Source organism: Rhodococcus ruber NBRC 15591, assembly GCF_001894945.1.
Taxonomy (GTDB): Bacteria; Actinomycetota; Actinomycetes; order Mycobacteriales; family Mycobacteriaceae; genus Rhodococcus; species Rhodococcus ruber.
Genome location: NZ_BCXE01000036.1, coordinates 113,350 through 166,999 on the forward strand (window position 1 = coordinate 113,350; position 53,650 = coordinate 166,999).

At 70.5% G+C, this 53,650-nt stretch carries 52 protein-coding genes and 1 pseudogene (1 of these 53 cut by a window edge); 14 read left to right on the plus strand and 39 right to left on the minus strand.

The window, feature by feature from the left end:
• The 8 genes from RR3_RS21995 to RR3_RS22030 all read right to left on the minus strand — a co-directional run.
• Positions 1-345 carry the 5' portion of an MCE family protein gene (locus RR3_RS21995; RefSeq protein WP_010594945.1) on the minus strand. Its footprint begins 693 nt before the window's first position, so only the first 345 of its 1,038 coding nucleotides appear in the window; it begins with the start codon at positions 343-345; the stop codon falls past the left edge of the window.
• Entirely contained in the window at positions 342-1,364 is a 1,023-nt protein-coding gene (locus RR3_RS22000; RefSeq protein ID WP_064065589.1) for an MCE family protein, read from the minus strand. The genes RR3_RS21995 and RR3_RS22000 overlap by 4 nt, the downstream gene beginning before the upstream one ends.
• On the minus strand, positions 1,361-2,665 hold the full coding sequence (locus tag RR3_RS22005) for an MCE family protein (RefSeq protein ID WP_234420156.1): 1,305 nt from the start codon (positions 2,663-2,665) through the stop codon (positions 1,361-1,363). Before RR3_RS22005 ends, RR3_RS22000 begins: the two co-directional genes overlap by 4 nt.
• Positions 2,662-3,522 (minus strand): MlaE family ABC transporter permease, encoded by an 861-nt coding sequence (locus tag RR3_RS22010; protein ID WP_010594942.1) that lies wholly within the window; start codon positions 3,520-3,522, stop codon positions 2,662-2,664. Before RR3_RS22010 ends, RR3_RS22005 begins: the two co-directional genes overlap by 4 nt.
• Positions 3,522-4,331 carry an MlaE family ABC transporter permease gene (locus RR3_RS22015; protein WP_026137959.1) on the minus strand — a complete coding sequence of 270 codons (810 nt, stop codon included), beginning with the start codon at positions 4,329-4,331 and terminating at the stop codon, positions 3,522-3,524. Before RR3_RS22015 ends, RR3_RS22010 begins: the two co-directional genes overlap by 1 nt.
• Positions 4,332-4,389: 58 nt before the next feature.
• Positions 4,390-5,973: a fatty-acid--CoA ligase FadD5 gene (gene fadD5 / locus RR3_RS22020; protein WP_048773639.1), complete on the minus strand. Its 1,584-nt coding sequence runs from the start codon at positions 5,971-5,973 to the stop codon at positions 4,390-4,392.
• 274 nt (positions 5,974-6,247) lie between these two features.
• Entirely contained in the window at positions 6,248-7,027 is a 780-nt protein-coding gene (locus RR3_RS22025) for an enoyl-CoA hydratase (protein ID WP_010594939.1), read from the minus strand.
• The gene (locus RR3_RS22030; protein ID WP_072786555.1) at positions 7,024-8,007 is read right to left on the minus strand and encodes an NAD(P)H-dependent flavin oxidoreductase; all 984 of its coding nucleotides are present in this window, start codon (positions 8,005-8,007) and stop codon (positions 7,024-7,026) included. Before RR3_RS22030 ends, RR3_RS22025 begins: the two co-directional genes overlap by 4 nt.
• A 249-nt stretch (positions 8,008-8,256) precedes the next feature.
• Between RR3_RS22030 and RR3_RS22035 the strand changes: the two genes are divergently transcribed.
• Entirely contained in the window at positions 8,257-9,534 is a 1,278-nt protein-coding gene (locus tag RR3_RS22035; RefSeq protein ID WP_064065587.1) for a TetR/AcrR family transcriptional regulator, read from the plus strand.
• A 95-nt stretch (positions 9,535-9,629) separates the two neighbouring features.
• Positions 9,630-10,106 carry a DUF4334 domain-containing protein gene (locus RR3_RS22040; protein ID WP_064065586.1) on the plus strand — a complete coding sequence of 159 codons (477 nt, stop codon included), beginning with the start codon at positions 9,630-9,632 and terminating at the stop codon, positions 10,104-10,106.
• 95 nt (positions 10,107-10,201) lie between these two features.
• Here the strand turns inward: RR3_RS22040 and RR3_RS22045 are convergent, their stop codons facing one another.
• The gene (locus tag RR3_RS22045) at positions 10,202-10,870 is read right to left on the minus strand and encodes a GntR family transcriptional regulator (protein ID WP_017681520.1); all 669 of its coding nucleotides are present in this window, start codon (positions 10,868-10,870) and stop codon (positions 10,202-10,204) included.
• Positions 10,871-10,873: 3 nt separating this feature from the next.
• Positions 10,874-12,025, minus strand: coding sequence for an acyl-CoA dehydrogenase family protein (locus RR3_RS22050; protein ID WP_010594933.1), 1,152 nt, complete (start codon positions 12,023-12,025; stop codon positions 10,874-10,876).
• A 129-nt stretch (positions 12,026-12,154) separates the two neighbouring features.
• On the opposite strand from RR3_RS22050, the gene RR3_RS22055 reads away from it, so the two are divergent.
• The gene (locus tag RR3_RS22055) at positions 12,155-13,669 is read left to right on the plus strand and encodes an aldehyde dehydrogenase family protein (RefSeq protein WP_010594932.1); all 1,515 of its coding nucleotides are present in this window, start codon (positions 12,155-12,157) and stop codon (positions 13,667-13,669) included.
• 5 nt (positions 13,670-13,674) lie between these two features.
• A complete protein-coding gene (locus RR3_RS22060; protein WP_040273673.1) occupies positions 13,675-14,649 on the plus strand; it encodes an oxygenase MpaB family protein in 975 nt (324 codons plus the stop codon).
• 58 nt (positions 14,650-14,707) lie between these two features.
• On the opposite strand, the gene RR3_RS22065 is transcribed toward RR3_RS22060, so the two are convergent.
• The 4 genes from RR3_RS22065 to RR3_RS22080 form a co-directional block, all read right to left on the minus strand.
• Positions 14,708-16,207 carry an MFS transporter gene (locus RR3_RS22065; RefSeq protein ID WP_017681517.1) on the minus strand — a complete coding sequence of 500 codons (1,500 nt, stop codon included), beginning with the start codon at positions 16,205-16,207 and terminating at the stop codon, positions 14,708-14,710.
• Positions 16,208-16,307: 100 nt separating this feature from the next.
• On the minus strand, positions 16,308-16,865 hold the full coding sequence (locus RR3_RS22070; protein ID WP_010594929.1) for a TetR/AcrR family transcriptional regulator: 558 nt from the start codon (positions 16,863-16,865) through the stop codon (positions 16,308-16,310).
• Complete coding sequence (recR, locus tag RR3_RS22075; protein ID WP_010594928.1) at positions 16,862-17,470, minus strand: recombination mediator RecR; 609 nt, start codon at positions 17,468-17,470, stop codon at positions 16,862-16,864. Before recR ends, RR3_RS22070 begins: the two co-directional genes overlap by 4 nt.
• A 9-nt stretch (positions 17,471-17,479) precedes the next feature.
• Complete coding sequence (locus RR3_RS22080; protein ID WP_010594927.1) at positions 17,480-17,803, minus strand: YbaB/EbfC family nucleoid-associated protein; 324 nt, start codon at positions 17,801-17,803, stop codon at positions 17,480-17,482.
• Between the two features lie 76 nt (positions 17,804-17,879).
• Here RR3_RS22080 and RR3_RS22085 point away from each other — a divergent pair, with 76 nt between their 5' ends.
• On the plus strand, positions 17,880-18,638 hold the full coding sequence (locus RR3_RS22085; RefSeq protein ID WP_072786557.1) for an Rv3717 family N-acetylmuramoyl-L-alanine amidase: 759 nt from the start codon (positions 17,880-17,882) through the stop codon (positions 18,636-18,638).
• Here RR3_RS22085 and RR3_RS22090 read toward each other — a convergent pair.
• Positions 18,635-19,069 (minus strand): SRPBCC family protein, encoded by a 435-nt coding sequence (locus RR3_RS22090; RefSeq protein WP_040273601.1) that lies wholly within the window; start codon positions 19,067-19,069, stop codon positions 18,635-18,637. The two genes, RR3_RS22085 and RR3_RS22090, sit on opposite strands and share 4 nt — an antisense overlap.
• A 136-nt stretch (positions 19,070-19,205) precedes the next feature.
• On the opposite strand from RR3_RS22090, the gene RR3_RS22095 reads away from it, so the two are divergent.
• Positions 19,206-20,639 (plus strand): FAD-binding oxidoreductase, encoded by a 1,434-nt coding sequence (locus RR3_RS22095; RefSeq protein WP_026137956.1) that lies wholly within the window; start codon positions 19,206-19,208, stop codon positions 20,637-20,639.
• Entirely contained in the window at positions 20,636-21,937 is a 1,302-nt protein-coding gene (locus tag RR3_RS22100; RefSeq protein WP_010594923.1) for a class I SAM-dependent methyltransferase, read from the plus strand. The genes RR3_RS22095 and RR3_RS22100 overlap by 4 nt, the downstream gene beginning before the upstream one ends.
• 38 nt (positions 21,938-21,975) lie before the next feature.
• Here the strand turns inward: RR3_RS22100 and RR3_RS22105 are convergent, their stop codons facing one another.
• From RR3_RS22105 to RR3_RS22175, 16 genes and pseudogenes are all read right to left on the minus strand, one after another.
• The gene (locus tag RR3_RS22105) at positions 21,976-23,010 is read right to left on the minus strand and encodes a type IV toxin-antitoxin system AbiEi family antitoxin domain-containing protein (RefSeq protein ID WP_064065585.1); all 1,035 of its coding nucleotides are present in this window, start codon (positions 23,008-23,010) and stop codon (positions 21,976-21,978) included.
• A 121-nt stretch (positions 23,011-23,131) separates the two neighbouring features.
• Positions 23,132-25,282: a 3-hydroxyacyl-CoA dehydrogenase NAD-binding domain-containing protein gene (locus RR3_RS22110; protein ID WP_064065584.1), complete on the minus strand. Its 2,151-nt coding sequence runs from the start codon at positions 25,280-25,282 to the stop codon at positions 23,132-23,134.
• 28 nt (positions 25,283-25,310) lie between these two features.
• Entirely contained in the window at positions 25,311-26,525 is a 1,215-nt protein-coding gene (locus RR3_RS22115) for an acetyl-CoA C-acetyltransferase (RefSeq protein WP_064065583.1), read from the minus strand.
• Between the two features lie 149 nt (positions 26,526-26,674).
• A complete protein-coding gene (locus RR3_RS22120) occupies positions 26,675-27,337 on the minus strand; it encodes a response regulator transcription factor (protein WP_082900260.1) in 663 nt (220 codons plus the stop codon).
• A complete protein-coding gene (locus RR3_RS22125) occupies positions 27,322-29,256 on the minus strand; it encodes a sensor histidine kinase (protein ID WP_064065582.1) in 1,935 nt (644 codons plus the stop codon). The genes RR3_RS22120 and RR3_RS22125 overlap by 16 nt, the downstream gene beginning before the upstream one ends.
• A gap of 44 nt (positions 29,257-29,300) precedes the next feature.
• Positions 29,301-29,987 carry a hypothetical protein gene (locus RR3_RS22130; protein ID WP_048773627.1) on the minus strand — a complete coding sequence of 229 codons (687 nt, stop codon included), beginning with the start codon at positions 29,985-29,987 and terminating at the stop codon, positions 29,301-29,303.
• 258 nt (positions 29,988-30,245) lie between these two features.
• Positions 30,246-30,383 carry a hypothetical protein gene (locus RR3_RS24985; RefSeq protein WP_017681507.1) on the minus strand — a complete coding sequence of 46 codons (138 nt, stop codon included), beginning with the start codon at positions 30,381-30,383 and terminating at the stop codon, positions 30,246-30,248.
• A 110-nt stretch (positions 30,384-30,493) separates the two neighbouring features.
• The gene (locus RR3_RS22135) at positions 30,494-30,721 is read right to left on the minus strand and encodes a helix-turn-helix domain-containing protein (RefSeq protein WP_029540072.1); all 228 of its coding nucleotides are present in this window, start codon (positions 30,719-30,721) and stop codon (positions 30,494-30,496) included.
• Complete coding sequence (locus RR3_RS22140) at positions 30,721-31,353, minus strand: hypothetical protein (protein ID WP_225223152.1); 633 nt, start codon at positions 31,351-31,353, stop codon at positions 30,721-30,723. The genes RR3_RS22135 and RR3_RS22140 overlap by 1 nt, the downstream gene beginning before the upstream one ends.
• Before the next feature lie 70 nt (positions 31,354-31,423).
• Complete coding sequence (locus RR3_RS22145; RefSeq protein ID WP_082900259.1) at positions 31,424-32,638, minus strand: M50 family metallopeptidase; 1,215 nt, start codon at positions 32,636-32,638, stop codon at positions 31,424-31,426.
• The gene (locus RR3_RS22150; RefSeq protein WP_010594913.1) at positions 32,638-33,324 is read right to left on the minus strand and encodes a cutinase family protein; all 687 of its coding nucleotides are present in this window, start codon (positions 33,322-33,324) and stop codon (positions 32,638-32,640) included. The genes RR3_RS22145 and RR3_RS22150 overlap by 1 nt, the downstream gene beginning before the upstream one ends.
• Before the next feature lie 118 nt (positions 33,325-33,442).
• Positions 33,443-33,856, minus strand: a pseudogene (locus tag RR3_RS22155) (polysaccharide deacetylase family protein); the annotation flags it as partial.
• A 13-nt stretch (positions 33,857-33,869) separates the two neighbouring features.
• Positions 33,870-34,322 (minus strand): hypothetical protein, encoded by a 453-nt coding sequence (locus RR3_RS22160; protein WP_010594911.1) that lies wholly within the window; start codon positions 34,320-34,322, stop codon positions 33,870-33,872.
• A gap of 5 nt (positions 34,323-34,327) precedes the next feature.
• On the minus strand, positions 34,328-36,274 hold the full coding sequence (locus tag RR3_RS22165; RefSeq protein WP_064065581.1) for a primary-amine oxidase: 1,947 nt from the start codon (positions 36,272-36,274) through the stop codon (positions 34,328-34,330).
• The gene (locus RR3_RS22170) at positions 36,271-37,752 is read right to left on the minus strand and encodes an APC family permease (RefSeq protein WP_017681499.1); all 1,482 of its coding nucleotides are present in this window, start codon (positions 37,750-37,752) and stop codon (positions 36,271-36,273) included. The genes RR3_RS22165 and RR3_RS22170 overlap by 4 nt, the downstream gene beginning before the upstream one ends.
• Before the next feature lie 204 nt (positions 37,753-37,956).
• Positions 37,957-39,462 carry an aldehyde dehydrogenase family protein gene (locus RR3_RS22175; RefSeq protein WP_010594907.1) on the minus strand — a complete coding sequence of 502 codons (1,506 nt, stop codon included), beginning with the start codon at positions 39,460-39,462 and terminating at the stop codon, positions 37,957-37,959.
• 446 nt (positions 39,463-39,908) lie between these two features.
• Between RR3_RS22175 and RR3_RS22180 the strand changes: the two genes are divergently transcribed.
• Together RR3_RS22180 and RR3_RS22185 are read left to right on the plus strand one after the other, a co-directional pair.
• A complete protein-coding gene (locus RR3_RS22180; protein ID WP_017681496.1) occupies positions 39,909-41,330 on the plus strand; it encodes an APC family permease in 1,422 nt (473 codons plus the stop codon).
• Positions 41,327-42,082: an IclR family transcriptional regulator gene (locus tag RR3_RS22185; RefSeq protein ID WP_064065600.1), complete on the plus strand. Its 756-nt coding sequence runs from the start codon at positions 41,327-41,329 to the stop codon at positions 42,080-42,082. Before RR3_RS22180 ends, RR3_RS22185 begins: the two co-directional genes overlap by 4 nt.
• A gap of 38 nt (positions 42,083-42,120) precedes the next feature.
• On the opposite strand, the gene RR3_RS22190 is transcribed toward RR3_RS22185, so the two are convergent.
• The 3 genes from RR3_RS22190 to RR3_RS22200 all read right to left on the minus strand — a co-directional run bounded on the left by RR3_RS22190 (position 42,121) and on the right by RR3_RS22200 (position 46,721).
• A complete protein-coding gene (locus RR3_RS22190) occupies positions 42,121-42,834 on the minus strand; it encodes a response regulator transcription factor (RefSeq protein ID WP_010594903.1) in 714 nt (237 codons plus the stop codon).
• A gap of 92 nt (positions 42,835-42,926) precedes the next feature.
• Positions 42,927-44,342: an amidase gene (locus tag RR3_RS22195; RefSeq protein WP_040273584.1), complete on the minus strand. Its 1,416-nt coding sequence runs from the start codon at positions 44,340-44,342 to the stop codon at positions 42,927-42,929.
• Between the two features lie 156 nt (positions 44,343-44,498).
• Positions 44,499-46,721, minus strand: coding sequence for a DNA polymerase III subunit gamma and tau (locus tag RR3_RS22200; RefSeq protein ID WP_040273582.1), 2,223 nt, complete (start codon positions 46,719-46,721; stop codon positions 44,499-44,501).
• 74 nt (positions 46,722-46,795) lie between these two features.
• On the opposite strand from RR3_RS22200, the gene RR3_RS22205 reads away from it, so the two are divergent.
• Positions 46,796-47,590 carry an SDR family NAD(P)-dependent oxidoreductase gene (locus tag RR3_RS22205; protein WP_010594899.1) on the plus strand — a complete coding sequence of 265 codons (795 nt, stop codon included), beginning with the start codon at positions 46,796-46,798 and terminating at the stop codon, positions 47,588-47,590.
• A gap of 96 nt (positions 47,591-47,686) precedes the next feature.
• Here RR3_RS22205 and RR3_RS22210 read toward each other — a convergent pair whose 3' ends face one another.
• Positions 47,687-48,028, minus strand: coding sequence for a YciI family protein (locus RR3_RS22210; RefSeq protein ID WP_017682358.1), 342 nt, complete (start codon positions 48,026-48,028; stop codon positions 47,687-47,689).
• Positions 48,029-48,177: 149 nt separating this feature from the next.
• Positions 48,178-48,507, minus strand: a complete 330-nt coding sequence (locus tag RR3_RS22215) for a hypothetical protein (RefSeq protein ID WP_017682359.1) — start codon at positions 48,505-48,507, stop codon at positions 48,178-48,180.
• Positions 48,508-48,789: 282 nt separating this feature from the next.
• On the opposite strand from RR3_RS22215, the gene RR3_RS22220 reads away from it, so the two are divergent.
• The 4 genes from RR3_RS22220 to RR3_RS22235 all read left to right on the plus strand — a co-directional run bounded on the left by RR3_RS22220 (position 48,790) and on the right by RR3_RS22235 (position 51,223).
• A complete protein-coding gene (locus tag RR3_RS22220) occupies positions 48,790-49,935 on the plus strand; it encodes a beta-mannosidase (RefSeq protein ID WP_043823526.1) in 1,146 nt (381 codons plus the stop codon).
• 185 nt (positions 49,936-50,120) lie between these two features.
• Positions 50,121-50,396: a DUF4193 family protein gene (locus RR3_RS22225; RefSeq protein ID WP_010594896.1), complete on the plus strand. Its 276-nt coding sequence runs from the start codon at positions 50,121-50,123 to the stop codon at positions 50,394-50,396.
• A 142-nt stretch (positions 50,397-50,538) separates the two neighbouring features.
• The gene (locus tag RR3_RS22230; RefSeq protein ID WP_017682362.1) at positions 50,539-50,826 is read left to right on the plus strand and encodes a GlsB/YeaQ/YmgE family stress response membrane protein; all 288 of its coding nucleotides are present in this window, start codon (positions 50,539-50,541) and stop codon (positions 50,824-50,826) included.
• Positions 50,827-51,043: 217 nt separating this feature from the next.
• Positions 51,044-51,223: a hypothetical protein gene (locus RR3_RS22235; protein WP_017682363.1), complete on the plus strand. Its 180-nt coding sequence runs from the start codon at positions 51,044-51,046 to the stop codon at positions 51,221-51,223.
• A gap of 40 nt (positions 51,224-51,263) precedes the next feature.
• Here RR3_RS22235 and RR3_RS22240 read toward each other — a convergent pair whose 3' ends face one another.
• The 3 genes from RR3_RS22240 to RR3_RS22250 form a co-directional block, all read right to left on the minus strand.
• Positions 51,264-51,839 (minus strand): HhH-GPD-type base excision DNA repair protein, encoded by a 576-nt coding sequence (locus tag RR3_RS22240; RefSeq protein WP_017682364.1) that lies wholly within the window; start codon positions 51,837-51,839, stop codon positions 51,264-51,266.
• Between the two features lie 50 nt (positions 51,840-51,889).
• Complete coding sequence (locus RR3_RS22245; protein WP_017682365.1) at positions 51,890-52,585, minus strand: ZIP family metal transporter; 696 nt, start codon at positions 52,583-52,585, stop codon at positions 51,890-51,892.
• Between the two features lie 188 nt (positions 52,586-52,773).
• Positions 52,774-53,226 carry a DUF6098 family protein gene (locus tag RR3_RS22250; RefSeq protein ID WP_017682366.1) on the minus strand — a complete coding sequence of 151 codons (453 nt, stop codon included), beginning with the start codon at positions 53,224-53,226 and terminating at the stop codon, positions 52,774-52,776.
• Between the last annotated feature and the right edge of the window lie 424 nt (positions 53,227-53,650).

The window sequence follows — 53,650 nt, forward strand, 5'->3', positions numbered from 1 at the left end:
CTTCACCTCGGCCGCAGTGCGATCGCCGAGCGGTTGGCCGCCGTCCACCCGGAACGTCACGACGACCCGGTCCGTTCCCAGCCGCAGGTCCTCGACCCGCCCGGTGGGCACCCCGGCCACGTAGACCGGGTCGTCGGGTTGCAGCCCCGCCGCGTTCGCCAGTTCCGCCGTGTACTCGTCGGTGCGGAGGAGGTAGGTGACCCGCGGTGCGGCGAGGGCGACGGCCATCACCGCCGCGACGAGGACGATCCCGACGGTCCCCACCACGAGCGGGTCGGCGGTCCGATCGTGCCGGCCCGCGAGCATCGCGAGTGCGGCGTCGCGGATCCGTCGCACGGCGCTCATCGGCACACCTCCGAGTAGGCCGGGCCGAAGAGGTTGACCTCGGCGTCGTGGCTCTTCACCGTGAAGTTGCACATGTAGAGGTTCAGCCAGCCGCCGTAGTCGCCGATGCGGTTCATGTTGCCGGCCAGCTCCGGAAGGCCGCTCATCACCTGATCGAACTGTCCGGTCCGGGGGATCCACGCGTCGGTCATCGCCCGCAGGTCGGTCACCGTGCTCGCGAGCGGGGCCGTCGCGCCGGCGACGAGTGCGGCGGCGGCACGGACGGAGGTGGAGCCGCGCTCGACGAGCACAGCGAGCTGATCGCCGTCCCCGGCCAGGGCGTCGCTGACGACGGCCAGTCCCGAGATCAGGCGACCGACGTCCGTACTGCGCCGGTCCGCGACGGCGACGAGCGTCTCGAGGTTGACGGCGAGGCTGTCGAAGATCTGCTCGTGCTCGACGAGGTCGCTGCTCACCGACGCGATGTGCAGCAGCAGCGAATCCAGTGTGCTGCCCTGCCCCTGGAACGCCTCGACGACGGCGGTGGCGAGTGTGTTCACCTGGGCGGGGTCGATCGCCTCGAACAGCGGCTCGAACCCGTTGACGAGCGCGGTCAGGTCGACCGGCGGCGACGTCTGCCCGACCGGGATCGTGCCACCGTCGGGCAGTACGGTGCCGGTTCCGTCCTCGGGCAGCGTCAGCGCGACGTACCGGACGCCGATCATGTCGCCGTAGTGCACGTCGGCAGTGACGTCCGTGGTGAGCTCGAACTCCGATTCCACCTCGAAATCGACTACTGCTCTTGATGTTCCGTCGTCCTGCGGCGCGAGTGTCACGTCGGACACGCGCCCCACCCGCACACCGGCGAGCGTGACGTCGCTGCCGGGGCCGAGCCCCTCGACGTCCGTGAACTCCGCGGAGTATGCGCGGGTGGACCCGGCGATCGTCCTGTCGAGGGTGTTGCCGACGACGACCGCCGCCAGTACTCCCACGGCGCAGAACGCCGTGAGGCGCACTCCCGGTCCGAGCAGCGAGTTCACGAGACTTCCACCTCCGTGCCACGGACGAGCGGCGCGAGCAGGATCGACGCGGCGGTGGACGGATTCGTCCCCGTGGCCGCGGGATCGGACGGGTCGGCACCACCTGCGATCTGCTCCAGGTATCCCAGCGGCTCCCGCTCCGCGGCGGCCGAGAGGACGGGCTGCCGGTCGATCGGGCTCGTCCGGACGGGATCGTCGCAGTTCGCGCCGTCCATGCCGGGATACCGGGGGCAGTCGGCGGCGGTGTACGGCATCGGATCCGAGAAGTCCGCGACGGCGGTGATGTCGAACCGCCCGGTCGCGAAGACCCGTGCGCCGGCGTCGCCGAAGGTCGTGAGATGCCGCAGGGTGTCGTCGAGCCCGACGGTGTCGGCCGCGAACGTCTCGAGCACCGGCGCACCGTCGCGGACGACGGCGATCATCCGCTCGGTGTTCTGCGCGATCAGGGTGGAACCGTCGGCGGCCAGGGCGGCTCCGCCGCGCAGCAGGCGTGCCACACCGTCGCGGCGTTCGAGGGCGATCTCCGAGAGCTCCGCCGCGTTCTGCAGGGTCGCGACCATGTCGTCGGTGGCCGCGGCCGTCGACTCGGTCACCGCGGCGAGTTGCGGTGCGGAGGCCAGTCCCTCGTCGATCAGCGGGCCGAGCTGCTCGGTGAGCGCGACGCTGCGGTCGAGGGTGCGGCCGAGGGATTCGCCCCGTCCCGCCAGGGCCTGGCTCATCGCGTCGAGGGTGACGGCGAGCAGGTCCGGCCGCAGTTCCCGCAGGAGATCGGTGGTGGTGTAGTACAGGTTCGCCAGCTGCACCGCCTCGGCGGAGGTGTCCACCGGGATCTGTGTGCCGGCCCGCAGGCGGGGCCCGGTTGCAGGGTCCGCGGCCGGGACGAGTTCGAGGAAGACGTCGCCGAACAGGGTGCGCGGCACGATGCGGAGCTGCACCGAGGCGGGAATGTTTCGGAGCGCGCGGGCGTCGAGTCGCATCGTGATCCGTGAACTCGCGAGGCCCGCCTCGAGGTGCACGAGCCGGCCGACGTGCACGCCCCGGTACTGCACCCCGGCGGCGCCGTGGATCACTCCCGCGCCCGCCGGGACCACCGCGGTGACTTCCGGCTCGCGCGAGAGTCCGCCCGACCCCGAGGCGACGAGCAGGGCCCCCGCGACGGCGACGACCACGACGGCGACGACCCCGACGAGAGCCGCTCCCGCCCTGCCGGTTCCGTCTCGGCGCCGGCGACGGCTCTCGCGCCGCGGTGGGGGCGGCGCCGTGACGGCAGGACCCGGCGCCGTCGCCTGCTGGGTCGTCACGACAGCCCCATCCCCGGCACGGTCGGCACGAGCCCCCACAACGCGAACGTCAGGACCACGTCGGTGACACCGATGGCCAGGATGCTGGTGCGCAACGCGCGCCCGGCCGCGCGACCGACCCCCTCCGGTCCGCCGGTGGCGTGGTATCCGTAGGAGCAGTGCACGAGTGCCACGATCATCGCGAACACCACGGCCTTGGTCAGCGAGTACCACAGGTCGGACGGGCCGAGCGCGAGGTGGAAGTAGTAGTCGTAGGTGCCCGCGGAGTTGCCCTGGAAGGTGACGACGACGAGCCGGGTGGCGACGTACGCCGACAGCAGGCCGACCATGTAGATCGGGACCACGCAGACGGCGGACGCGATCAGCCGTGTGCTGGCGAGGAAGGGCACCGACCGCACGGCCATCGCGTCCAGCGCGTCGATCTCGTCGGAGATCCGCATGGCGCCGAGCTGGGCGGTGAAGCCGGTGCCGACCTTCGCCGCCAGCGCGACGGACGCGACGACCGGGGCGAGTTCACGGGTGTTGGCGATCGCGGACAGCATTCCCGACAGCGACGTCATGCCGATCAGCTCGAGGCCGCGCTGGGTCTCGACGCCGACCATCATCGCGGCGACCGCGGACATCGCGAAGACGATGCCGATGGTGCCGCCCCCGGCGAGCAGCGAGGCATAGCCGAAGCCGACCTCCCCCACGTGGTACGTCACGTGCTTGTGGTACCGGCGCAGCGCTGTGGGAATGCCTGCGACCGTGTGTATCCCGAACAGCACGTGGCGGCCGACGGTGGCGAACCCGTCGACGACGCCGGTCACCGACCGGTGGACGCCGCGCACCCGGGTGACGGTGGAATGGGACAGCATCAGTAGGTCCCCACGGCCGGCACCATCACGGTGTACATCTGGGACAGCACGGTATTGACGACGAACACCATCACGAAGGCGAGCACGACGGCCTCGTTGACGGCGTCGGCCACGCCGCTCGGGCCGCCCTTGGCGTGCAGGCCCTTGAACGCGGCGATGAGGGCGGAGGTGATCCCGAAGAACGCCGACTTCACCATCGCCATCACGAAATCCGACAGCCGGCCGTACTCGGTCAGCGTGCGCAGGAAGCCACCGCCCGAGGCGTCGTCGACGTAGATCTCGTACAGATAGCAGCCGCCGACACCCACGAGCGTGACGAGCGCGCAGAGCATCACCGACACGAGGATCGAGGCGAGCAGCCGCGGCACGACGAGCCGCTCGACCACGTTCAGCCCCATCACCTCCATCGCCTCGATCTCCTCGCGGATGGTGCGGGAACCCAGGTCGGCGCAGATCGCGGAGCCGCCGACCCCGGCGAGCATGAGTGCGCACACCAACGCCGCGGCCTGACCCACCACGACGAACGCGACGATCGCGCCGGAGTACCCGCCGGCGCCGAGCCGGCCGGCGAGGGAGCCGACGGAGACCGCGATGAGCACGCCGACGGGCAGCATCAACAGCAGTGCCGGGCCGCTGCACACCTTCGCGACGAACAGCGCCTGTGTGATCGTCTCGCGGAGCGAGAGTCGACGGCCGGCGACGACGCGCACGGTGGTGGCGAGGGTCTCCACGGAGAACCCGACCAGCGCACCGACCTGGATCGCCAGGTCGTGCACCGGCCCCCTCGCCTCGGGCAGCTCGAACGTCACTCCCATACCCCCGTACGCGTCATCGCGGCCTCCCGTCCCCCGACGGCTCCTCGGCGTCTCAGCCCTGGACGACCGCCGACAGGCCGCCGCGCAGCTGGTGCTTGACGACCTTGCCGCTGGCGTTGCGCGGCAGGGCCTCGACGATCACGACGTCCTTCGGATGCTTGTAGCGGGCGAGCCGCTCGTCGAAGAACGGCTGCAGCTCGTCCAGGGGAAGATCGTCGTGGCCGGGCCGTAACGCGATCACCGCGACCGGCACCTCGCCCCACTTCGGATCCGGACGTCCGATCACGGCGGCCTCGAGGATCTTCGGATGCGAGAACAGCACGTTCTCGACCTCGGCGCAGTAGATGTTCTCGCCGCCGGAGATGATCATGTCCTTCTTGCGGTCGACGACGTAGACGAAGCCCTCGTCGTCGACGCGCACGAGGTCGCCGGAGTGGAACCAGCCGCCGTGGAACGCATCTGCCGTCGCGGCCGGGTTGTTCCAGTACTCGCTCATCATGGTGGGTCCGCGGTAGACGATCTCGCCGACCTCACCGGGGGCCACGTCGTTCATCTCGTCGTCGACGACCCGCGCCTGGATGGTGGGAATGACCCGGCCGACGGAGCCGAGCTTGCGCAGCGCGTCCTCGCCGTCGAGCACGCAGGTGATGGGTGACATCTCGGTCTGGCCGAACACCGCGACGTTCGACGCGTCGGGGAACGTCTCGGCCATCGCGCGCAGGATCGTGTCGGACGACGGCGCAGCGCCCCAGGAGATGTTGCGCAGGGCCAGCTTCCGCGGGTTCGCCTGCTGTGCCGCGCACACCGCCTGCCACTGCACCGGCACCAGGAACAGGTTGGTGACCTGCTCGGCCTCGAGGACGTCGAGCAGCTCGTTCGGGTCGAACGCCCCCACCGGATGGATCACGGTGGCGACGCCCAGCATCAGGTTGGGTGCCATCGCACCGAGAGCCGCGATGTGGAACATCGGCGAGGCGCAGAACCCGACGCCGGACTCGTCGAACAGGTGGAACGCACGGATGCACGTGAGGGCCTGCGCGGACATGTTGCTGTGGGAGAGCACCGCGCCCTTGGGCCGTCCCGTGGTCCCGGAGGTGTACATGATCAGGGCCGGGGTGTCGTCCGGAACGTCGACCGCCGGGTGCGGCTCGCCGGTCTCGGCGACCAGGTCCTCGTAGGCGAGGCTGTCGCCGTCCGGGGCCCCGCCGACGGTGATGGACAGGCCGAGCCCGTCGCTCTCCGCGCGGACCGCGGCGGCCAGCGGAGCGAGGGGTGCCTCGACCACGATCGCCGAGGCCCCGCTGTCGTTCGACAGGTACGCCACCTCGGGCGCGGTGAGACGGAAGTTGACCGGCACGGCGATCGCACCGAGAGCGTTCGCGGCCAGCACGGTTTCGAGGTATTCGGGGCGGTTGAGCATGAGCACGACGACCCGGTCACCGAAGCCGACGCCGCGCCGCGCGAGGGCACCGGCGAGCCGCTCGACCCGGTCGTGCAGCTCCGCCCACGTGATCGACCGGCCCTGGAACCGCAGCGCGGTGCGGTTCGGGATCATCAGGGCGTGCCGCTCGAGGTGGTTGTTCCAGTTGTTGCGACGCAGGCGCTGGGTCTCGGCGAGGGTGGAGGCGGTGACCATGAGGATTCCTCTCGGGGCGTGGCGGAGGTGCCGACGGGACGCGATCCGGGTTCTCGATGTGAGGCACATTACAGGCAGCGGCCCTGTTCGGCCAGCATTTTGTTAATGGTGATTCTCGAGGAGACAACCGGTTGAGGAGGGCGCGGGCGCGCGCAGCACGGAGCGTGTCTCGCATCGAATGATTTTGTCGCCCAACGTCTGAACAGGGCAGTCCGACCGGGACGCAGCCGGGCGGCGACCGGGGTTCCCGCGCCGGTAAGTGCACGGCCTGTCGTCAGGGGAAACGCGGGGCTCGCTTCTCGAGCATGGCCATGGCCGCCTCGGCGAAGTCCGCCGAGGCGAGCAGCTCGGTCTGGCCGCTCTTCTCCCGGGCCAGCGCGTCGTCGAGCAGGCCGAGCGTGGTGGCATGAAGTGCCCGCTTGGTCAATTCGAAAGCGCGCCGCGGTTTCGTCGCCGTCCGAGCCGCCACGTCCGCGACATGCGCGGCGAACTGCGCGTCGGGCAGGGTGCGCGCGACGAGGCCGAACCGGTCGGCATCCGCGGCCGACACCCGCTCGCCGAGCAGCGCCATCTCCGCGGCCCGCGCACGCCCGACCGCCGCCGGGACGAGCAGGCTCGCTCCCCCGTCGGGCATCAGCCCCATGTTCACGAACGACAGCAGGAAATAGGCGCTCTCGGCGGCGTAGGTGAGGTCCGCCGCAACAGCCATCGACACGCCCACGCCCGCGGCGGGGCCGTTGACGGCGGCGATCACCGGCACCGGAACCGTCGCGATGGATCGGATCACCGCGTTCGCGACGTCCATGACCTCGGTCGGATCGGCCGGGTTCGTCGCTGCCGCAGCGAGATCGGCGCCGGTGCAGAACGCCGTTCCCGCACCGGTGAGGACGACGGTGCGGACCCGGGGATCGGGGCCGGCCTCGTCCAGCGCGGCGCCGAGCGCCCGCATGGTCGGCAGGTCCACGGCGTTCATCCGCTTCGGCCGGTCGATGGTCAGCCGCAGGATGCCGTCGGCGAGTTCCGAGCGCAGCCCCTCCCCGGTCGGTGTGCTCACGCCCCGACCCCCTGTGCCACGAATCCGCGGAGCCGGTCCTCGATGATCGACTCCGCCTCGGACACCATGCGCTCGACGAGTTCGGCCACGGTCGGGATGTCGTCGATCAGGCCCTGGCTCTGTCCGGCCGTCCAGATGCCCGCCTCGAGATCGCCGTCCTCGAACACCTTCCTGCCCCGGGCGCCGGCGACGAGGTGCGCGATGTCGCCGAACTCCGCTCCGCGCGATTCGATCTCGACGACCTCCGCGCTGACCGAATTCGCCGCCACGCGGGCGGTGTTGTGCAGGGTGCGGAAGATGAGCCGGGTGTCGCGTTCGGTGTTGGCGACGATCTGTTCCTTGACCGCATGCGCGACGGGCGACTCGACGGTGCACATGAACCGGGTCCCCATGTTGACCCCGTCCGCCCCGAGGGCTAGCGCGGCGACGAGGCCGCGGGCGTCCGCGATGCCACCCGAGGCGATCACCGGGATCTGCAGCTGCCGGGTGGCGGCGGGGATCAGGACGAGTCCGGGCACGTCGTCCTCGCCGGGATGACCGGCGCACTCGAATCCGTCGATGCTGACGGCGTCCACTCCGACGCGTTCGGCCTTGAGCGCGTGCCGCACGCTCGTGCACTTGTGGACGACCTTGACGCCGGCGTCCTTCAGGTGGGGCAGGTGGTCGACGGGGTTGGACCCGGCGGTCTCGACGATCTTGATACCCGACTCGACGATGGCCTGCCGGTACTCGGCGTACGGCGGCGGGTTGATCGACGGCAGGATCGTGAGATTGACACCGAAGGGCTTGTCGGTGAGCTCGCGGGTCCGGGCGATCTCCTTCACGAGGTCCTCGGGCGTCGGCTGGGTGAGCGCGGTCAGGAAGCCCAGAGCGCCGGATTCGGCCACGGCGGCGACGAGTTCGGCGCGGCCGACCCACATCATCCCACCCTGGACGATGGGGTGCTCGACCCCGAATGCCTCGGTGAATCGGGTTCTCACTGGACCTCCTCGGATCCTGGACCTGCGCCGCGACGCGCATCGGACGGACACGTCCGGCGCAGCGGCCGGACACCGTGGTGACATCGGGAATGCTCGTTAACTTTCGCGGTGCGCAACCGCGTTTGTCAAGGGTTCTCCGCTGGCCTTTCCGTGGGGCGTGGCCCTCCGATTCGCCGACGCAGATATGGTGTTGGCCGCTAACGTGTGCGATAGGCTGCCGGCATCACGCCCGGCATGAATGGAGGTACGGTGGCGGAGCAGACCCGGGCCGGTTCGCGGGCGACGCGGACACGGTCGACCGCCCGCACGGCGACCGAGGGAACACCGGCTCCGCGACGACGGCCGAAGAACCGCAAGGCACAGATCGCGGCGGTCGCCGCCGAGGCGTTCAGCGAACGCGGGTACCACGGTGTCGGGATCGACGAGATCGCTGCCGCGGTCGGCATTTCCGGCCCCGCCCTCTATCGGCACTTTCCCAACAAGTACGCGTTGTTCCGCGACGCCGCCCTGAGCCTGGGCACGACGCTCGGGACGGCGGTCGCCGAAGCGGACGCCGCGAGCCCCTCGAGCGCCGACCCCGGCGAACGCCTCGACGGCCTGCTGCTCGCCGCGATCCGCACCACCGTCGAATGCCGCCGCACCGCCGGGCTCTACCGATGGGAGAGCCGCTATCTCACCGCGGAGGACCGCGACGCGGTCCGGCGAGAGATCTGGGGGGTCAACCGCCGGATCGGGGCCGCGCTGGCGGCCCTGCGACCCGGGCTCCCGGAACCGGACAACGTCATCCTCAGCGCGGCCATGCTCAGCGTCGTCGGCAGCATCACCGCACACCGCGCCCCGCTGGCCAACCGCCGGATCGAGCGGCTGCTGCTCGAGGCCTGCCGTTCGGTCGCGCGTGTCCGTCCGGCGACGACCGACCGGTCACACGACGAGCCGGCCCGTGTCCCGGGCCTCGCCGTCGCCAACAAGCGCGAGGTGCTGCTGCACGAAGCGATCCTGCTCTTCTATGCCCGCGGGTACCACGACGTGAGCATCGAGGAGATCGGCGCGGCGGCCGGCATCAACGCCTCCGGCGTCTACCGGCACTTCGCGAGCAAGGCCGACCTGCTCGCCGCGGCCTTCCACCGGGCCGCGGACCGGCTCGCCGTCGCCGTGAACGGCACGCTGGCCGACTCCACAACCCCGGCCGAGGCACTGTGCTCCCTGACCCGCGTGTACGTCCAGTTGTCGTTCGCCCGCAGCGAGCTGATGGTCGTGTACTTCACCGAGATCGGAAACCTGCCCGATGCACACCGCACCGACCTGCGCAACATCCAGCGGCTCAACGTCGAGGAGTGGGCCCGCCTGCTCGGCGAGGTACGTCCGGCCCTGTCCGCCGTCGAGTGCCGATTCCTGGTGCACGCCGCGCTCAACCTCGTGCTCGACGTCGGACGTCTGTTGCACTTCGACGCCACCCCCGCCAACGAGACCCGCGTGCAACAGCTCATGCTGGCGACCCTTCTCGGCGACCCGGCGGCGGACGCGTGACGCGCACGGCACTCGCCGCGGTGGTGCGGGAGTACGGCGCGGACCCGCAGCGATGCCGTCGAGGCAGTACTCACCTTCGACCGTCAGGAGTGACCATGACCGTGGCCGACGAGCTGGCCGCACTGCGCCGCCGCACCGACACGATCTCGCCGCGCGAACTCGACGACCTGTGGGCGCGCCTCGAGCCCGCCCGCATCGACGATCTCGTCGGATACCGCTGGCGCGGATTCAGTTTCGACACCGGCCACCGCACCCACACGGTGCTGGGCAAGGCCCGGTGGTACGGCAAGCAGTTCGCCGCCGCCCACGACGTGCAGCCGCTGATGTGCCGGGACGCGAGCGGTGAGCTCTACTCCGACGTCGAAACCGGGCGCGGCGAGGCGTCACTGTGGGAGGTCCGGTTCCGCGGCGAGGTCACCGCCACCATGGTCTACGACGGTATGCCGGTGTTCGACCACTTCAAGAAGGCCGACGACGACACGCTCGTCGGCGTCATGAACGGCAAGGGCGGGCTCGTGTTCGACGCGGGCGAGCACTACTGGTTCGGTCTCGAACGCGACATCGCGCTGTAATCCCCTGCACCGCAAGCCTTCCGCCGGACACCCCCACGCTCCACAGGACCGAATGTGACATCCGGTCGATGTGATCGACCGGATGTCACATTCGGTCACTCGGGGCGCCGGTCCAGGTGCTCGAGCAGCCGGCGGACCGCATCGTCGAACTGCCCCGCGGTCTGCGCGATCACCTCGTCGCGGTCCCCCCTGCGGAACGCGTCGATCAAGCGGGCGTGCGAGTCGACGGCCGACCGGCCCCACTCCGGGTCCGCGGTGTAGAGCCGGTACGGGGTGTAGCGGGCCGCGCTGTAGAGGAACCAGGCGAGCTTCGGGCTGTCCGCGATCCGGTTGACCTCGCGATGGAATTCGAACTCCGCAGCGGCGATCCGGTCGGCGTCCGACGACGAGACCGCGCACCGCAGCGCATCGTTCAGCGCGGTGAGCCGATCGAGGTCCGCAGCGTCCGCGACCCGCAGCACGCGCACCGCCAGTTCCACCGCGATCTGTTTCTGCAGCCAGAAGATGTCGGCGACGTCGCCCCGCCCGAGCGGCGAGACGACGTAACCGCGGTTGGGCACCGACTCCACGAGACCTTCCCCCCGCAGGGTCAGCAGCGCCTCCCGGACCGGGGTGACGCTGACCCCGAGTTCGGCTGCGGTCTCGTCGAGCCGCACGAAGTCGCCGGAGCGCAGCGCGCCGGAGATGATGAGGCCCCGCAGGTGGATCGCGACCTCCTCCGAGAGCTGAGGCCGTCGCCGCAGGGAACGGGCCGGTGCCGCCATCGTCTACAACCCGTAGCTCTTGCCGATGATGTCGCGCTGGATCTCGTTGGTGCCGCCGAAGATCGTCGACACGATCGTCCGGCGGACATGGTGCTCCATGTCGAACTCGGTGGCGTACCCGTATCCGCCCATCATCTGCATGCCTTCGAGGGCCGTCTTCTTCGCGACCTCGGTGGCCTTGAGCTTGACCATGGACGCCTCGCGCGGAAACAACGTGCCCGGGTTGTCGTCGACGAGCCGCGCGACGCGGTACACGAGCAGGCGCGTGGCCTCGATCTCGGTGGCCAGGTCGGCGACGCGATGACGGATGGCCTGGAACGTGCCGACCGGCCGGCCGAACTGCTTGCGTTCGGTGACGAACTGCAGGGCGTCGTCGAAGGCGCGCTGCGCGGTGCCGAGCATCATCGCGGCCAGGATGAGCCGCTCGGTGTTCAGCCCGGCCATCAGCTGGGTCCAGCCGTTGCCGACCTCGCCGACGACGGCGTCCGCCGGCAGATGCACGTCGGTGAGGTAGAGGTCGTTGACCTCCTTGCCGCCCATGGTCTCGATGCCGCTGATCTTCAGCCCCGCGGTGCCGGCCGGCAGGTGGAACATCGTCAGGCCCTGATGCTTGGCGCCGCTGCGGTCGGTGCGGGCGACGAGCAGAATGTTGTCGGCGAAGTGCGCGTTGGAGCACCAGGTCTTCTGGCCGTTGATCAGCCAGCCGTCGTCGACCTTCTCGGCGCGGCAGGTCAGGGCGCCGACGTCGGATCCCGCCTCGGGTTCGGACATGGAGATGGACTGGGATCGGCCCTCGACGATGCCGCCGAGCACGGTCTCCTTCTGCGCCCGGGTGCCGAACTTCTCGTAGGCGGCGCCCGTGATGAGGGTGGGGCCGATGCCCCCGATGGGTGCCATGCCCCGTGTGCTCTGCTCGAGCAGGATGCACAGGTCGACCGTGCTGCCGGCGGAGCCGCCGAACTCCTCGGGCACCGTCACGCCGAGCCAGCCGAGCTCGGCCATCTTCCGGTAGAGCTCCTGGTTGTGGCTGTGCTTGCCGTGGTCGGTGAGGGCGTCTCGCTGTTCGCGGGTGCCGACCTCCCGTCGGCAGAAATCGGCGACGGCTGCGGCGAAGTCCTGCTGCTCGGGAGTGAATTCCGTCAGGTTCGTGTGCATGGGATCGGCCTCCTGGCCTGGACAATTAGTGGGGGGTTGTCGACACCGGGCGCGCCGCCTAGTGTGATATCCACGACAGTGAATCACATCAAATATATTTGATGTGACCCAGCGAAGGAAGCGTCGCCCATGACCCAGGAACTCACGCCCGCCGATACCCAGTCCCCGGCCCCTCCGGGGGATACCTTCGCGAGTCTCGACCCGCGCAACGGATCCGTCCTCGCCGAGTATCCGATCGCCGGTGCCGCCGACGTCGCCGCCGCCGTCGACCGCGCGCGTTCGGCGGCCCGATGGTGGGCCGACCAGGGCTTCCGGGGCCGCCGCGACTGGCTGCTCGAGTTCAAGCAGGCCGTCGCCGCCGACGCCGAGCCCCTCGCGGCCCTCGTCTCCGCCGAGACCGGCAAGCCCCGCGGTGACGCCTTCCTCGAGGTGATGCTCGCGATCGAGCACCTCGACTGGGCCGCCCGCAACGCCAGGAAGGTGCTGCGCCCGCGCACGGTGCCGTCCGGTCTCGCCAGCGCCAACCAGCGGGCCACCCTCGAGTACCAGCCGCTCGGCGTGATCGGCGTCATCGGACCGTGGAACTACCCGGTCTACACCCCGATGGGCTCGATCTCCTACGCCCTCGCCGCCGGCAACGCCGTCGTGTTCAAACCGTCCGAGCTGACCCCCGGCGTGGGCAAGTGGCTCGAGGAGAAGTGGAACGGGCTCGCCCCGACGCAGCCGGTGTTCCAGGTGATCACCGGCCTCGGCGAGACCGGGGCGGCACTCGCCCGCTCCGGCGTCGACAAGGTCGCCTTCACCGGCTCCGGCGCCACCGCCCGCAAGGTCATGGCCGTGTGCGCCGAGACCCTCACCCCGCTCGTCGCCGAGTGCGGGGGCAAGGACGCGATGATCGTCGCGGAGGACGCCGACCTCGACAAGGCCGTGGAGATGGCCGCGTTCGGAGCGTTCGGGAACGCGGGCCAGACCTGCGCCGGCGTCGAACGCATCTACGTCGTCGAGCCGGTCTACCGGCAGTTCCTCGACAAGCTCACCGCGACCATGGAGCGGGTGCGCCCCGGCGGCAGCGACGACGCGAGCTACGGTCCGATGACCCTGCCCCGGCAGATCGACATCGTGCGCGGCCAGATCGACGACGCGCTCGAGCACGGCGCCCGCGCCGTCGTCGGCGGCCGCGAGTCCGTGCACGACCGTTACGTCGACCCGGTGATCCTCACCGACGTCCCGGAGCGGTCCTCGGCGGTGTGCGAGGAGACGTTCGGCCCGACGGTGGTGGTCAACAAGGTGCGCGATCTCGACGAGGCCGTCGAGCGCGCCAACGCCACCGACTACGGTCTCGGCGCGTCGGTGTTCACCAAGGACCGCGCGCGTGGACGGAAGATCGCCGACCGGCTGCGCACCGGCATGGTGTCGGTGAACTCGGTGCTCGGTTTCGCGGGCATCCCGTCGCTGCCGTTCGGCGGCATCGGCGAATCCGGATTCGGCCGCATCCACGGCGCCGACGGCCTGCGCGAATTCAGCCGCCCCAAGTCGGTGACCGTCGAGAGGTTCCGGGCCCCGCTGAACCTGCTCACCCTCGAACGCACCGCGCGGGACATGAAGATCGCCGCGTGGATGCTCCGCACTCGGCACGGGCGGTGACGCGGATGACGTCGACCTCCCCCGACCGCACCCGGGAACGCACGCGCGGGGCGTCCGTCGTCGCCCGCCCCGACGCCCGGACCGAGAAGGCCGCCACCTTCCCCGCGCCGAACCAGGACCCGCACGCCGGATTCGGGCGATTCGGCTGGCTGAAGGTGATCGAGGGCCTGGACCCGGTCACCCACCATCAGGACATCCTGCGGATCACCGCCGGGTACGAGTTCCCTTGGGACTACCAGCGGTCGCTCGAGTTCGCGCTGTTCCGTACCTACTGTGTGCCGAGCATCTCCGCGCTGCTGGCCCGCACCGGCGAGTTCGAGCACCGCCCGCAGAAGCGCTACGACGACACCGCGATCCTGATGTCCGAACTCGTCGAGCACGGGTACGACTCCGACCGGGGTCGCGAGTCGCTGCGCAACGTCAACCGGATGCACGGCAGGTATTCGATCGACAACGACGACATGCTCTACGTCCTCTCGACGTTCGTCTACGACCCGATCGACTGGATCGACCGCTACGGCTGGCGGCGGCTGCACCCGCACGAGCGTCTCGCCTCGTTCCACTTCTACCGGCAGGTCGGAATCCGGATGGGGATCAAGAACATTCCGGAGTCGTACCAGGACTTCCAGCGGTTCAAGCTGGACTACGAGGACGAGCACTTCACCTACAGCGACGACAACCACCGCATCGGCACCTACACCCTGCGGCTGTTCCAGTCGTGGTACCCGAAGGTGCTCGCACCCGCCGTCGCCACGGCCGTGTACTCGCTCATCGACGAGCGGATGGCGGCGGCATTCGGGTTCCCGCAGGGGTCCCCGCGGGTCCGGGCCGTCGCGGAGGCCGCGCTGCGGGCCCGTTCGGCGGTGGTACGCCGGCTGCCGAAACGACGGACCTCGATGGCCGCGAGCAATCCGAGCAACCGCACCTATCCGGGGTACCCGGAGGGCTACCGCCTGCGGGACCTCGGCGTGGAGTACTAGACCCGGGGAGGGAGGAGGCCGGTTCGCCGCCGGCACGCGGGCGGCGGACCGGCGTTACTCATACGGAAGGCACCTCGGAGGTGACGTGCTCGACGGGCCGCCGGTTCGCCGCCGGCAGCGCGAGCGCGGCCACGAACACCACCACCGCGCAGGCAGCGCACGCCAGGTAGGCGATCGAGAAGCCCGCCGCGGCGATGCCGCCGTTCACCAGATGCGCCGCAAGGACGGTCGCGACCACGGCGCTGCACACCGTGCTGCCCGTGGTGCGCAGCAGCACGTTGACGCCGTTCGCCGCGGCGGTCTGCTCGAGCGGGACCGCACCCATGATCAGCACCGGCAGTGTGCAGTACACGAGTGTGGTGCCGATGGCGGCGACACCGAGCGCCACCACCACCGACCACAGCGGCTTGTCGGGCACCGCATGCAGCGAGTAGCCGCCCAGCAGGAACAACGCGCCGGCCAGCATGGGGACCTTCGTGCCCCACCGGTCGGACAACCGCGCCGCGACGAGGGCGAACGACATCATCGCGAAGCTCGCCGGCAGCTGGCACAGGGCCGCGAGCAGGATCGGCAGCCCGTACCCGGCGCCGTGGTCGGGGTCGGCCTGCAGCAACTGCGTGGTGATGAGGGTGTTGCCGTAGAACGCGAACCCCACCAGCAGGGCGGCCAGGTGCGGCATCAGGACCGTGCGCCGCGCCGAGGCCCGCAGATCGACGAGCGGATTGCGGTTGCGCAGCTGCTGGAATCCCCACAGTCCGAACAGCACGACGGCGGCGGCGAACATCGACAGCACGGCGGGGCTGGTCCAGCCCCAGGTGCTGCCCTGGGTGAGGGGGACGAGCAGGCTCACCAGCGCGGCGCTCAGGCCGACCGCGCCGACGCCGTCGAACCGGCCGCCGGTGCGGGTGCGGGACTCGCGGATGAACACCGCGGCCGCGGTCGCCACCGCCGCGCCGATCGCGGTGGTGACCCAGAACAGCACGTGCCAATCCGCGAACTGGACGATGGCGGCGGCGAACGGGATGCCCAGCGCGGTGCCCAGGCCGAGGGTGGAGCTGAGCAGGGCGACGGCGCGTCCGACGCGGTCCCTGGGCAGTTCCTCCCGCAGGATCGACATGCCGATCGGAATGACCGCCGCGCCCGCGCCCTGCAGACCGCGGGCGGTGATGAGGACCGCGATGTTCGAGCTGATCGCGCACAGCAGCGATCCGACGGTCATCAGGACGAGCGCGACGAGCAGCATGCGCTTCTTGCCGACCATGTCGGCGAGCCGGCCGAAGATCGGGGTCATCACGGCCCCGACCAGCAGGGTGGCGGTCACCAGCCACGACACGGCCGTGGTGCCGGCGCCGGTCAGCGCCGGCATGCTCGGCAGCAGCGGCACCATGACCGTCTGCATGATCGCCTGGAAGATCGCCCCGACCGCGAGGATCGGGAAGACGAAACGCGACGGCCGGGGCGCGACCGCCGTCGCCGCCCCGCGGGCGGGCGGCCCGGCGAGCGACCGGTCCGGCCGGGATCCGCGCAGCCGGAGGGGGTGGGTGGACACGTACGCCATCGGCCCTCCTCCGCGCGGGGTGAATAATTGTTTACCAGGCTAAGTGAATAGCCGTTTACCCCGCAACAGAGGTGACCCGCATCTCACTCCGGGCCGTCGGTCACTCCGCCCCGTCGAGCAGCTCCTGCACCAGCGGCGCGTACCGCGCCACCACGTCCGGCACCGAACCGGTGGCGCGCTCCGCGAGCATGCGCCGCCGCATGATCGCCAGACCCATCACCATCGACATCGCCAGCTCCGCCCGCAACCGTGCATCCGGGCCGGGCAGGCGTGCCGCGAGCGCGTCGATCATCTGCTTCGAATAGTTCTCCCGGAGCTTGCTGTTGCTCTCCTCGCTCGCCCCGCTCATGAACAGGATGTTCATCGAGAGCGGCTTGTACGGTTCGAGCGGCCGCGCCAGCATCGACACCATCCGCTCCCCCAGCTGTTCGAGGGGACCGTCGAACAACACGTCCGCCGCGCTCTGGAAGTCGACCAGCGCGTCGAACAACTGCTCCTTGGAACCGAAGTACTTGATGATCAGCGCCGGGCTGACGCCGGCGTCCTCGGCGATGTCCTTGAGGGTGATCTCGCGGTACGGACGCGTCGCGAACGCCATGCCGGCCGCGTCGAGGATCCGGCGGCGCGTCTGCTCCCCGGTGCGTCTCGGGGCGGTCACAGTGTGCGTCGGCCCGAGAGCGCCCGCCCGAGGGTCAGCTCGTCGGCGAACTCGAGGTCGCCCCCCATGGGCAGACCGGACGCCAGCCGCGTCACGGTCAGGCCGGGGAAGTCCCGCAGCATCCGCACGAGGTACGTCGCCGTGGCCTCGCCCTCCGTGTTGGGGTCCGTCGCGATGATCACCTCGGTGACGTCGACGCCGTCCTCCTGATTGCCGATGCGGGTGAGCAGCTCACGGATCCGCAACTGGTCCGGACCGATGCCGCTGAGCGGATCGAGGGCGCCGCCGAGCACGTGGTAGCGCCCACGGAACTCGCGGGTGCGCTCGATGGCCTGCACGTCCTTCGGCTCCTCGACCACACAGATCTGGGTCCGGTCCCGGCGCGGATCGGAACAGATCCGGCACCGCTCCTGATCCGCCACCGTGCCGCACACCTCGCAGAACCGGACGCCGTCGCGCACCTGCTGCAGGGCCGCCTGCAGCCGGTCGAGCTCCGGCGGCTCGACCGACAACAGGTGGAACGCGATGCGCTGGGCGCTCTTCGGACCGATGCCCGGCAGCTTGCCGAGCTCGTCGATCAGGTCCTGGACCGGTCCCTCGTACACGTGACTCCTCTAGAAGCCGGGCAGACCGGGAATGCCGCCGCCGAGCCCACCGGCCAGGGGGCCGAGCTTCTCGGAGGCGATCTCCTGCGCCTTCGCCGACGCGTCGGCGATCGCGCCGATCACCAGGTCCTGCAGCGTCTCCACGTCCTCGGGGTCGACGACCTCGGGGTCGATCCGAAGGCCGACGACCTCACCGGTCCCCTTCACCGTCGCCGTCACCAGGCCGCCACCGGCCTGGCCGGTCACCTCCGCCTGCGCCATCTCCGCCTGGGCGGCCATCAGCTGCTGCTGCATCTGCTGCGCCTGCGCCAGGAGCTGCTGCATGTCGGGCATTCCACCGGGTTCCACAGGCATGTCCTTTCGCGGGATTTCGCAACTCAGGGTAGTCCGTCCCCGGTACCGTGACGGAATGCGCGTGCGTGGACTGTCCCGCCGGATCACCGTCGCCGCCACCTGCGTGCTGGCCCTGTCCCTGCCGGGAGTCCCCGCGACCGCGACCCCGGACCTGCCGCTGACCGGCCGCACCGTCTTCCTCGACCCCGGCCACAACGGCACCAACGACGCGAGCATCACCGCCCAGGTGCCCACCGGCCGCGGCGGCACCAAGAACTGCCAGACCACCGGCACCAGCACCGACTCGGGCTACGCGGAACACACCTTCAACTGGGACGTCGCGATGCTCGTGCGCGCCGAACTCGAGGAGCTCGGCGCGCACGTGCTGCTCAGCCGCCCCGACGACGCGTCCGTCGCGGCCTGCGTGGACCGGCGCGCGGAAGAGGCCAACGCCTCCGGCGCGGACGTCGTGGTCAGCCTGCACGCCGACGGCGGCCCCGCCGACGGGCGCGGCTTCCACGTCAACTACTCGGCGCCCCCGCTCGACGAGGTGCAGGCCGGCCCGTCCGTCGCCCTCGCCGTCGCCGTGCGCGACGCCCTCGTCGACGCCGGACTGACCCCGTCCACCTACCTCGGCACCGACGGCCTGCTCGGTCGCGACGACCTGGCCGGACTCAATCTGGCCCGACGGCCGTCGGTGCTGGTCGAGCTCGGCAACATGCGCAACGCGACGGACGCCGCGACGATGACCGATCCCGACGGGCGGCAGCGTTACGCCACCGCCGTCGTCGCCGGGATCGTCGCGTTCGCCGGCGACCCCGCCGACGCCCTCTAGTCCAGTTCGCGCTTCAGGTTCGCCAGCACCTGCGCCTGGATCTTGCGCAGCCCGAGCGGCGCGAAGGTCTTCTCGAAGAAGCCGCCGATGCCGCCCGCACCCTTCCACTCGGTCAACGTCACCACGGTCGAACCGGTGCCGTTGGGCACCACGCTCCACGTGGTCACCAGGGACGAGTTCGCGTCCCGCTCGGTGATCGTGCTGCCCGAGACCGCCACTCGCGCCTCGACGTCGCGAGCCCGCTTCTTCGTCGCCTGCAGGATCCAGTGCACGACCGTGCCGTCGCCGCGACCACCCGAGAGCACCCGGTAGTCGCGGTACTGCTCCGGGAGGATGCGCGGACGCACCGACTCGTAGTCCGCGAGGGCCTCGAGCACCCGCTCCGGCGCCGCGGCGAGCTGAATCGAACTGCTGGCGCTTACCTGTCCCACTGTTCCTCCTGTTGCCCGTGGGCCGCTCGGAGCGCGGCCGTCACCGGTTCCCATCCTGCCTGCTGCATCGTCGCGCCCGGGCGGGCCCGCGGGGCTATTGTGAAGGTCGCCACCGTGCGTCGCCCCAGGGAGTCGTATGCAGAAGCCGAAGTCAGTCGTAGTCCCGAGCGGAGAATCCGCACATCGGGCGGGTGTCGAGCGCCTGTTGCGTTCCTACCGCGCCATCCCTGCCGACGCCCCCGTGCGCCTGGCGAAGAAGACCTCCAACCTCTTCCGGGCCCGGGCCCGGGTGAACGCGCCCGGCCTCGACGTGTCCGGCCTCGGCGGCGTCGTCTCCGTCGACCCCGTCGCGCGCACCGCCGACGTCGCCGGCATGTGCACCTACGAGGACCTGGTCGACGCGACCCTGCCCCACGGCCTCGCACCCCTGGTGGTGCCGCAGCTGAAGACGATCACGCTCGGCGGCGCGGTCACCGGGCTCGGCATCGAGTCGACCTCCTTCCGCAACGGCCTGCCGCACGAGTCGGTCCTCGAGATGGACATCCTCACCGGCGCGGGCGAGATCGTCACCGCCACCCCCGACGGTGAGCACGCCGACCTGTTCCACGGCTTCCCCAACTCCTACGGCACCCTCGGCTACGCCACGCGCCTGCGCATCGAACTCGAACCGGTGAAACCGTACGTGGCGCTGCGGCATCTGCGGTTCGACTCGCTCGACGAGATGCAGTCGGCCCTCGACCGCATCGCCACCGAGCGGGTGCACGCCGGGGTGCCGGTCGACTACCTCGACGGGGTGATGTTCTCCGCCGCGGAGTCCTACCTGACCCTCGGGACGCAGACCGACGCCCCCGGCCCGGTCAGCGACTACACCGGCGAGGACATCTACTACCGCTCGATCCAGCACGCATCCGTCAACCATCCGCGGACCGACCGCCTCACCGTCCGGGACTACCTGTGGCGGTGGGACACCGACTGGTTCTGGTGCTCGCGCGCCTTCGGCGCCCAGGACCCCCGGATCCGGCGGCTGTGGCCGAAGCGCCTGCTCCGCAGCAGCTTCTACTGGAAGCTGATCGCCCTCGACCACCGCTACGGCGTCGCCGACCGTATCGAGCGGCGCAAGGGCAACCTGCCGCGCGAACGCGTCGTGCAGGACATCGAGGTGCCGATCGAACGGACCGCCGAGTTCCTGCGCTGGTTCCTCGACGAGATTCCGATCGAGCCGGTCTGGCTGTGCCCCTTGCGGTTACGGGAGGGCGGCCCGGTGGCGCGCGACGCCCAGCGGCCGTGGCCCCTGTACCCGCTCGAACCGAAACGCACCTATGTCAACGTCGGCTTCTGGTCGTCGGTCCCGGCCGTTGCCGGCGAGATCGAGGGCGCCGCGAACCGTCGCATCGAACACAAGGTCGCCGAGCTCGACGGCCACAAATCGCTGTACTCCGACTCGTACTACACGCGCGCGGAGTTCGAAGAGCTCTACTACGGCGGCGGGGACTATCCCGCCCTGAAGAAGCGTTACGACCCCGAATCCCGTTTGCTTGACCTCTTCTCGAAGGCGGTGCACAACAGATGACCACGTTGCGAGAACCAGGCATTCCCGACGGCCGGCTCACGCTCGCCCAGATTCTCGAGACCGTGACCGGCGGCGAGCTGCCGGTGCGGTTCACCGCGTACGACGGCTCCAGCGCCGGCCCGGCGGACGCCCCGTACGGCCTGCGGTTGACCTCCACGCGCGGCACGACCTATCTGGCGACGGCACCCGGCGACCTCGGCATGGCCCGCGCCTACGTCTCGGGTGACCTCGAAGCCGAAGGCGTCCATCCCGGCAACCCGTACGAGCTCCTGAAGGCCCTGGGCGACTTGCACTTCCAGCGTCCACCGGCACTGACGCTCGCGCAGATCGCCCGCTCGCTGGGGTTGGAGACGCTCAAGCCCATCGCGCCGCCCCCGCAGGAGCACCTGCCGCGCTGGCGCCGGTTCGCGGAGGGGCTCCGGCATTCGCGCAGCCGTGACGCCGAGGTGATCCACCATCACTACGACGTCTCCAACGCGTTCTACGAGCACGTCCTGGGCCCGTCCATGACGTACACGTGCGCGCTGTTCGACTCCGAGGCGCAGAGTCTCGAGGACGCACAGGAGAACAAGTACCGCCTCGTCTTCGAGAAGCTGCGGCTGCAGCCCGGGGACCGTCTCCTCGACATCGGCTGCGGCTGGGGCGGGATGGTGCGGTACGCGGCACGGCGCGGCGTCAAGGCACTCGGCGTCACCCTGTCGCGGGAGCAGGCGGAGTGGGCGCAGAAGGCCATCGCCGACGAGGGACTCACCGACCTCGCCGAGGTCCGCTTCTCCGACTACCGCGACGTGCCGGAGACGGGCTTCGACGCGATCTCCTCGATCGGGCTGACCGAGCACATCGGCGTGCAGAACTACCCCACGTACTTCCGGCGGTTGCACGACAAGCTGCGCGAGGGCGGCTTGCTGCTCAATCACTGCATCACCCGTCCGGTCAACCGCGGCCCCGTCAAGGCCGGGGGCTTCATCGACCGGTACGTCTTCCCCGACGGGGAACTCACCGGCTCGGGGCGCATCATCACCGAGATCCAGGACATCGGCCTCGAGGTGCTGCACGAGGAGAACCTGCGCCAGCACTACGCGCTGACCCTGAAGGGCTGGTGCGAGAACCTCGTCGCCAACTGGGACGCGTGCGTCGCCGAGGTCGGCGAGGGCACCGCCCGCGTGTGGGGCCTGTACATGGCCGGTTCCCGCCTCGGCTTCGAACGCAACGTCGTGCAACTGCACCACGTCCTGGCCGTCAAGCTCGGCCCGGATCAGGAGCCGAACGTCCCGCTGCGCCCGTGGTGGGTCGCATAGGCCGCTCCGCGGCCCGTGCGCGGTTCTGGTAGTACCCACTACCAGAACCGCGCACGGCACGAGCAGGGGTTCGGCTCGTCCCGGACCCAGCCCAACCGGGTCAGCACCGTCTCCACCTCGCGCGCGACGTCGCACGGCGACGACGCCACCTCCCGGTATCCGAAGACCAGCCGCGATCGGCCGGCCAGCTCAGCGGCGTTGTCCCGACGCCGGTCGCGGAAGGCGACTTCGCGCATCGAATGCACCCACCTGCCGTCCAACCGCACCGTGAGCGGGCATCCGGCGCTGTCGTACGTGCAGTCCTCGTACAGGGTCCTGCCGTCCACGACGACCGGGCTCTGCCGGTCCGCCACGGGCAGTGCATGCGCACGCTCGACATCGATCGCGTAGTGGTACTCCAGGACGGACTGCACCCCCTCCGCCAGCAGTGTCACGGCCTCGTCGAGCGCGGTCCGATACCGGTACGGCGGCCGCTCCTCGAGTCGCCGTCGCACGGTGTGCAGCCGGATCCCGGCGTTCGTGACCGTGGAGATCAGCGACAGGTACGCCTCCCGCGGCGACGGCTGCGCGGTGGCCAGATCCAGTGCGGTGTCGACCTTGGTCGTGCGCGGCAGGTACCGATCGACGCCGATGTGGGCGTGCGCCCGGGACCGGTGCACGATCACCCCCGGATGAAGAACGGCGTCCGGCTTCGACACCGGGAGCGTCGCTTTCCGTCCGGGTGCCCGCATCGTCGCTCGCTGGGGTAGGGCCGACCTGCCCACGGGAACGGTGATGTGCACCGGTGCGGTGTCGTCGACCGGGAGCATGCCCCACAGCTCCGCCGCAGTGCGATGGCTCAGCATCGCCGCTCCACCCCCGTAGAGCAGCGCCGCCTCGAGCACCATGGTCCGTGTCAGCGGCCCGCTGCTGACGGCGTAGACGCCCTGCAGGACGCGCTGCCACCGCCCGGTGTCGAGCAGATGCCGCACCGTTCCCCGCCCCACCCCCAGGTCGGTCAGCTCGGTCTGGGTCACCAGGCCGGCTCGATCGTCGAACAGCTTCTGCACGTCGCTCTTCCCGAAGTCCCCCATGCGGTCGATGATGGCGGACCCCGCGACGAACGAGGGCCCCCGACCGTGGCCGGGAGCCCTCACCTGTGGAGAACTCGTGCGCGGTTTTGGTAGCGATGGCTACCAAAACCGCGCACGGGGGTCAGCGCAGGGACGCCGGGGGGGTGAAGCGCTCGCCGTACTTGGCGGCGAGTTCCTCGGCGCGCTTGACGAAGCCCTCCTTACCGCCGGGGTAGCCGGCGATGTACTGGGCGACGCCACCGGTCCAGGCCGGGAAGCCGATGCCGAGGATCGAGCCGATGTTGGCGTCGGCGGTGGTGCGCAGCACGCCCTCGTCGAAGCACTTCTGCGTCTCGATGGCCTCGATGAACAGCATCCGCTCGATCAGGTCCTGGATCGGGATGTCCGTGGGGGCACTGTCGAACTTCTCCCGCAGGCCCGGCCAGATGCGGCTGCGCTTGCCGTCGACGTACTCGTAGAAGCCGCCGCCGCCCGCACGGCCCGGACGGCCCTCGTCGACGAGGAAGTCGACGACGGTGGACGAATCGTCCTGCGGCACCTTCAGTCCCGACGCCTCGGTCGCCGCCTCGGTCTCCTTGCGGATCTTCTGCATCAGCGTCAGGTTCAGCTCGTCCGACAGCTGCAGCGGCGGCGCCGGGTAGCCGGCCTGCGAACCGGCCTGCTCGATCGTCGCCGGCTCGATGCCCTCGCCGACCATGCGGATCGCCTCGTTGACGAACGTGCCGATGACGCGCGAGGTGAAGAAGCCCCGCGAGTCGTTGACGACGATGGGGGTCTTGCGGATCTGCTGGGCGAGATCGAACGCCTTGGCCAGCGTCGCGTCGGAGGTCTTCTCCCCGGCGATGATCTCGAGCAGCGGCATCTTGTCGACCGGCGAGAAGAAGTGCAGGCCGATGAAGTCCTCCTGCCGCGTCACGCCCTCCGCGAGACCGGTGATCGGCAGCGTCGAGGTGTTCGAACCGAGCACCGCGTCCGGCGCGACGACGTCCTGGATCTCCTGGAACACCTTGTGCTTGAGCTCGGTGTTCTCGAACACCGCCTCGATGACGAGGTCCGCACCCGCCAGATCGGCGACGTCCGCGCTGGGAGTGATGCGGGCAAGCAGCGCCGCGGACTTCTCCTCCGTCGTCTTGCCGCGCGAGAGCGCCTTGGCCTCGAGGCCCTCCGAGTACGCCTTACCCTTCTGCGCCGACTCGATCGAGACGTCCTTGAGGATCACGTCCATGCCGGCCTTGGCGCACACGTAGGCGATGCCCGCGCCCATCATGCCGGCGCCCAGCACGGCGACCTTCCGGAAGGTGGTCTTCGGGAACGGCGTGCCGTCGGCCTGGTTCGGCCGTGACGCACCGGAATTGATGGCCTGCATGTCGAAGAAGAACGCCTGGATCATGTTCTTGGCGACCTGGCCGGTGACGAGCTCGGTGAAGTACCGGCCCTCGATCTTCGACGCATTGTCGATGTCGACCTGCGAGCCCTCCACGGCGGCGGCCATGATGGCCCGCGGCGCCGGCATCGGGGCACCCTTGAGCTGCTTGCGCAGGTTCGCCGGGAACGCCGGCAGGTTCGCCGCGAACGCCGGCGACGCCGGGGTACCACCGGGGATCTTGAAGCCCTTCTTGTCCCAGGGCTGCACGCCGCCCTCGGGGTTGGCCTTGATCCACGCCTTGGCGGCGGGGACGAGTTCGTCGATGCTGCCGACGATCTCGTCGATCAGGCCGATCTCCTTCGCCTTGGCCGGGTTGTAGCGCTGCCCCTGCAGCAGCACCTGCATCAGCGCGGTCTGCAGACCCAGCATCCGCACGGTGCGGGTGACGCCGCCACCGCCGGGCAGCAGGCCCAGCGTGGCCTCGGGCAGGCCGATCTGGACGCCCTTGACGTCGGCCGCGATGCGGTGGTGGGTGGCGAGCGCGATCTCGAGGCCGCCGCCGAGGGCCGCGCCGTTGATCGCGGCGACGACGGGCTTGCCGAGGGTCTCGAGCCGGCGCAGGTCCGCCTTGATCGCCTCGACCTCGTCGAAGATCCGCTGCGCGTCCTCCGGCCCGACCTTGATCATGTTCTTCAGGTCGCCGCCGGCGAAGAAGGTCTTCTTGGCGGAGGTGATCACGACACCGGTGATGTCGTCCTTCTCGGCGACGAGGCGGTCGACGGTGGCCTTCATCGACGCCTTGTACAGCTCGTTCATGGTGTTCGCGCCCTGGTTCGGGTCGTCGAGGGTCAGCACCACGATGCCGTCGGCGTCGCGCTCCCAGCCGATCATGTTGTTCTCAGTCACTGTGAATTCCCCAGTCCCTTCCGAAGTTTCAGACGCGCTCGATGATCGTGGCCACACCCATGCCGCCACCGATGCAGAGGGTGACGAGGGCGCGGCGGGCACCGCGGCGCTCGAGCTCGTCGACCATCGTTCCCATGATCATGGCGCCGGTCGCGCCGAGCGGGTGCCCCATCGCGATGGCGCCGCCGTTGACGTTGAGCTTCTCGTCCGGGATCTTCAGGTCCTTCTGGAACTTGAGCACGACGGACGCGAACGCCTCGTTGATCTCGAACAGGTCGATGTCGTCCACGGTCAGGCCGGCGGCGGCGAGGACCTTGTGCGCGGCCGGGGTGGGACCGGTGAGCATGATCGTCGAGTCCGCACCCGAGGTGGCGGTGGCGACGATGCGCGCCCGCGGGGTCAGGCCCATGTCCTTGCCGACCTGCTCGGAACCGACGAGCACCAGCGCGGCGCCGTCGACGATGCCGGAGCTGTTGCCGCCGTGGTGGACGTGGTCGATCTTCTCCACGAAGTGGAACTTCTGCAGCGCGACGGCGTCGAAGCCGCCCATCTCGCCGACCATCGCGAACGACGGCTGCAGTCCGGCCAGACCCGCGAGAGTGGTGTCGGGACGCATGTGCTCGTCGTGGTCGAGGACGGTCAGGCCGTTCTGGTCCTTGACCGGCACCACGGACTTGGCGAAGTAGCCGCCGGACCAGGCCGCCGCGGCGAGCTGCTGCGAGCGGAGCGCGTAGGCGTCGACGTCCTCGCGGCTGAAGCCCTCCATGGTGGCGATCAGGTCGGCGCTGACACCCTGCGGCACGAAGTAGGTGTCGTAGTTGGTGGCGGGGTCCAGCGCCCACGGGCCGCCGTCGGAGCCCATCGGCACCCGCGACATCGATTCGACGCCACCCGCGACGACGAGCTCGTCCCAGCCGGAGCGGACCTTCTGCGCGGCCATGTTCACAGCCTCGAGGCCGGAGGCGCAGAAGCGGTTGATCTGCACGCCGCCGACGGTGTCGGGCATGCGCGCCGCGGTCACCGCGGTGCGGGCGATGTCGGCGCCCTGGTCGCCCACCGGCCCGACGACGCCGAGGATCAGGTCCGAGATGCGGTTCTCGTCCAGGTCCGGGAACCGCACGCGCAGTTCGTCGATCAGGCCGGTGACCAGGGAGATCGGCTTGACCGAGTGCAGCGACCCGGTCTTCTTGCCGCGGCCGCGCGGAGTTCGGATGGCTTCGTAGATGAATGCCTCGGAGGTCACAGTGCGCAGGTTCCTTCCCGTGCTTTGCGGATGCGAGGGGCGCCAGCTCGTGACAGCCGTCACGCCCGACGTCGTCCACCCTAGGAGCCGGGACGCCGCGGACTGAAGGACCGAACCGAGCGGAGTCCGTGACCGAACCGAGCGGACGTTCACACCCCCAGGCCGGCCTCGCGGGCCTGCACGATCGCGGCCGACCGGTCGGCCGCGCCGAGCTTGCCGAGCACGTTCGACACGTGGTTGCGCACCGTCTTCGGGCTCAGCACCAGGCGGCGGGCGATGGTGGCGTTGTCGTGCCCGCGCGCCATCAGGTCCAGCACCTCGCGTTCCCGGTCGGTCAGTTCCGGGAAGACCGTGGGCGCGAGGGTGCGGGAGGCCGCCATCGCGCCGATCGCCTTGGCAGCGACGGCGGCGCCGACGATGACCTCGCCGTCCGCGACGGCCCGGATCGCCCGCTCCACGCCCGACGGGTCCGCACCCTTGACGAGATAGCCGCGCGCCCCGGCGCGCACCGACGCGACGAGCGAGTCCTCGTCCTCGTGCATGGTCACCACCAGCACCCGCAACTCGGGGAACCGTCCGAGCAGCAGCCGGGTCGCCTCGATGCCCGAGCCGTCCCCGAGTTCGAGGTCCATGAGCACGACGTCGACGTCCGCGGTGATCACCTCGAGCGCCTCGGCGACCGAACTTGCCTGCGCCACCACCTCGATGCCGTCGAGGGTGCCCAGCAGGGCGACGAGGCCGAGCCGGAACACGGGATGATCGTCGACGACGGCGACGGCGATCGCCGTGGGGGCGCTCACGACGGTCCCCACGGCAGGTGCGCCGTGACGACGGTGCCGTGCGGCTGCGCCCCCGTGATCGCGACGCTGCCGCCGACGTCCTCGGCGCGTTCGCGCATGCTGTGCGTCCCCACTCCCCGTCGCGCGTTCCGGTCCATCCCCCGGCCCGCGTCGCGCACCTCGAGGGTGAGCCGGTCCGCCGAGGCCCGCACGCGCACGCGGCATCCGTCGGCCGCGCTGTGCCGCCGCGCATTGGTGACCGCCTCGGCGGCGATGCCGTACGCCGCCGCGACGACCGGACCGCTGCGGCCCGAGGGCACGTCGGCGTCCACCTCGACACGAAACCCACTGCGCGAGTGGACAGCCGACATCTCCTCGAGCGCGGCGGCGAGACCGAGCTCGTCGAGCGCGGGCGGGAGCAGCCCCCGGGAGAGCTCGCGCACCCCCTCGACCTGGTGGTCGAGTTCGCGCAGCAGGGAGTCGATCAGCGGAACGGCGTCGGCGGAGTCGGTGTCGACGAGGTTGCGGGCGCCCTGCAGCCCGAGCCGGATCCCGGCCAGCGACGGACCGAGCCCGTCGTGCAGTTCCCGGCGGATGGTGCGGCGTTCGGCGAGCCGGGCCTCGGTGAGCCGGGCACGGGCCGCGTCGAGCTCCTCCGAGGATCGCAGCACCACGAGGCCGGCCTCGACCACGGAGGCGAGTTCGCCGAGTGCGCGGAGGCTGCGCGGCCCGAGGGTCTCGCCGGGTGGCGCCGTCACCGCGACCCGGCCGTCGCGCAGGACGACCTCCTCGGCGGGCCCGGTGGGGGTGCCCCAGCGGGCGAGCATCTCGTCGTCGCGGCGCACCGTCACGGACTCGAGTCGCAGCGCGACGCCGATGCCGGCGGCGAGATCCTCGAGCAGTTGCCGCGGCGTCTGTGCCCCGGCGAAGTGCCGGCCGAGCCGGCGCACCGCGCTCGCCGGATCGTCGCCCTCGCCGTAGACGAGGATGTGCACGCGCCGCGTCAGCCAGGCCCGGACCGGCTGCACCGCCAGCGCCACCGCGACCGCGGCGACGGCCTGGGCCACGACCGAGCCGTCCGTGGGCAGGATCAGGGCGACGGTGGCGGTCACGACGAGGTAGCCGGTGGCGAGTACCGCGACGAGGCTGCCGGCGACGGCTGCGCGGCTGACGGCGAGGTCGAGCCCCCACAATCGTTGCCGCAGCACCACCACGAGGATCGCGATCGGGTAGAACGCCTGGGTGGCCAGGTGCAGCAGCGGGGTGAGCATCCACGGCAGGCCGGGCACCGCGAGCGGGATGTAGGACACGGCCATCAGTGCGGTGCCGAGCGCGAGCCAGCCCCGGCCGATGCGGTCGGACACCGGGCCGCGCCGCCACCGGTAGGTGATGTCCGCCGCGGCGAGCAGACCGACGGTGACGACGGGCAGCACGAGCCAGCCGACGGCGGTGCCGGTGAAGGTACGGGCCCAGAAGAACCAGCCGGTGACCGCGGCACCGGTGAGTACACCGAGGCGGGCGCGCCGGTCGAGCGGTGTGTCACGGACCAACCAGGGCACCACCAGGAACAGCGCCAGGGTGCCGGGGATCCACGTGGTGCTCTGCAGGGGCGCGAGGACCCCGGCGAACGGCAGTCCGGGCCGCACCTGCGCGAGCTTCGTCCACGCGTAGCTCAGGGCCGACAGCCCGACGCCGATCGAGGCGAGCGAGAGCAGCAGCGGCACCGGATGCACCCGGCGTGCGAGCACCACCCCGGCGACGGTGCCGTATACCGCGGCGCCGACGACGTCGACGAGGAAGAACAGCTGGTCCGAGTCGAGGTCCGGACGAGCGGCCGCGAAGACGGCGAGGGCGGCGACGGCGAGACCGCACGACAGCACGGCGACGACGGCGGCGGGCCCCGGTGCGCCACCGGTGCCCGCCGCCGTCTCGGATGCGTCCGCAACAGCCATGGTGCGGTGAGTATGCCCCGCGGCCGGTCCCGTCGCGCGGCAGCCTATCGGCGTGCCCTGTCGGAGACGGCGAATCCGACGCCGGCGACGAGCACCCACACCGGGCCGACGAAGCCGGCCATGTACTGCAGCGGGGAGATCCCGAGCAGCGCCGTCAGGCCGCCGAGCACCACGCTCGCCCAGCCCAGCCACTGCGGCGTCGCGCCGTGGCGCAGCGAGGCGGCGGCCACCGCCAGGCCGCTGACCCCCGCGCCCACCCACAGCCACGGGATCGTGCCGACCCAGTGCGAACCGACGACGGCGACCTCGGCGACCATCTGTCCCGGCTCGCTCAGCCCGAACAGCAATTCGGTGTCGAGGCCGGCGCCGAGCAGGCAGGCCGTCGCGGTGAGCAGCAGCCCGAACGCCGCGACTGCCGGCAGGAGGCTGTCGTCGGGCAGTGCGATCCGCAGGCGGCGCTGCAGACCCGCGGCGAAGATCAGCAGCAGCACCGTCGACACCATCAGCGACAGGTGCATCACCAGCAGTTCGGTCCGCTCACCCGCGAAGGCGTCGGCGATGGCGGACGCGTTGCCCGCCGTGGATTCGTCGTAGGCGGCGCCCATGCCCATGCTCGCCTGGATGGCGACCACCCCGGCGAGGCCGGCGACGGCCCCGCCCCAGGCCCAGGCGCTCGACGACGCGCGCCGTGCGCCCGTGCGGCTGTCCTCCGTCACGCTCGCTGTGCTCATCGGTGTCCCTCCCCTCGTCCCGGCGCGCTCTGCGCCTGACGGAGAGGGTGCTGCGCCCGGTGTCCCGGTCGCCAGGGACACCCGTCCCGTCCCGGTGGGAATTCTCCCGGCGCGGCGCCGGTGCAAGTTGCGCGCGTCGGACGCACGTGGCGCGCGTCAGGGCAAGTTGCGCGCGTCGGTGCGAGTTGCGCGCGTAAGTACGAGCGCAACAGGCACTTTCGCGCGCGGATCCCGAAAGGAGGGGGGACCGGACGTGGTTCACACCAGGGCGGGGCCGATCACCAGCAGCGCGACGAGGGCGATCAGCGCCGAGCAACCGGCGATGGCCACACCGCCGGCCGGCGACTCGACGTCACCGAACAGCGGTTCGTCCTCGTCCCAGCACCACCGCGGCATCACTCAATGGAAGCGGTTCGGGCGCGCATCCGCAACGGCCGGGAGACATTCGCCGCGAGGACCGGACAATGTGCGCCGCGCGTCCCGTACCGCAGGAGTTCTTCGGGCGGTCACCGCGGGGGTTGCACGGTCAGCAGGTCCCCGACGGTGCAGCCGAGGACGTGACAGATCGCGGTCAGTGTCGAGAACCGGATGGCGCGAGCGCGGTCGTTCTTCAGCACGGACAGGTTGGCGACGCTGACCCCGACGCGTTCGGACAGCGTCGCGAGGGTCATGCCGCGCTCGGCGAGCAGGTCGTCGAGCCGGCAGTGGACGGCGTGTTCTGACTCCGGCGGCATCACACGAGTCCTTCCTGGTCGCGTGCCATCCGGTTGCCCACCCGGATCGCGATCGCAACCGCAGAGAGCACCATCGCCCCGGCGTACACCAGCCAGAACTCGGCTCCGAGCCAACTGCCCTCGACGCCGGGGACGTGGGTGAGACCGAGATCGCGGATCGCCATGTTGGTGCCCGTGATCCGGGGGAACATCGGAACCAGGGCGATGGTCAGTGCCACCCAGCCGAGGTGGTAGGTGAGCCGGTAGGTGCCGTGGTCGAACATCCGGCCCTGCACGAACCGGCGCACGAGCAGGGCCAGCAGCCCCAGCACGGCCAGGTAGCTCAGCGTCTGCGCCGCGTCGCCCGTCCGCAGCAGCGCGACGGTCACCGGCGACAGCTCGGCGACCGGCAGCGAGGTGGTCACCGCGCCGTCGAGTGACGCCTGCACACCGGACGGCGTGGGGACGGGGGTGGCCGCCTCGCCGAGTTCCATGCGCGCGGTCACCGTCGCGGCCGAGAGCTGCCCGGACAGGGTGGCGACGTAGTCGGCGACGACCACCGCCGCGGTACCGGCGAACACGGCCATGCTCGCCCACAGGTCGCGCCGGTCCTTCGCGGTGGGCCGGAGAACGGACACCGAAGACGTACTCATGACACCCTCCCATATCGATTATCGATAGCCTATCGATAATCGATATGGGAGGCAACGTGACGGGATCGGATCACGCCAGGCGGATCGGGGCGACGACGTCCGCGACGACGGTCAGCACCGTGAAGGCACCCCCGGCGACGACGAACGCGTAGGTCACCGGCAGCAACTTCCCGAAGTCGACCGGCCCCGCGTCGGACAGACCTCGCAGCCGGCGCACCCGGTTACGACACGCCTCGTAGACGGCGACGGCCGTGTGCCCGCCGTCGAGGGGCAGCAGCGGCAGCAGATTGACCAGGCCGACGAACAGGTTCAGCCCGACCATCAGCAACACGAACGATTCCCACATGCCCCGTTCCGCGGCCTGCCCGCCCAGGGACGCGGCGCCCACGACACTGATCGGAGTGTCCGCGTCGCGCTCACCGCCCGTCACGGAGTGCCACAGCGACGCCACCTTCGACGGGGCGTTCGCCAGCGTCCGCGCCGACGCCACGACGAGGTCCCCAGTGAACGCGAACGCGGCCGGAACGGCGGCGACGAGGTCGTAGCGGACCGGACCGGCGACCGGTTGTGCGGAGAGGCCGATCGCCCCGACGGTCGTCGACCGCTCGACCCCGGACCGGGGGTCGACCACCCAGCGCTGCACCGGTTCGACAGCGACCGGCACCCGCAGTTCCCGTCCCTGCCGATCGATCACCAGTTCGACGACTCCCGAACTCTGCCACACCCTTTCGACGAGGTCACCGAACCGGGCGACGTCCCTTCCGTCCACGGCGAGGACGACGTCGCCGGGGCGTATCCCGGCCGACGCGGCCGGTCCCGGCCCGTCACACCCGACGAGTCCGTATCCGGGCGCCGGCCCCTGCGACGGCGGGACGCACCCGACGGACTCGACCACGATCCTCGGGTGCAGATCCGGCAGACCCCACCCGACCGCAAGCCCGAGGACGAGCACCACGGCAAGCAGGAAATTCATACAGACGCCACCGGACATCACGGCCACGCGCTTCCACGTCCGCTGCCGATACAACGCCCGGTCGTACTCGCCGGGGGCCAGTTCGTCGAGGGCGGTGGTGCCGGCGATCTCGCAGAACCCCCCGACCGGGAACAGGCCGAGGCCGTACTCGGTCTCCCCGCGGCGGAACGAGAAGACCGTCGGGCCGCGACCGACTGCGAAGCGGCGCACCTTCATTCCGAGACGCCGCGCCACCCACAGGTGACCGGCCTCGTGCAGGGCGACGGACACGGCGAGGGCGAGCGCGAACAGCGCGACGCCGAGGGCGAACATCAGGGGTGATACGTCGCGTGCTCGCGAATGTATCCGCTGACGTTGCCCTCCGGATCGCAGATCATGTCGCCCTCGAGGCACTCGGTGGTGACCGGGATGTGCCGCAGCTCGCCGGCCGGCTGCGGAAGGGTGATCCCGGGAACGAGCGGACCGGCGTACTGGGCGGGCCGGCCCTGTGCCGGATCGGCGATCAGGTGCACCCGGACGCGGTCCTGAAGGTCGGTGCCGTCGTCGTGCACGGGCGGCACCGCGTCGATCTCCATCGCCACCCGGCGCACGACGATCGCACCCTGGGAGTAGCCGTACAGCTCGTAGCGCGTGCGCGGCCCGCAGGCGGCCTCGGTCCGGCCGATCTCCGCCCACAGGTTCTGCACGCCGATCTGCACCGACTGGTCCATGAACGTGTCCCAGCCGAACACCCCGGCCACCATGCCCGCCGGGTACCGCACGTGCCGCACCGCGAAGTCGGAACTGTCACGGTACTGATCGGTGTAGGAGTTGAGGGGGCTGTCGGGGTCGATCGAGTCCGGCGTTTCGGGACCCTTCGTGCCGTCGACGGCGAGCACCACGGTCGGCGCACAGTAGGCAGCCGGGGACGGGTCGGCATGGGCGATCGACACGGCACCGAACATCGAACCGATGGTCAGCGCGCCGACGATCGCCACCCGGACAGCGGAAAGGATCATCGAAACCGTCCTTCAGCCCATGGGATCCAACCCAACGATTCCCGACCGCGTTCATAAGTAAGCACAGCGATCGTAAGTCCGCAAATCGAAGACACGGGTGCGACGCACCGTGGTGGGCTCAGCGGACGACATCGACCGGATCCACGAAACTGTAACTCCGAGTACGCAGACCGTCGATGATCGCGGGCAGCGCATCGGCATCGAGAGTCGTGCCGTCGTCGGGGTTCGTGCCCATGTGCATCAGGACGATCTGGCCGGGCACGGCTGCGGAGACGACCCGGTCGGTGACCGCCCCGACGTCGAGACCACCGCTGGTGCCCTTCCAGCCGAGCGAGTCCACCGTCCAGCGCACCGGCACATACCCGGCATCGTTGACGACGCGGATGTCGGCGTCGGTGCGAACACCGAACGGAAATCGGAACAACGGCACGGCCGGGCGACCTGTCAGTGCCGTGATCGCGGCCTCGGCCGCAGCAAGGTCGGCCCTGATCTGTCCGTCCGTCAGATCCGGATAGGCAGGGTGGGTGTCGCTGTGGTTCCCCGCTCTACCCCGCGATCGCCGGGTCGAGCCCCCGGGTGCGGTGGAACACCACGCTCACGGCGAGGAGGATTTCCGCGGCCGCGACCGCCAGTGCGGCCGCCATGAGCGGAGGCATCGATGCGTCCGCTGTGCCACCGGCGACCACCGGCACAGCGTGCCCGTGGTGGCCGCCGCCCCCACCTCCGGGACTCATGGTGGTCAGGTGCAGCATGATCATCACGACGTTCATGACGGTGACCAGGATCCAGTCCCGCTGGTTTCCGCGCCGCCAGAGATGGCGCGCGCAGTAGAGGCACCCGGCGGTCATGACGAGCGTCAGGACCGCCGGCGCCGGGGAGGGTGCGTGCCCCCCGAGTGCGCCGACGTGCAGCACGGCGGACGCGACGGCCAGGGCGGCGGCCGCCCGGCCGCACCACGGGAACGTGGTGCGACGGGCGGCCGGATCGGTGGTGGACACGGCCGTCAGTCCGTGCAGCAGTGCTTCGACGGGCCGGCCGGGACGTCGAGCGCCGGATTGCGGTCGAAGAACCCGACCGGCTTCAGCGTGAATCCGGCATAGTCGACGGGCATCACGGGCCAGTCCTCCGGGCGCGGGAAATGGGTGAGCCCGAAGGTGTGCCACAGCACCAGGTCCTCGCCCTCGATGTTCCGGTTGCCGGCGACGAATGTCGGCAGTCCCCCCTGTCCCGGATGCTGGTTGACGAAGTCGCCGGCGGGATACCGCTGCGCCGGGTCGTACTGCGTGACCCACAGGTGCCTGGTGGCGAACGCGGCGCGGGCGGCGATGGAACTCGACGGGTCGGCCAGCAGCACGGGCTGGCCTTCCGGGTGCAGCGCGTAACCCACGTTCCGCCCGAGCCGGTTCTGCTTGGTCGGGTTGGTGATGTGCCAGACCCGGGCCTTGGTGTTGTCGGCCAGCCGCTGCCCCTCGGCCTCCGTGGTGAGGGTGGTCTTGCGGCAGCGGAACGCATTGCCCCAGGGGTTGTCCGGTCCCATCGGTTCGGGTACGGCGTCGACCTCCTCGACCGTGTTGACGTTTCCGTCGACCGCCATGTCCAGGCGCGCGGAGAAGAGGTGCTGGTGGAACGGTGCACCGAGGCCGGGAGCCATCTCGGTGGCGAAACCGTCCTCGCCGCGGTAGGCGGAGGTGAACACGATGCCGGTGGCCTTGGCTTCGAGCTCGATGGTGCCGTCCAGGTAGAGGTACCAGTAGAAGCCGTAGTCGTAGTTGCCGATCGTGAGGAAGAACGAGATCACGAGCCGGCGCGAGCGACGGGTCTCGGTCATGCCGTTGAACATGTCCGTGTGCTTCCACAGGACGCCGTAGTCCTCCTCGTGGAGGCAGATCGCGTTCTTCATCACCCGGGGGTCGCCCTTCTCGTCGGCGATGGTGACGTCGAAGTACTGGATCTCACCGAGGCAGTCGCACCCGAGTTCCAGCGAGTTGGTGTAGCGGCCGAAGAGGTATTCCCCTTGGTCGAAGTAGTTCTGCCAGTATCGCACCGGCGACGGGTCGGCGTAGGGCACGACCATCTCGGCGATGGAGGCACGGTAGATCACCGGTCGCTCCACGCCGTCGTCGGAGAACGACAGCTGGTGCAGGGTCAGGCCCTCGCGGACGTCGAACCCGAACCGGAACGTCCAGTCCGCCCAGGTGATCCGGTTGCCGTCGACCGAGAAGCTCGGCCCCTCGGGCTGCGTGATCTCGATCGGCTTGAGGTCGGTGCGGACCGGCGTCGCGTGCGGCGCGGCGTCCCATTCGCCGCGTTCGGCCGGCACGGGAAGGGTGATCTCGTCGACCACCTTCACCACCCGCTGCTCGGTGAGGTCGACGTAGGCGACCACACCGTCGATCGGATGTGCCCACGGCAGGTCGGCCTCGTCCTCCTGATGGAACGCGAGCACGCGGACGATCCGGTGCCCCACCTCGTCCTCGTGCCCGAACACCCCGGCCGACAGCGGAACCGCGCGCACCTTCTGCGGGTCGATGCCGCGCGCGGCCATCGCCGCGATCCAGTCGAAGCTGGAGAGCAGGAACGATTCGATGTCCTCGAACTCCTCGTCGAGGATCGGGACGTGCCCGTCGGTGGCGGCGTCGACGGCGACGGTGCCGAGGATCCTGCGTTCGGTGACGGACACGACGTGGTCGGATCCCGCACCGGTTGCGCGGTCGAGGAGCAGGACGCGGGCCCGGCGCTCGACGTGCTCCCCCGGCCGGAACGCCAGGACCGTCGACTTGGGGGGTTCCTCGAGTCCGACGTAGACGAACCGGACGTGCTCGGTCACCAGTCCCGCCGCCGACACCGTTTCCTTGAGTGCGGTGATCTCGTCGGCGGTCAGCGGGCTGAGCGGATGGTCCGGTGCGGGTGTCGATGCCGCTTCGGTGAACGGCGTGGTGGCAGTGCTCATCGTGCGATCTCCTTGTCGATCTGGGGTTCGGTCGTGACGGCGGGCGCGAGGCCGCCGTGGGGATGGGTGTTTCGTGCAGCGTCGGGGCGGAGAGCGGCCACGGCCGCTCCGCCCGCGAACGTCCCGGCGAGAACAACGGCGATGACGGCGGCGAGGGTGCTCGATCCGCCGACGAGCAGCGGCAGGTTCGCGATCGTCATCGTGAGCAGGGCGCCCAGCCCGGCCAGGCCCAGCGCCGGCGCGATCAGCGTGGGCCAGGGCCGGGTGTCGGCCCGGGAACGCCGGAAGAAGACGAGGACGGCGATCGACGTCAGCGCCATGAGGGCGAGCACACCGACGGACGCGACCCCGGCGAACCAGGCGAAGACCTCGGTCACGGGATCGAGCCCGCCGACGGCGGAGGCCACGACGAGGACCAGCGCCGAGACCGTCTGCACGACCGAGGCCACGTAGGGCGACGCATGACGTTCGTGCGAGCGGCCGCATCGCGCCGGCAGTGCCGCGCTGTTGCCGAGCGAGAAGATGTAGCGGGAGAGCACGTTGTGGAAGGACAGCAGTGCCGCGAACAGGCTGGTGACGAGGAGCACCTGCACGACGTCACCGGCCGCCGCTCCCACGTAGCGGGTCGCGGTGTCGACGATCATGCCCTCGGGGTTCTCGGTGGCCAGGGCGACGGCGCCCTCGTCACCCCACGCGCTGACCAGCGCCCAGCTCGACAGCGCATAGAAGCCGCCGATGACCACCAGGGCGAGGTAGGTGGCCCGCGGAACGGTCCGGGCGGGATCACGCACCTCGTCGCGGAAGACCGCGGTCGCCTCGAAACCGATGTAGCCGGCAACGGCGAAGATCAGGGCGATTCCCGGTGCGCCCGAGAAGAACTCGGACGGCCGCAGCGCAGCGGTGGACAGACCTTCCGCGCCGCCCCGGACGACCACCGCCGCATCGATCACCAGGACGATGCCGACCTCGCACAGCAACAGGACCCCGAGGACCTTGCCGGACAGGTCGATGTGGCGGTAGCCGAGCACCGCGACCGCCACCAGCACGATCAGAGCCCAGAGATACCAGGGCAACTCGGGGCCGCCGTGCGCGGTCACGAAGTCGTCGAGCGCCGCGCCGATGTACCCGTAGACGGCGCCCTGCACCGCCGTGTAGGACAACAGCGCCAGGAACGCCGAACCGAGACCGGCGTGCCGGCCGAGACCGTGGGTGACGAAGGTGTAGAACGCCCCCGCCCCGGGCACGTGCTTCGCCATCGCGGTGAAGCCGACGGCGAAGAAGAGCAGGACCACCGTGCAGACGACGTACGAGGCGGGGAACGCGGCCCCGTTTCCGGCGGAGATTCCGAGTGGGACCGTGCCGGCGATCACGGTCAGCGGGGCCGCGGCCGCGACCACCATGAAGACGACGGCGCCGGGACCGAGGCTGCCGGACAACCGGTGGGTGGGGGGTTCGTGTGCGCGAGCGTTGAGGGTCATCGGTGCTTCGACTTTCGGGAGAGGGGGTGTGCCGGCGGTTCGGTGCCGAGCGCCGGAAGAAGCGTGCGCCCGGCCGTTGTCGGTGCAGTCACCGCGGCGTCACGGTTCGTCGACGGCAAACGAGAACGCCTCGGTGCCGGGTTCTCGTTCGGCCGGCAGTACGGGCGGCGGTGCCCATCCGGCGCCGGGCACCGCCCCGGCCGGTCAGAGTGCGATGTTGACCGACTTGGTCTGGGTGTACTCCGCCAGGGCTCCCTCACCGAGTTCCCGCCCCCAGCCCGACTGCTTGTAGCCCCCGAAGGGCAGTGCGGTGTCGAACGCGTTGTGGCAGTTGATCCAGACCGTGCCCGCCTTGATCTCGGCGGCGACCTCGTGCGCCCGGGAGACGTCCCGCGTCCAGACGCTCGCCGCGAGACCGTAGGGCGTGTCGTTGGCGGCGGCGCGAACCCCCTCCTCCCGGTTGAAGGGCACTGCGACGGCGACCGGGCCGAAGATCTCCTCCCGGTACACGCCGAAGTCGCTGCGCACGTCGACCAGCAGCGTCGGCTCGACGTAGAAGCCGCTGTCGCCGTGGCGCTTTCCTCCGGACAGGGCACGCGCCCCGTCCTCGAGTCCGGCGTCGATGTAGCCGGTGACCTTGCCGAGTTGTTCCGCCGAGATCAGCGGCCCGATGTCACTCGTCGGATCGAGTCCCGGACCGATCTTCTGCGACTTCGCGAATTCGGCTACGCCCTGCGTGAATTCGTCGAAGATTCGGTCCTCCACCAACAGCCGCGTACCGGCGGTGCACGCCTGCCCGTGGTTGAACAGGAAGCCACTCGCCACGCCCGGGATCGCGGCCTCGAGGTCGGCGTCCGAGAAGACGACCTGCGGGCTCTTGCCACCGAGTTCGAGCGAGACCTTCTTCAGGTTCCCGGCGGCGGCACTCACGATCTTCTTGCCGACCTCGGTCGAGCCGGTGAAGGCGACCTTGTCGACGTCGTCGTGGGCCGACAGGGCCGCACCCGCGTCCCCGAAGCCGGTGACCACGTTGACGACGCCGTCGGGCACCCCGGCCTCGGTGGCGACCTCGGCGAGCAGCAGCGCGGTGAGCGGGGTCTGCTCCGCGGGCTTGAGCACCAGAGTGTTCGCACACGCCAGCGCGGGGGCGAGCTTGAAGGCGGCCATCACCAGCGGGAAGTTCCACGGCACGATCTGGGCGCACACACCCACCGGCTCGCGGCTGGTGAACGCGTGGAAACGAGCACCCGGGGCCCACGGAACCGACACCGGGACGGTGCGTCCCTCGATCTTGGTCGCCCAGCCGGCGTAGTAGAAGAAGATCTCGGCCGCCCAGGTGACGTCGACCGCCTTCGCGACGACCACCGATTTGCCGTTGTCCAGGGACTCGAGCTGGGCGAACTGGTCCGCCCGGGCCAGGATGCCCTCGCCGATCCGCCACAGGACGCGCTGACGCTCGGCCGGGGTCAGGCGCCGCCACGGCCCCTCCTCGAACGCCCGGCGGGCGGCGGCCACGGCGCGGTCGACGTCCTCCGCGCTGCCGTGCGGCACCGTGGTCAGCACCTGCCCCGTCGCGGGATCGACCGTGTCGAACCGCCGGCCCGACGCCGACTCCACCCACCGGCCGCCGATCAGCATCTGCTTCGGCGACGAGAGGAACTCGGCCACCTCCGGAAGCAGAGCGGTGGCGGATTGCGCAACTGCAGTCATGATGTCTCCGACTCTGAGGAAAGATGAAAAAGACTCGGGCACAGTGGTTTCGATTCCGATACGCCGGCTTCCGGCGCTGTGACCCGAACCCACGATAACCACACGATGTGGCGCGAGTCACCCCCGATTCCGGATGGAAATTGCGGGCTGTCCGATTCTCATTCGGCTGGGGCCCAGACCGTTTCCCGATTCTCGTTCGACTTCTCGTCGGCGCCCCAGGTGACGGTCGTGCGCGCACCGCCCGCCCCGCTCGAGCGCACGTCCGGCGGGACCGGCATTCTCATTCGAGTGACCGAAAATTGATGTGCGATGGGTGCAGCGCGCTGCGTGCCTGCGCTACCGTGCACCCCACGGGATCGTCCGGCGGCCGACGCTCGACGTCCCCTGGCGAGTGTGGAAGCAGGTGCAAGGTGTCCGGTACACCACAGATCAGAGGGACTTCGCCGGTGGCGGGCCTCGAGCGCGGACGCCTGACGTTCGTCGAGGTACTGGCCCAGTCCGTCTCGGCCGTCGCCCCCTCGGCGGTGATGGTCACCCTGCCGGCTCTCGTCATCCCCGAAGCCGGGCGCGCCGCGATCCCGGTGTTCGTCACGGCGGCGGTCCTGATGGCGGCCGTCGGCTACTGCATCGGACAGTTCGCCGCCCGCATGGTCGCGGTCAGCGGCCTGTACAGCTACACGGTGAAGGGGCTCGGTCCCCGCGTCGGCTTCGCCGGGGGATGGTCGCTGCTGATCGGCTACGCGGCCGCCGCCATGGCCAGCACGGTGGGTGCGGCGAGCTATCTGGCGTCGTTGCTCGAACGGGTCGGGTTGTCCGCCGGAGCGCCGACGAGCGCGGTGCTCGCCGGAATCGTCGGGGTGGTCGCACTGCTGCTGATGGTGCGCGGCGTCCAGCTCTCCGCCCGGATCATGCTGGGGGTCGAGGCATTCGCCATCGTCGCCGCCTCGGCCGTCCTGGTGATCGCGTTCGTCGTGGCTGTCCGGGACGGCGCGTCCCCCTCGGCGCCGAGCGGGACCGGTTCGGATTCCGCGATCGGTTTCGCGCTGCTGCTGGCGATCACCTCGTTCGTCGGTTTCGAGAGCGCCGGAACGGTGGCCCGCGAGGCCCACCACCCGCTGATCAGCGTGCCGCGCGCGATCCGGTGGACGCCGATCGTGCTCGCGGCGCTCTACGTGTTCGCCGCAGCGATGCAGTCGCCCGAGTCCGCGAGGGAAGGTGTCGGCTCCCTGCGGATCGTGCTCACCCTCCCGGACACCGCCGGCAGTGGCTCGGCGGTGCTGGCGGTCGTGATGGAACTCGGGATCACCGCGTCGTGGTTCGCATGCGTCATGGGTTCCACCACCGCGCTGTCGCGCACACTGTTCGCGATGGGCCGGGAGGGTGTCGCCCCGGCGATCGTCGGCCGGGCCCACGCCCGGTTCCGCACGCCGCACGTCGCCCTGATCGTCGCGATGCCTGTCGTCGTGGTCGTGCCCGTGGTGTTTCTGATCGCGACGGGCTCGACCCGGGACGTCCTGATCGGGTTGCTGGCCCTCTCGGCGCACGGGTACGTCCTCGCCTACATCCTCGTCTGTGTCGCTACGCCCGCATTCCTGCACCGGATCGGCGAGCTGACCCGTATGCCGCTGATCGTCGGCGTGCTCACCGCTGCCTGCCTGGTGGCGCTGATCGTGTGGGCTGCCGCGTCGAGGCTCTACGTGGCGGGCGCGATGACCGCCGTGTACGCGGTCCTGATGCTCCTCGGGGGTGTGCTGCTCGCGGTGCGGGTGCGCCGGGACCCGGGCGTCGCGGATCGGATAGGCGTCTACGACGAGACCGTGGCCGACGATCTGCTCGGCCGGCACCGCCCGTGGCAGGTGCGGCGGTGAGCCCCGTCGACGGAACCCTGTCGGGACGTCAGCCGAAGGCCGTGATCAGCGCCCTGCGCGTCCTCGAGGAAGTGGCCCGGGCGGGCCCCGGCGTCACGGCCAAGGACATCGCAGCGCACCTGTCCCTGCCGCCGGCGACGACCTATCGGCTCCTGAACCTGCTCGCCGGGGAAGGCTACGTCGTCCGGCTGCCCGATCTGTCCGGCTTCGCTCTGGGGCGCAAGATCGGCGTACTCGTCGACGCGGCCGTCGTCCCGACGGTCTGCACGGCCGCCCGCACCCTGCTGACCGAGCTTCGGCTGACCGTCCGCTTCGGCGTCCACCTGTACTACTACACCGACACGACGCTCCGCCTCGCCGACGCCGACCCCGAATATCCGCCCCGCACGGACGAGGCTGTCCTCACGCGGCATCTCCATGCGAGCGCCGTCGGCAAGCTCCTGCTCGCCGAGAAGAACGACCTCGACGCCGTCCTCCCCCGGTGGGACCTCCGCGCCCTCACCGGTCGCACGATCGTCGTGCGCAGCGACCTGCTCCGTCACCTCGCGGAGATCCGCGACCGGGGCTTCGCCACCCAGCTCGGCGAACTGCGCGACGACTGCGCGTGCCTCGCCGTCCCCGTCCGGTCCGCCGCCGGCACCCTGGTCGCGGGTCTGGTCCTGTCCGGCAGCATCGACCACCAGCATCTGATGACGCGTCATCTCGAGTCGCTCCGCGAGCACGCGCGGCAACTCGCGCCCCTGCTCACCTGAGGGGGCGCGACGAGCCCGCCCCGGCTCGGAACGGACTGCTACGTGGACTGTGCCCACGCATCCCGGTTCGACACCAGGCCGAGCCGAACCGCCCGGACCACCGCGCCGACCCGGTTGGGGGCATTCAGTTTTCGCAGCAGGTGCTCCACATGAGTGTTGACCGTGCTGCGCGAGAGCTGCATCTGCTGCGCGATCTCACGGTTGGACAGGCCGGCGATCACGAGTTCGAGAACCTCGTGTTCCCGTGGCGTGAGGGCGACCGCTTCCTGCCGCGTCAGCGTGTCCACCGACCAGGCGGCGTACTCCCGGGCGTCGCTCAGCGTCGTCTTGACCCCGGTGGGCACCGAATCACGTGTCACACTGACGTGCAGCGCTCCCACTGCGACCCCGGTGGGCGACGTCAGGACGATAGAGGTGCCTTCGGAGAATCCGGCGGGAGCGAACACTTCGCGCACCGAGTAGGTCTCGCGATACGACGGGATGTCGCGCCAGGTCAGCACCGCGGAGGGCTCGGCCCGAACCGCCTGCATGCCCGGATCCCTGTCGACGAAGTCGGTGACCAGGTAGTCCAGGGTGCGGTCGTCGTATCCACGGCTGGCGACCACCGCATGCCGGCCGCCGGCGACGCGGGTCACGGCAGCCGCCGCGCACCCGAGCTGATCCGTCATGTACCGGGTGAGCCCGGTCATGCGATCGACGGCGTTCTCTCCCAGCAACACCGAGACCAGTCCACTGAACACGGGTACGACCATCGCTCGACGATAGTCGAATCCCGTGTCCAGCGGAGCCGAATCCTGTTATCGGACAGATACGTTCCGGTTCCCGCGGGCGCTCGCCCGCCCCGTCACAGTTCCGGGACCCGATCCGCCCAGGGGCGAGCGCGTTCGAAGTTCGCCGCTGCGCGCAGGACCGCGGCGTCGGCGTGCAGCCGTCCCGCGATCTGCAGGCCGACCGGACGTCCGTCCGAGGTGAATCCGGCAGGGACGGTGACGGCCGGGGTGCTCAGCATGTTGTACGGGTAGGTCATCAGCCAGCCGAGCAGTTGCGAGCGCAGCGACGCCCCCGCCAGCCGGTCGGGAGCGAACTGCCCCAGCGGATGGGCCGCTTCACACAAGGTGGGCGAGACCAGCAGGTCGTAGTTCTGCATGAACGCCGAGAACGTATCCCACATCCGGCCACGGAACAGGTCTGCCCGCCCGACGTCGACACCCGTGAGACGCTCTCCCTCACGCATCAGTTCGACGAGATTGTCGTCCACCTGGCCCTGCCACTCGTCCCAGTCGAGCATGTCGTGTTCGGCCGCGAAGCCGGGAACCCAGATGCCGTGCCACATCGCTTCTTCCGGGTCTCCCCAGGCGGGGGTCGCCTCCTCGACCCGGGCTCCGAGGTCCTCGAACACCCGGACGGCCTCCGCGCAGATCGCCGCCACCTCCGGATCGACCGTCGCGAAGCCCAGGTCAGGGGACCAGGCGATGCGCCACCCGGCGATGTCCTTCCTCGTTTCGGCGACGTAGTCGGTGTCCGAGGCCGGCAGACTGAGCGGATCGGATTCGTCCGGGCCGGCAACGACACCGAGCATGAGGGCGTTGTCCTCGACCGTGCGGGTGATCGGACCGTGGTAGGCCCAGTGGTAGAAGCGACCGGCCAGGATGGTCTGCGGCACCCGTCCGGTCGAGGGCTTGAGGCCGACCACGCCGCACAGCGACGCGGGAATGCGGACCGATCCCGCTCCGTCGCTGCCTTCGGCCAGCGGGCCGAGGCCGGCCGCGACGGCGGCGGCAGCGCCGCCGCTGGAACCTCCCGCGCTGTATCCGCGCTTCCACGGGTTGTGGGTGGGGCCGAACAGGTGGTTGTCCGTGCCGCCGTAGTAGCCGCTCTCCGGCGTGTTGGTCTTGCCCAGGTAGAGACCGCCGGCGGCCTTCAGCCGCCGGACGATCACCGCGTCGTGGTCGGCGATGCTGTCCTTCATGGGCACCATGCCGAACGTCAGGGGCCGCCCCGCCACGGCCGTCAGGTCCTTGATCGTGAAGGGCACTCCGTGCAGGGGGCCGACGGATTCGCCGCCGCCGAGCTTCTCGTCCAGGGCGCGCGCGTCGGACAGGACCTGTTCGCGATCGAAGTCGACGATTGCGTTGATCGTCGGGTTGACGCTCTCCACACGCCCCACGAAGTGCTCCGCGACTTCGCTCGCGCTGATCTGTCCTCGGCGAACATCGTCCGCGAGTTCGGTTGCAGTGAGCCAGGAAAGATTGTCGGTCATGGTCGTCTCCGTGATTCGGTCCGGTCGAGGTGGCTCGACCATAGGAATCCGGCGATCCCGCCGACAATCGGTCAACTTACCGATCTTTCGGACCGGCCGGTGCGCCCTACCGTCCCGGACGCCGCGGCGTCGGTGCGGCGACGGACCGGGACACGATCATTCGCTGATCTTCTTCGCTCCCAGGATGTCCTGCAGCAACTCGATCGCCACGTCCTCCGGTTCGCGCCGCGTCGACGGGTCGACCGGGGTGGCGGCCTCGGCGAACATCTCCTCCTCGTCCTCGGCGGTGACGTCGGCGGGGCTGATCCGCGGAGGCTCGTAGCCGGGCTCGGGGCCGGGGTCGTCCGGGTAGTCCGGCGCCTCGGGCGGTGGGATGTCGTCGGCCTCGGGACGCGGCGGAGCGGGGGTGGCGGCCGGAGACGCCCCGCCCGGCTGCGGGGCGGGCTGGGCCTGCCGCGCCTGGCTGGGCCGGGAGAACCGCGGCTGACCGGAGGGGCGCGACGCCGACTGGGCCGCGGCCGGTTTCGCAGCGGTGGGGGGTGTCGCAGCGCCCTGGACGCAGGTCACCTCGAAGTCCACCCCGAACACCGCCCGCAGGGCGTCCGCGATCACCGCGGCGTTGCGCGGTTCGACGAGCCGTTTGACCAGCGGAGCGGAATCGTGGCCGAGGACGATGCGGCCCGCGTCCACGCTGCGGACCGTGGCACCGGACAGCATGACCTCGACGGTGCGGCTGCGCTCGCGGACCTTGCTGCGGACCTCGGACCACACCGCGCGGACGGCGGCGGCGTCGGGTCCGGCGGCCGCGGCGGGCGCCGGCGCGGGCTGCGGTCCGGGTTCCGGCTCGGTCGGTTCCGGTTCCCGCACGACGGGGCGAGGCGCAGGCTCCGGTTCCCGCACGGGCTCCCGTACGACGGGCCGTGGTGCCGGCTCCGGTTCACGTGCCGGCGCGGCGGCAACCGACGGTGTTTCCGACGGTGGCGCCGGGACCGGCTCGGCCGCGGGCTCGACGACGGGTGCGGGCTCGACGACGGGTGCGGGCTCGACGACGGGTGCGGGCTCGACGACGGGTGCGGCCGGTGCTGCCCGCCGCTGGGAGGGACGCTGGAACCTGGCGGCCGGCTCGTCGGGCGCGATCGGCGCGGGCGCGGCCGGGACCGGCGGGACGGCCCGCGGCGCGACGCTCGGCGGCGCAGTGCCCGGCGGAACGGCGCCCGGCGGCGCTGCCGCGATCCCGCTTTCGAGACGCTCGAGACGTTGCAGGACAGCCGATTCCGAATCGGACGCGGCCGGCAGCAGCATCCGCGCGCACATCACCTCGAGAAGCAGGCGCGGCGCCGTGGCCCCGCGCATCTCGCCGAGGCCGGAGTGCACGATCTCCGCGTACCGGGTCAGGGTGGCGGGACCGATCCGGTCGGCTTCCTCCCGCATCCGCTCGAGCACGTCACCGGGCGCGTCGACGAGACCGCGCTCGGCGGCGTCGGGCACCGACCGCATCAGGATGAGGTCACGGAGCCGCTCGAGCAGGTCGACCGCGAACCGTCGTGGGTCGTGGCCGGCGTCCATCACCTTCTCGACGGTTCCGAACAGTCCCGCCCCGTCGCCGGCGGCGAGGGCGTCCACGGCCTCGTCGATGAGGGCGACGTCGGTGACCCCGAGCAGCGCGAGTGCCCGGCTGTAGGTCACGCCCTCCTCGCCGGCGCCGGCGAGGAGCTGGTCCATCACGGACAGCGAGTCGCGCGGCGAGCCCCCGCCCGCACGGATCACCAGCGGGTAGACGGCATCCTCGACCGGCACGTTCTCCTGCGTGCAGATCTTCTCGAGCAGCCCGCGCATGACCGGGGGCGGCAGCAAGCGGAACGGATAGTGGTGGGTGCGCGAGCGGATCGTCGGCAGCACCTTCTCCGGTTCGGTCGTGGCGAACACGAAGATCAGGTGCTCCGGTGGCTCCTCGACGATCTTGAGCAGGGCGTTGAAGCCCTGCGTGGTGACCATGTGGGCCTCGTCGACGATGAAGATGCGGTACCGCGACTCGGCCGGCGCGTAGAAGGCGCGGTCGCGCAGTTCGCGGGTGTCGTCGACGCCGCCGTGGCTCGCGGCGTCGAGTTCGATGACGTCGAGGTTGCCGCCACCGCCGGGACCGAGCGCCACGCAGGACCGGCACGTCCCGCACGGCGCCGACGTCGGACCCTCCGCGCAGTTCAGCGAGCGCGCCAGAATCCGGGCCGAGGAGGTCTTGCCGCAGCCGCGGGGGCCCGAGAACAGATACGCGTGATTGATGCGACCGGCGTCGAGGGCGATGCTCAGGGGCTCGGTGACGTGCTCCTGACCCACCACCTCGGCAAAGGTCGCCGGTCGGTACTTACGGTAGAGGGCCACGCGCCGAGACTACCGGCGCCGACCGACAGACCGGCCGCGTGGTTGCGACGAAGCGATGCGGGTATCCGACGGCCATGACCGGAACACGACCGTTGGCCCTGGTGACCGGAGCGTCGAGCGGAATCGGCCTGGAACTCGCCCGACTGTTCGCCCGGGACGGCTACGACCTCATCCTGGTGGCCCACTCCGATGCCCTCGACGACGCCACCCGCACACTCGCCGCCGCCGGCGCCGCCACGATTCCGGTGCGCGCCGACCTACGGACGGCGGCGGGCGTGGAGGAGGTGTGCGCCGCCGTGACCGCCACGGGCCGGCCGCTGGCCGCCGCGGCGCTCGACGCCGGCACCGGGCAGGGTGGCCTGTTCGTCGACACCGGCCTCGACGACCAGCTCGAGGTGGTGGACGTCAACGTGCGTTCGACCGTGCACCTGGCCAAGTACGTTCTCGACGGGATGACCGCGCGGGGCGCCGGCCGCGTACTGATCACCTCGTCGGTGGTCTCGGAGATGCCCGGGCCCTACCAGGTGGTCTACAACGCCTCCAAGTCGTTCCTGCAGTCGTTCTCCGAGGGACTGCACGAGGAACTGCGCGGGACGGGGGTCACCGTCACCGCGCTGATGCCGGGGGCGACCGACACCCCGTTCTTCCGCAAGGCCGAGATGGCGGACGCGCCGATCGCTCGCGGCCCGAAGGACGACCCGGCCAAGGTCGCCCGCAAGGGCTACGAGGCGATGCGCGGGGGCAAGCGGAAGGTGGTGGCCAGCTCGCCCATGTCCAAGACCATGGCGCTCACGGCGGCGGTGATGCCGGATTCGGTGAAGGCCTTCCTCCACCGGTTCATGGCCAAGCCGGCGTCCGCGCCCCGGTAGGCCGTGCCGATCGAGCCGGTCTCGATCGGGGTCGCAGCGAGGCGGATCGCGGCACGGTAGGTGCGGGAGAGCATCGCGATGCCGCGCCACTCCCCGTCAGCCGGCGGGGTCGTACCCGAACGCGCGCACCTCCTGCGCGCACCGGCAGGCGATCGCGAACTTCGCGGCCCATTCCAGCGCGGCCTCCCGGGAGGGCAACTCCAGTACCGTGACGCCGCCTGCGAGCTGCTCGGTCTGCGGGTACGTGCCGGCGGTCACTTTGCCGTCCCCGTCGACGAGGACCGGCGGAACGCTCTCGTCGATTCCACCGCCGAACACCCAGACGCCGGCGTCCTTCGCCTCCGCCACCACCGCGTGCGCCGCATCCGACACTGCCTGCATTTCCCTGTCGGGAACGACCATGGCGCCACTCGGGAACGAGATCAGGTACTTCGTCATCGCGTCGGCTCCTTCTTCCCGGGGCTCGGACTCATCCTCGCCGATGCGGGCACGCTGCGCACGAGACTCGCTCGCCCGCCCCACGGGCGTCCGGCTCCCGCACCGCGGGCGCCGAGCACGCGATCGACACGCCCCCGTCGTGGCAGGTGTCAGAGATGGGGCAGCGCCCAGCTGAGGAACACCACGCCCGCAAGGATTCCGAAGATGCCGGTGAGCATGCCGACGAGCGCATCGAGGGACTTCGCTTCGTCGGTGAACACGGCGGGCCGCCGGGTGGCGGCGATGCCGGTCCCGAGGGCGGCCGCACCGAGTAGAACGCCGAAGCCGAACGTCCAGAAGGTCACGATCGAGAGGGCGCCGAGCATCAGGGCCAGATCGGCTCCGTTGTCCTCGACTGTCTCACGCAGCCGCGACAGGGCGGGGAAGTCGAATCGGGAACGGTGTGGTCCGGAGCGGAAGGGAGTCTGCAGGACGGACATGGTCTTTCGAATCCTCGTCGGAGATGGCGGAACGGAATGCAGCACGCGAGGGCGGAGCCGTACGGAATCTTCTGCAGGACAAGAATTCCGAGATCCGCGACGGCGCGGTAACCGGCGCTCGGCGCGAGGGGACGGATACGGCACACGACATCTCGTATCGACCTCACCCCTCGGCCCGGCTGCTACGCAGCACAGATTAGCACTCGCCGACGCCGAGTGCTAACGCTGCCGACTCCGATCGCTCGTCTCACCGATCCGGCTCCGCGCCAGTACAGTTCCTTCATGCGCGCGGGGAGGACGGCGAAGGTGTGGGCGGCGGCCCTGGCGATCCTCGCCGTGGCGATGGGCACCACCGGTACCGCCACCGCCGATCCGGATCCGGACGCGCGGGTCACCACCGACGGCACGGGGCTGCGACTCGACGGGCAGCCCTGGTGGCCGACCGGATTCAACGCCTACCAGCTGGGCACGAACTGGGCGGTGAACTGGGGCTGCGGCGCCATGGTCGATCTGGACGCCTACTTCGGTGCCCTGCCGCCACATTCGCTCACCCGCTTCAACGCGTTCCAGGCTCTGGCCGTCGACCGGTTCACCGGCGAGCTCGATTTCGGCCCGCTCGATGCCGTGTTCGCCGCGGCCGAGGCCCACGGCCAACTCGTGATCCCGGTCCTCGCCGCCCAGGACGGCGCGTGCGAGGACGAGGCGTTCAAGGACCGGCAGTGGTATCTGGACGGATGGACGGAGCCGGTCGATCACGAGCGCGCAGTCCTGAGCTTCCGCGACTGGGTGACGACGGCGGTGACGCGATGGAAGGACTCCCCCGCTCTGGCCGCATGGGAACTCGTCGGCGAACCCGAGACCAGCGTGTGCACCGATGCCGAGTGCTCGTGGTGGCTGCGGCGGTGCCCGCCGGACGCAGCGGCCGTCCTGCGCGGGTTCTTCGACGTCGCGGGGGCACAGTTCCGCGCCCTCGATCCGCGCACCCTGATCACCGCGGGATTCACCGGCGGCGGGCAGTGCGGCACCCAGGGCGACGAGTACGCGACGGTCGGCTCGTCGCCGTGGGTGGACGTCGTCCAGTACCACGACTACGGCGCCGACGCGGTCCCCCTTCCGGGCGACCAGTGGAACGGTCTGGCACGCCGCATCACCCAGGCCCGGCAGATCGGCAAACCACTCCTGGTGGCGGAGATCGGCGAGCTGGCGGGCTGGTGCGGCGCCACAGCCGACCGCGCCGAGCACATCGCCACGAAGATCGCGGGACAGAAGGCGGCCGGCACCGCCGGGGCGCTCATCTGGGCGTTCGTGCCCGACCCCCGGCCGGACTCCTGCACGTACGACGTCGGTCCCGACGACGAATTGTGGGGCGTGATCGAACAGTTCGGAACCACCGGGGACTCCGCTCAGTCGACCCCGGCCACCGGCTGACCGGCCACCGCGCGACGGCACCCCGCACGGCCGGGGAGTCTTCCCGGCTCACCGGTTTCCGACGGACGTGGTTTGGCATCGCGCCGGCCCGGGTAAAGGAGGGCGATCACGGCCCGGCGTCGCCCCCATCGGCACCCGCCGGAAGGTGACACCGACAAGTAATCGCGGCCAGCACAGGAGGGGTCATGACACTCGACTACGACACCCGTAAAGAGCTCGACACGGACGAGCTGACCACCCCCACGCTCCCGGCGGTGAGCGAGACGGTGGAGCCGGACGACGGCGACATCGCCGAGTTCTTCGAACTCCCCGGCGCCGACCTGTCCGGCGAGGAGCTCACCGCCCCGGTCGTGCCGCGGCGCAGCGACGAGTTCGTCTGCGACAGCTGCTTCCTCGTCCATCACCACAGCCGGCTCGCACGGTCCGACGACGGCACGACGCGCTGCCGGGACTGCAGCTGACGGATCTCGATCGAAAGGGCGGAACGAGAACGGTTTTCCGCCGAGGTGTAGTTCTCGACCGTCCGGGGTAACAGTAGTCGTGACCACGCCGGCAGCGGCGGGTGAAGACCGGAGGGGACCGGAAAGGTCCCCGAACGAAGGGATGTGGAGCGTGCTCGGACTCGGAATCATCGGGTGGATCATCATCGGCGGCCTCGCCGGCTGGATCGGCAGCAAGATCATGAAGACCGACGAGCAGCAGGGGATCCTGCTGAACATCGTCGTGGGTGTCATCGGCGGCCTGCTCGGCGGCTTCCTGCTCAAGCTCTTCGGCGTCGACGTCGAAGGTGGCGGACTGATCTTCAGCTTCCTGACCTGCCTCCTCGGTGCGGTGATCCTGCTGTTCGTGGTCAAGGCCGTCACCGGTCGCCGCCCGGTCACCCGCCGGTAGTCTCGCAGTTCAGTCACCACACACGCGGCGGCCTCCCGTCACCCCGTTCCGGGGCACGGGAGGCCGCCGCGCTGCGCGAGCCGGATCCTCGCCGGGCGTGTCGGGCGTCGCCCGCTGCGAAAAGGGGACCTTTCCGGCATGCTGACCGGGTGGATGGCGCGTGCGGTGAGCGTGGGGGTCATCCCGGAACCGCCGGCGAGCGACGAGAGGGACACCGATGGACGACACCGCAGCAACGAAGGCGCGCTCTGCTTCCGGGAGCCGCACCCAGGAGACCCACGAGCTGTCCCAGGAGGACCTCGCCGCCGTCGTGGAGGCGCTGACCGGGCGTCCGGCCGACGTCCCGGAGCCCCCGCAGGCCCCGAAGCGACGCCGGTCGCCCCGGAAGAAGACCTGAGCCGCCGGCCGACGGGCTCGCCGATCCGGGCCGTGCAGGCTCACTTCTTCCCGGCGGCTGCCTTCAACACCTTCTTGAACTCCCGGACCTCCTGCAGGGTCTGTGCATCGACGACGTCGGCGATGGACCGCCGTGACCCGTCCTCGCCGTACTCCCCCGCAGCCTCCCGCCAGCCCTCGGGTCGCACCCCGATCTGCTTTCCCAGTAGGGCGAGGAAGATCCGGGCCTTCTGGTCGCCGTAGCCGGGCAGGGCCTTCAGGCGCTTCAGCACCTCCCTGCCGTCGGGGTCGCCACTCGTCCACAGGGCCGCCGCGTCACCGTCGTAGCGGTCCGCGATCTCGGCGCACAGCGCCTGGATCCGCTTGGCCATCGATCCGGGGAACCGGTGCACGGCCGGCGGCCCGGAGCAGATCGCGGCGAACTCGTCCGGATCGGCCTCGGCGATCCGGTGTACGTCCAGACCGCCGAGGCGGTCGGCGAGCTTCTTCGGTCCCGCGAACGCGGTCTCCATCGGCACCTGCTGATCGAGGAGCATCCCGATGAGCAGGGCGAGCGGGTCGGCGGCGAGCAACGCATCGGCGTCGGCATCACCTACGAGGTTCAAGGTCGGTGCCATGCTCACGATCCTCGCATCCACGGGAGTCCGGCGAGCGAACGGCGCGACGATCAGCCCTGGCCGCCCAACGCGAACGCCACCAGGAAGCCGAGGGCCGTGGAGATTCCGACCCACCAGCCACCCTCCCGATATGCCTCCGGCATCAGTGAGTCGGAGATGACCGCGATCGTCGCGCCGCCGGCGAAGGCCTGGACGAGTGAGATGCCGACGGGGGGCAGCGAGTCGGCGTACGCCGTCGCGAGCACCACCACGAGCACCAGCAGTGTCGCCGTGATACCCCAGATGAGCACGGCTTTCCGCCGATCGAAGTTCGAGCGCATCGACGCGGCACCGGCCACGGCCTCCGGTACGTTGCCGACCGCGACGGCCACCAGCAGCACCAGTCCACCGCCGCCGGCGCCGGCGAGCGTCACCCCCAGGGCGGCGTTCTCCGGGATCCCGTCGAGCAACGCCCCCAGCATCAGTGCCCACCCCAGGGCAGCGGTGCCGGGCCTGCGCTCGATCAGCCGATCGGCGACGACGTACACCGAGGCCCCGAGCAACAGCGCACCGCCGGCGGACCACAGGCCCTGGTCCGCGAAGGCGGGCGCGAACAGTTCGGTGGACACCGCGGCGACCATGGCGCCCGCACCGAAGGCCATCAGCGCCGCGAGCAGAGGTCGGGGTAGGTCGTACCGGAGCCCGACGAGGGCACCGGCGAACAGGGGCACCGCAGTTCCCAGTCCGTACCAGAGGGCGGTCAGCACCGGATCACTCTACGACTGCAGCAACGAGAGATGTTGCATGCCAATACCGAACACTTCCGTCCGCGACGGCGGTCACCCAGGGCGCCGCAGCCGTCCCGGGGTCGACGTCCTCGACACCGGCCCGTAGCGACCTGCGCACCGGCGCCCGGTAGCGTCCTGTCGCGGCGGCAGAGCGAGCGGCCGCCGCCTCACCACGGGCCGGAACCCGGCTCCACCTCGAAACGCTCGCGGTAACGTCTTTCCGCCTCCCACAGCACCTTCGGGCTCAACCGGGCGTGCGGGCGGATGTCGATCACCAACGGCTCCTGGTCGAGGCCACGGCCGACCATCGTGCCCTCGAGCAACCACAGGAAACGCCCGTCGGTCTCGTCGCCGGCGGCGTACCGGTGGATCCGACGCGCAACCCAGTCCTCGACAGGACGCCGCCACCACGGTTCCGGGGCAACGGGAAGGACGGACCACCCCGGCAGGGTGAGGTTGGCCGCCCGATCGCGCGTGGGACCGTCCGCAGCGTCCGCCGCCGGCCCCCGGGAAAAACGCAGGTAAAGGAGCGGATTCCCGGCGACGAGCGCAGCGAGCTGGTCGAGACCGGTGATCACCTGCATGTCGTCGGGATCGGGATACATCTCCTCGCGCAGCATCGTCGACGCGTCTCGTCCGGCCGTCAGCTCGGGTCCGGCACCGGGCGAGGCGAGGACCGCCGTCGTCGGATCGGCTCATCGGTGCCCACGACGGCTCCCTTCGTCGACGGTTCCGGTGCGAGCGCCGCAGGACACCCGCTGACCCGCACGATACTCCCGAATCCTGGTCCGACCCACGCAACGCGATCCGCCGTGGATCGCACGAGCGGGCATGCGGGCGAGAAGCGCGCCGTCCGCGACGGCGTGCCGGAGTATCGTTCGGATATGCCACTCCACGGCGAAGAATCGGAGTACACGCGCGTTCTCGAAGACGTCCGGGACCTCGTCGCACACGCGATCGGTGCGGGAAATTCCGCGGAGAGCGTCCGGGAGTTCTGGCGCGAACAGATCGACCGGTACGTCGAGGACGCGGCGGCCTCGGGGG

Coding starts and splice junctions, on each gene's coding strand:
- RR3_RS22010 (WP_010594942.1), bottom strand. CDS start 3,522: ATGCTGTCCCATTCCACCGTCACCCGGGTGCGCGGCGTCCACCGGTCG.
- fadD5 (WP_048773639.1), bottom strand. CDS start 5,973: ATGGTCACCGCCTCCACCCTCGCCGAGACCCAGCGCCTGCGTCGCAAC.
- RR3_RS22040 (WP_064065586.1), top strand. CDS start 9,630: ATGACCGTGGCCGACGAGCTGGCCGCACTGCGCCGCCGCACCGACACG.
- RR3_RS22045 (WP_017681520.1), bottom strand. CDS start 10,870: ATGGCGGCACCGGCCCGTTCCCTGCGGCGACGGCCTCAGCTCTCGGAG.
- RR3_RS22050 (WP_010594933.1), bottom strand. CDS start 12,025: ATGCACACGAACCTGACGGAATTCACTCCCGAGCAGCAGGACTTCGCC.
- RR3_RS22055 (WP_010594932.1), top strand. CDS start 12,155: ATGACCCAGGAACTCACGCCCGCCGATACCCAGTCCCCGGCCCCTCCG.
- RR3_RS22060 (WP_040273673.1), top strand. CDS start 13,675: ATGACGTCGACCTCCCCCGACCGCACCCGGGAACGCACGCGCGGGGCG.
- RR3_RS22065 (WP_017681517.1), bottom strand. CDS start 16,207: ATGGCGTACGTGTCCACCCACCCCCTCCGGCTGCGCGGATCCCGGCCG.
- RR3_RS22080 (WP_010594927.1), bottom strand. CDS start 17,803: ATGCCCGACATGCAGCAGCTCCTGGCGCAGGCGCAGCAGATGCAGCAG.
- RR3_RS22085 (WP_072786557.1), top strand. CDS start 17,880: ATGCGCGTGCGTGGACTGTCCCGCCGGATCACCGTCGCCGCCACCTGC.
- RR3_RS22095 (WP_026137956.1), top strand. CDS start 19,206: ATGCAGAAGCCGAAGTCAGTCGTAGTCCCGAGCGGAGAATCCGCACAT.
- RR3_RS22100 (WP_010594923.1), top strand. CDS start 20,636: ATGACCACGTTGCGAGAACCAGGCATTCCCGACGGCCGGCTCACGCTC.
- RR3_RS22105 (WP_064065585.1), bottom strand. CDS start 23,010: ATGGGGGACTTCGGGAAGAGCGACGTGCAGAAGCTGTTCGACGATCGA.
- RR3_RS22125 (WP_064065582.1), bottom strand. CDS start 29,256: ATGGCTGTTGCGGACGCATCCGAGACGGCGGCGGGCACCGGTGGCGCA.
- RR3_RS22130 (WP_048773627.1), bottom strand. CDS start 29,987: ATGAGCACAGCGAGCGTGACGGAGGACAGCCGCACGGGCGCACGGCGC.
- RR3_RS24985 (WP_017681507.1), bottom strand. CDS start 30,383: ATGCCGCGGTGGTGCTGGGACGAGGACGAACCGCTGTTCGGTGACGTC.
- RR3_RS22135 (WP_029540072.1), bottom strand. CDS start 30,721: ATGCCGCCGGAGTCAGAACACGCCGTCCACTGCCGGCTCGACGACCTG.
- RR3_RS22140 (WP_225223152.1), bottom strand. CDS start 31,353: ATGAGTACGTCTTCGGTGTCCGTTCTCCGGCCCACCGCGAAGGACCGG.
- RR3_RS22145 (WP_082900259.1), bottom strand. CDS start 32,638: ATGTTCGCCCTCGGCGTCGCGCTGTTCGCGCTCGCCCTCGCCGTGTCC.
- RR3_RS22150 (WP_010594913.1), bottom strand. CDS start 33,324: ATGATCCTTTCCGCTGTCCGGGTGGCGATCGTCGGCGCGCTGACCATC.
- RR3_RS22165 (WP_064065581.1), bottom strand. CDS start 36,274: ATGAGCACTGCCACCACGCCGTTCACCGAAGCGGCATCGACACCCGCA.
- RR3_RS22170 (WP_017681499.1), bottom strand. CDS start 37,752: ATGACCCTCAACGCTCGCGCACACGAACCCCCCACCCACCGGTTGTCC.
- RR3_RS22175 (WP_010594907.1), bottom strand. CDS start 39,462: ATGACTGCAGTTGCGCAATCCGCCACCGCTCTGCTTCCGGAGGTGGCC.
- RR3_RS22190 (WP_010594903.1), bottom strand. CDS start 42,834: ATGGTCGTACCCGTGTTCAGTGGACTGGTCTCGGTGTTGCTGGGAGAG.
- RR3_RS22195 (WP_040273584.1), bottom strand. CDS start 44,342: ATGACCGACAATCTTTCCTGGCTCACTGCAACCGAACTCGCGGACGAT.
- RR3_RS22205 (WP_010594899.1), top strand. CDS start 46,796: ATGACCGGAACACGACCGTTGGCCCTGGTGACCGGAGCGTCGAGCGGA.
- RR3_RS22210 (WP_017682358.1), bottom strand. CDS start 48,028: ATGACGAAGTACCTGATCTCGTTCCCGAGTGGCGCCATGGTCGTTCCC.
- RR3_RS22215 (WP_017682359.1), bottom strand. CDS start 48,507: ATGTCCGTCCTGCAGACTCCCTTCCGCTCCGGACCACACCGTTCCCGA.
- RR3_RS22220 (WP_043823526.1), top strand. CDS start 48,790: ATGCGCGCGGGGAGGACGGCGAAGGTGTGGGCGGCGGCCCTGGCGATC.
- RR3_RS22225 (WP_010594896.1), top strand. CDS start 50,121: ATGACACTCGACTACGACACCCGTAAAGAGCTCGACACGGACGAGCTG.
- RR3_RS22230 (WP_017682362.1), top strand. CDS start 50,539: ATGTGGAGCGTGCTCGGACTCGGAATCATCGGGTGGATCATCATCGGC.
- RR3_RS22235 (WP_017682363.1), top strand. CDS start 51,044: ATGGACGACACCGCAGCAACGAAGGCGCGCTCTGCTTCCGGGAGCCGC.
- RR3_RS22240 (WP_017682364.1), bottom strand. CDS start 51,839: ATGGCACCGACCTTGAACCTCGTAGGTGATGCCGACGCCGATGCGTTG.
- RR3_RS22250 (WP_017682366.1), bottom strand. CDS start 53,226: ATGCTGCGCGAGGAGATGTATCCCGATCCCGACGACATGCAGGTGATC.